59 protein-coding genes and 2 tRNA genes (1 of these 61 running past the window's edge) are annotated in these 55472 nt (G+C 59.5%); 17 read left to right on the top strand and 44 right to left on the bottom strand.

Annotation, left to right across the window (positions count from 1 at the left end; all coding sequences use genetic code 11):
• Nucleotides 1-81: 81 nt before the first annotated feature.
• From ACKF11_RS03895 to rpsU, 5 genes are all read right to left on the bottom strand, one after another.
• Nucleotides 82-160, bottom strand: a tRNA-Ile gene (locus ACKF11_RS03895).
• Nucleotides 161-175: 15 nt separating this feature from the next.
• On the bottom strand, nt 176-2098 hold the full coding sequence (gene rpoD, locus ACKF11_RS03900; protein WP_407996036.1) for an RNA polymerase sigma factor RpoD: 1923 nt from the start codon (nt 2096-2098) through the stop codon (nt 176-178).
• Nucleotides 2099-2198: 100 nt separating this feature from the next.
• Entirely contained in the window at nt 2199-3929 is a 1731-nt protein-coding gene (gene dnaG / locus ACKF11_RS03905; RefSeq protein ID WP_407996037.1) for a DNA primase, read from the bottom strand.
• An 89-nt stretch (nt 3930-4018) separates the two neighbouring features.
• Nucleotides 4019-4465: a GatB/YqeY domain-containing protein gene (locus ACKF11_RS03910; RefSeq protein WP_407996038.1), complete on the bottom strand. Its 447-nt coding sequence runs from the start codon at nt 4463-4465 to the stop codon at nt 4019-4021.
• An 18-nt stretch (nt 4466-4483) separates the two neighbouring features.
• Nucleotides 4484-4696: a 30S ribosomal protein S21 gene (gene rpsU / locus ACKF11_RS03915; RefSeq protein WP_011480545.1), complete on the bottom strand. Its 213-nt coding sequence runs from the start codon at nt 4694-4696 to the stop codon at nt 4484-4486.
• An 86-nt stretch (nt 4697-4782) separates the two neighbouring features.
• Between rpsU and tsaD the strand changes: the two genes are divergently transcribed.
• Nucleotides 4783-5802: a tRNA (adenosine(37)-N6)-threonylcarbamoyltransferase complex transferase subunit TsaD gene (gene tsaD, locus ACKF11_RS03920; protein WP_407996039.1), complete on the top strand. Its 1020-nt coding sequence runs from the start codon at nt 4783-4785 to the stop codon at nt 5800-5802.
• 18 nt (nt 5803-5820) lie between these two features.
• Here the strand turns inward: tsaD and plsY are convergent, their stop codons facing one another.
• Nucleotides 5821-6411, bottom strand: coding sequence for a glycerol-3-phosphate 1-O-acyltransferase PlsY (plsY, locus tag ACKF11_RS03925; RefSeq protein ID WP_407993154.1), 591 nt, complete (start codon nt 6409-6411; stop codon nt 5821-5823).
• Between the two features lie 70 nt (nt 6412-6481).
• On the opposite strand from plsY, the gene folB reads away from it, so the two are divergent.
• A complete protein-coding gene (gene folB, locus ACKF11_RS03930) occupies nt 6482-6838 on the top strand; it encodes a dihydroneopterin aldolase (RefSeq protein WP_407996040.1) in 357 nt (118 codons plus the stop codon).
• Nucleotides 6839-6840: 2 nt separating this feature from the next.
• On the opposite strand, the gene ACKF11_RS03935 is transcribed toward folB, so the two are convergent.
• Entirely contained in the window at nt 6841-7920 is a 1080-nt protein-coding gene (locus ACKF11_RS03935; RefSeq protein ID WP_407996041.1) for a DUF3047 domain-containing protein, read from the bottom strand.
• A 96-nt stretch (nt 7921-8016) separates the two neighbouring features.
• Between ACKF11_RS03935 and ACKF11_RS03940 the strand changes: the two genes are divergently transcribed.
• Nucleotides 8017-8784: an AraC family transcriptional regulator gene (locus tag ACKF11_RS03940; RefSeq protein ID WP_407996042.1), complete on the top strand. Its 768-nt coding sequence runs from the start codon at nt 8017-8019 to the stop codon at nt 8782-8784.
• 10 nt (nt 8785-8794) lie between these two features.
• Here ACKF11_RS03940 and xerD read toward each other — a convergent pair whose 3' ends face one another.
• The 18 genes from xerD to ACKF11_RS04030 all read right to left on the bottom strand — a co-directional run bounded on the left by xerD (nt 8795) and on the right by ACKF11_RS04030 (nt 22543).
• Nucleotides 8795-9688: a site-specific tyrosine recombinase XerD gene (xerD, locus tag ACKF11_RS03945; protein ID WP_407996043.1), complete on the bottom strand. Its 894-nt coding sequence runs from the start codon at nt 9686-9688 to the stop codon at nt 8795-8797.
• Entirely contained in the window at nt 9675-10163 is a 489-nt protein-coding gene (locus ACKF11_RS03950; protein ID WP_407996044.1) for a methylated-DNA--[protein]-cysteine S-methyltransferase, read from the bottom strand. The genes xerD and ACKF11_RS03950 overlap by 14 nt, the downstream gene beginning before the upstream one ends.
• Before the next feature lie 126 nt (nt 10164-10289).
• On the bottom strand, nt 10290-10679 hold the full coding sequence (rplS, locus tag ACKF11_RS03955; RefSeq protein ID WP_309566138.1) for a 50S ribosomal protein L19: 390 nt from the start codon (nt 10677-10679) through the stop codon (nt 10290-10292).
• 13 nt (nt 10680-10692) lie between these two features.
• Nucleotides 10693-11487: a tRNA (guanosine(37)-N1)-methyltransferase TrmD gene (trmD, locus tag ACKF11_RS03960; RefSeq protein WP_407996045.1), complete on the bottom strand. Its 795-nt coding sequence runs from the start codon at nt 11485-11487 to the stop codon at nt 10693-10695.
• Nucleotides 11484-11978, bottom strand: a complete 495-nt coding sequence (gene rimM / locus ACKF11_RS03965) for a ribosome maturation factor RimM (RefSeq protein WP_407996385.1) — start codon at nt 11976-11978, stop codon at nt 11484-11486. Before rimM ends, trmD begins: the two co-directional genes overlap by 4 nt.
• A 53-nt stretch (nt 11979-12031) precedes the next feature.
• A complete protein-coding gene (rpsP, locus tag ACKF11_RS03970; protein WP_309566134.1) occupies nt 12032-12280 on the bottom strand; it encodes a 30S ribosomal protein S16 in 249 nt (82 codons plus the stop codon).
• Between the two features lie 71 nt (nt 12281-12351).
• Nucleotides 12352-13041: a 7-cyano-7-deazaguanine synthase QueC gene (gene queC / locus ACKF11_RS03975; protein ID WP_407996046.1), complete on the bottom strand. Its 690-nt coding sequence runs from the start codon at nt 13039-13041 to the stop codon at nt 12352-12354.
• A 42-nt stretch (nt 13042-13083) separates the two neighbouring features.
• Complete coding sequence (gene queE / locus ACKF11_RS03980; protein WP_407996047.1) at nt 13084-13722, bottom strand: 7-carboxy-7-deazaguanine synthase QueE; 639 nt, start codon at nt 13720-13722, stop codon at nt 13084-13086.
• Nucleotides 13723-13728: 6 nt separating this feature from the next.
• Nucleotides 13729-14547 carry a YbgF trimerization domain-containing protein gene (locus ACKF11_RS03985; RefSeq protein ID WP_407993162.1) on the bottom strand — a complete coding sequence of 273 codons (819 nt, stop codon included), beginning with the start codon at nt 14545-14547 and terminating at the stop codon, nt 13729-13731.
• A gap of 3 nt (nt 14548-14550) precedes the next feature.
• Nucleotides 14551-15096 carry a peptidoglycan-associated lipoprotein Pal gene (pal, locus tag ACKF11_RS03990; RefSeq protein ID WP_309566130.1) on the bottom strand — a complete coding sequence of 182 codons (546 nt, stop codon included), beginning with the start codon at nt 15094-15096 and terminating at the stop codon, nt 14551-14553.
• 139 nt (nt 15097-15235) lie between these two features.
• On the bottom strand, nt 15236-16534 hold the full coding sequence (tolB, locus tag ACKF11_RS03995; protein ID WP_407996048.1) for a Tol-Pal system beta propeller repeat protein TolB: 1299 nt from the start codon (nt 16532-16534) through the stop codon (nt 15236-15238).
• A gap of 120 nt (nt 16535-16654) precedes the next feature.
• A complete protein-coding gene (gene tolA, locus ACKF11_RS04000; protein ID WP_407996049.1) occupies nt 16655-17476 on the bottom strand; it encodes a cell envelope integrity protein TolA in 822 nt (273 codons plus the stop codon).
• 3 nt (nt 17477-17479) lie between these two features.
• The gene (locus tag ACKF11_RS04005) at nt 17480-17866 is read right to left on the bottom strand and encodes a biopolymer transporter ExbD (protein WP_309566127.1); all 387 of its coding nucleotides are present in this window, start codon (nt 17864-17866) and stop codon (nt 17480-17482) included.
• Between the two features lie 10 nt (nt 17867-17876).
• Entirely contained in the window at nt 17877-18551 is a 675-nt protein-coding gene (tolQ, locus tag ACKF11_RS04010) for a protein TolQ (protein ID WP_407996050.1), read from the bottom strand.
• Nucleotides 18552-18584: 33 nt separating this feature from the next.
• The gene (gene ybgC / locus ACKF11_RS04015; protein ID WP_407996051.1) at nt 18585-18995 is read right to left on the bottom strand and encodes a tol-pal system-associated acyl-CoA thioesterase; all 411 of its coding nucleotides are present in this window, start codon (nt 18993-18995) and stop codon (nt 18585-18587) included.
• Nucleotides 18992-20029 carry a Holliday junction branch migration DNA helicase RuvB gene (gene ruvB / locus ACKF11_RS04020; RefSeq protein WP_407996386.1) on the bottom strand — a complete coding sequence of 346 codons (1038 nt, stop codon included), beginning with the start codon at nt 20027-20029 and terminating at the stop codon, nt 18992-18994. The genes ybgC and ruvB overlap by 4 nt, the downstream gene beginning before the upstream one ends.
• 418 nt (nt 20030-20447) lie before the next feature.
• Entirely contained in the window at nt 20448-21488 is a 1041-nt protein-coding gene (gene mgrA, locus ACKF11_RS04025; protein WP_407996052.1) for an L-glyceraldehyde 3-phosphate reductase, read from the bottom strand.
• Nucleotides 21489-21517: 29 nt separating this feature from the next.
• Nucleotides 21518-22543, bottom strand: coding sequence for a LacI family DNA-binding transcriptional regulator (locus ACKF11_RS04030; RefSeq protein WP_407996053.1), 1026 nt, complete (start codon nt 22541-22543; stop codon nt 21518-21520).
• Nucleotides 22544-22750: 207 nt separating this feature from the next.
• On the opposite strand from ACKF11_RS04030, the gene ACKF11_RS04035 reads away from it, so the two are divergent.
• From ACKF11_RS04035 to ACKF11_RS04060, 6 genes are all read left to right on the top strand, one after another.
• Nucleotides 22751-23890: an ABC transporter ATP-binding protein gene (locus ACKF11_RS04035; RefSeq protein ID WP_407996054.1), complete on the top strand. Its 1140-nt coding sequence runs from the start codon at nt 22751-22753 to the stop codon at nt 23888-23890.
• Nucleotides 23887-25152 carry an ABC transporter substrate-binding protein gene (locus ACKF11_RS04040; protein WP_407996055.1) on the top strand — a complete coding sequence of 422 codons (1266 nt, stop codon included), beginning with the start codon at nt 23887-23889 and terminating at the stop codon, nt 25150-25152. The genes ACKF11_RS04035 and ACKF11_RS04040 overlap by 4 nt, the downstream gene beginning before the upstream one ends.
• On the top strand, nt 25149-26060 hold the full coding sequence (locus ACKF11_RS04045) for a carbohydrate ABC transporter permease (RefSeq protein ID WP_407996056.1): 912 nt from the start codon (nt 25149-25151) through the stop codon (nt 26058-26060). The genes ACKF11_RS04040 and ACKF11_RS04045 overlap by 4 nt, the downstream gene beginning before the upstream one ends.
• Nucleotides 26060-26878, top strand: coding sequence for a carbohydrate ABC transporter permease (locus ACKF11_RS04050; RefSeq protein ID WP_407996057.1), 819 nt, complete (start codon nt 26060-26062; stop codon nt 26876-26878). Before ACKF11_RS04045 ends, ACKF11_RS04050 begins: the two co-directional genes overlap by 1 nt.
• Before the next feature lie 84 nt (nt 26879-26962).
• Nucleotides 26963-29251, top strand: a complete 2289-nt coding sequence (locus ACKF11_RS04055; protein ID WP_407996058.1) for a TonB-dependent receptor — start codon at nt 26963-26965, stop codon at nt 29249-29251.
• A gap of 2 nt (nt 29252-29253) precedes the next feature.
• Nucleotides 29254-30558 (top strand): LLM class flavin-dependent oxidoreductase, encoded by a 1305-nt coding sequence (locus ACKF11_RS04060; RefSeq protein WP_407996059.1) that lies wholly within the window; start codon nt 29254-29256, stop codon nt 30556-30558.
• A 236-nt stretch (nt 30559-30794) separates the two neighbouring features.
• Here the strand turns inward: ACKF11_RS04060 and ruvA are convergent, their stop codons facing one another.
• The 7 genes from ruvA to ACKF11_RS04095 all read right to left on the bottom strand — a co-directional run bounded on the left by ruvA (nt 30795) and on the right by ACKF11_RS04095 (nt 35335).
• Nucleotides 30795-31379 carry a Holliday junction branch migration protein RuvA gene (ruvA, locus tag ACKF11_RS04065; protein WP_407993174.1) on the bottom strand — a complete coding sequence of 195 codons (585 nt, stop codon included), beginning with the start codon at nt 31377-31379 and terminating at the stop codon, nt 30795-30797.
• A complete protein-coding gene (gene ruvC / locus ACKF11_RS04070) occupies nt 31376-31918 on the bottom strand; it encodes a crossover junction endodeoxyribonuclease RuvC (protein ID WP_407996060.1) in 543 nt (180 codons plus the stop codon). Before ruvC ends, ruvA begins: the two co-directional genes overlap by 4 nt.
• Nucleotides 31918-32643: a YebC/PmpR family DNA-binding transcriptional regulator gene (locus ACKF11_RS04075; protein ID WP_407996061.1), complete on the bottom strand. Its 726-nt coding sequence runs from the start codon at nt 32641-32643 to the stop codon at nt 31918-31920. The genes ruvC and ACKF11_RS04075 overlap by 1 nt, the downstream gene beginning before the upstream one ends.
• Before the next feature lie 165 nt (nt 32644-32808).
• Nucleotides 32809-33726 (bottom strand): DMT family transporter, encoded by a 918-nt coding sequence (locus ACKF11_RS04080; RefSeq protein ID WP_309566113.1) that lies wholly within the window; start codon nt 33724-33726, stop codon nt 32809-32811.
• Nucleotides 33727-33873: 147 nt separating this feature from the next.
• On the bottom strand, nt 33874-34254 hold the full coding sequence (locus tag ACKF11_RS04085) for a YybH family protein (protein WP_309566112.1): 381 nt from the start codon (nt 34252-34254) through the stop codon (nt 33874-33876).
• A gap of 25 nt (nt 34255-34279) precedes the next feature.
• The gene (locus tag ACKF11_RS04090; RefSeq protein WP_407993177.1) at nt 34280-34747 is read right to left on the bottom strand and encodes a YybH family protein; all 468 of its coding nucleotides are present in this window, start codon (nt 34745-34747) and stop codon (nt 34280-34282) included.
• A 57-nt stretch (nt 34748-34804) separates the two neighbouring features.
• Nucleotides 34805-35335 (bottom strand): MarR family winged helix-turn-helix transcriptional regulator, encoded by a 531-nt coding sequence (locus ACKF11_RS04095; protein ID WP_407996062.1) that lies wholly within the window; start codon nt 35333-35335, stop codon nt 34805-34807.
• A 181-nt stretch (nt 35336-35516) separates the two neighbouring features.
• Here ACKF11_RS04095 and ACKF11_RS04100 point away from each other — a divergent pair, with 181 nt between their 5' ends.
• On the top strand, nt 35517-35945 hold the full coding sequence (locus ACKF11_RS04100; RefSeq protein WP_407996063.1) for a CBS domain-containing protein: 429 nt from the start codon (nt 35517-35519) through the stop codon (nt 35943-35945).
• A gap of 33 nt (nt 35946-35978) precedes the next feature.
• Here ACKF11_RS04100 and ACKF11_RS04105 read toward each other — a convergent pair whose 3' ends face one another.
• Genes ACKF11_RS04105 through ACKF11_RS04115 form a run of 3 tightly spaced genes read right to left on the bottom strand, consistent with a single transcriptional unit; the run spans nt 35979 to nt 38872 of the window.
• Nucleotides 35979-37913, bottom strand: a complete 1935-nt coding sequence (locus ACKF11_RS04105) for a monovalent cation:proton antiporter-2 (CPA2) family protein (RefSeq protein WP_407996064.1) — start codon at nt 37911-37913, stop codon at nt 35979-35981.
• Nucleotides 37835-38449 carry an NAD(P)H-dependent oxidoreductase gene (locus tag ACKF11_RS04110; protein WP_407996065.1) on the bottom strand — a complete coding sequence of 205 codons (615 nt, stop codon included), beginning with the start codon at nt 38447-38449 and terminating at the stop codon, nt 37835-37837. Before ACKF11_RS04110 ends, ACKF11_RS04105 begins: the two co-directional genes overlap by 79 nt.
• Nucleotides 38450-38452: 3 nt before the next feature.
• On the bottom strand, nt 38453-38872 hold the full coding sequence (locus ACKF11_RS04115; RefSeq protein WP_407996066.1) for a secondary thiamine-phosphate synthase enzyme YjbQ: 420 nt from the start codon (nt 38870-38872) through the stop codon (nt 38453-38455).
• A gap of 153 nt (nt 38873-39025) precedes the next feature.
• Between ACKF11_RS04115 and fae the strand changes: the two genes are divergently transcribed.
• The 6 genes from fae (at nt 39026) to ACKF11_RS04145 (ending at nt 44036) form a co-directional block, all read left to right on the top strand.
• Nucleotides 39026-39574, top strand: a complete 549-nt coding sequence (fae, locus tag ACKF11_RS04120; RefSeq protein ID WP_230348727.1) for a formaldehyde-activating enzyme — start codon at nt 39026-39028, stop codon at nt 39572-39574.
• 133 nt (nt 39575-39707) lie between these two features.
• Nucleotides 39708-40826, top strand: a complete 1119-nt coding sequence (locus ACKF11_RS04125; RefSeq protein WP_407996067.1) for an ABC transporter permease — start codon at nt 39708-39710, stop codon at nt 40824-40826.
• Between the two features lie 6 nt (nt 40827-40832).
• Nucleotides 40833-41612 carry an ABC transporter ATP-binding protein gene (locus ACKF11_RS04130; RefSeq protein ID WP_407996068.1) on the top strand — a complete coding sequence of 260 codons (780 nt, stop codon included), beginning with the start codon at nt 40833-40835 and terminating at the stop codon, nt 41610-41612.
• A 3-nt stretch (nt 41613-41615) separates the two neighbouring features.
• Nucleotides 41616-42566, top strand: coding sequence for an MlaD family protein (locus ACKF11_RS04135; RefSeq protein WP_407996069.1), 951 nt, complete (start codon nt 41616-41618; stop codon nt 42564-42566).
• Between the two features lie 8 nt (nt 42567-42574).
• On the top strand, nt 42575-43174 hold the full coding sequence (locus tag ACKF11_RS04140) for an ABC-type transport auxiliary lipoprotein family protein (protein WP_407996070.1): 600 nt from the start codon (nt 42575-42577) through the stop codon (nt 43172-43174).
• A 34-nt stretch (nt 43175-43208) separates the two neighbouring features.
• On the top strand, nt 43209-44036 hold the full coding sequence (locus tag ACKF11_RS04145; RefSeq protein WP_407993186.1) for an AraC family transcriptional regulator: 828 nt from the start codon (nt 43209-43211) through the stop codon (nt 44034-44036).
• A 4-nt stretch (nt 44037-44040) separates the two neighbouring features.
• Here ACKF11_RS04145 and ACKF11_RS04150 read toward each other — a convergent pair whose 3' ends face one another.
• The 6 genes from ACKF11_RS04150 to ACKF11_RS04175 form a co-directional block, all read right to left on the bottom strand.
• Nucleotides 44041-45492 (bottom strand): efflux transporter outer membrane subunit, encoded by a 1452-nt coding sequence (locus tag ACKF11_RS04150; protein WP_407993187.1) that lies wholly within the window; start codon nt 45490-45492, stop codon nt 44041-44043.
• The gene (locus ACKF11_RS04155) at nt 45489-46667 is read right to left on the bottom strand and encodes an efflux RND transporter periplasmic adaptor subunit (protein ID WP_407993188.1); all 1179 of its coding nucleotides are present in this window, start codon (nt 46665-46667) and stop codon (nt 45489-45491) included. The genes ACKF11_RS04150 and ACKF11_RS04155 overlap by 4 nt, the downstream gene beginning before the upstream one ends.
• Nucleotides 46657-49863, bottom strand: a complete 3207-nt coding sequence (locus ACKF11_RS04160; protein ID WP_407993189.1) for an efflux RND transporter permease subunit — start codon at nt 49861-49863, stop codon at nt 46657-46659. The genes ACKF11_RS04155 and ACKF11_RS04160 overlap by 11 nt, the downstream gene beginning before the upstream one ends.
• 215 nt (nt 49864-50078) lie before the next feature.
• Nucleotides 50079-50453, bottom strand: coding sequence for a hypothetical protein (locus ACKF11_RS04165; RefSeq protein WP_407996071.1), 375 nt, complete (start codon nt 50451-50453; stop codon nt 50079-50081).
• A 67-nt stretch (nt 50454-50520) separates the two neighbouring features.
• A complete protein-coding gene (locus ACKF11_RS04170; RefSeq protein ID WP_407996072.1) occupies nt 50521-52602 on the bottom strand; it encodes a putative bifunctional diguanylate cyclase/phosphodiesterase in 2082 nt (693 codons plus the stop codon).
• Nucleotides 52603-52856: 254 nt separating this feature from the next.
• Nucleotides 52857-53636, bottom strand: a complete 780-nt coding sequence (locus tag ACKF11_RS04175; RefSeq protein WP_407996073.1) for an alpha/beta hydrolase — start codon at nt 53634-53636, stop codon at nt 52857-52859.
• 27 nt (nt 53637-53663) lie between these two features.
• On the opposite strand from ACKF11_RS04175, the gene ACKF11_RS04180 reads away from it, so the two are divergent.
• Nucleotides 53664-53924, top strand: coding sequence for a hypothetical protein (locus ACKF11_RS04180; RefSeq protein ID WP_407996074.1), 261 nt, complete (start codon nt 53664-53666; stop codon nt 53922-53924).
• A gap of 60 nt (nt 53925-53984) precedes the next feature.
• Here ACKF11_RS04180 and ACKF11_RS04185 read toward each other — a convergent pair whose 3' ends face one another.
• The 3 genes from ACKF11_RS04185 to ACKF11_RS04195 form a co-directional block, all read right to left on the bottom strand.
• A complete protein-coding gene (locus tag ACKF11_RS04185) occupies nt 53985-54719 on the bottom strand; it encodes a hypothetical protein (protein ID WP_407996075.1) in 735 nt (244 codons plus the stop codon).
• Nucleotides 54720-54924: 205 nt separating this feature from the next.
• Nucleotides 54925-55000 (bottom strand) — tRNA-Thr (locus ACKF11_RS04190).
• A 60-nt stretch (nt 55001-55060) separates the two neighbouring features.
• A protein-coding gene (locus tag ACKF11_RS04195) for a DUF2721 domain-containing protein (RefSeq protein WP_407996076.1) crosses the window boundary here: on the bottom strand, nt 55061-55472 show its 3' portion. 26 nt of this gene lie beyond the right edge of the window; 412 of the gene's 438 nt are visible here — the last part of the coding sequence; the start codon falls outside the window, past its right edge; its stop codon occupies nt 55061-55063.

The raw sequence follows: 55472 nt of genomic DNA on the forward strand, positions 1-55472 counted from the left end.
TCAACCCTCTGGCGGAGTTGACATAGTGTTGACACTAGAAACAGAAAAGGGGTTACGAATTAACGTAACCCCTTGATTCTATGGTGGGCCTCCCCGGAGTCGAACCGGGCACCAACGGATTATGAGTCCGCTGCTCTAACCATGCATGAGCTAGAGGCCCTGAAACTGTAGCCGCTTAGTCGTTGCCAGTTTCGAGGAAACTGCGCAGGCGTTCAGAGCGGGTTGGGTGGCGCAGTTTGCGTAGCGCCTTGGCCTCGATTTGACGGATACGCTCACGCGTGACATCGAATTGCTTACCGACTTCTTCCAGCGTGTGGTCGGTGTTCATTTCGATACCGAAGCGCATGCGCAGCACCTTGGCTTCCCTTGCAGTCAGCGATTCTAGCACTTCCTTGGTAGCATCGCGCAAGCTTGCGTATACAGCAGCGTCCACGGGAGCAAGCGTCGCTACATCCTCGATGAAGTCACCCAAATGGGAATCGTCGTCGTCGCCGATCGGGGTTTCCATGGAGATAGGCTCCTTGGAAATCTTGAGGATTTTACGGATTTTGTCTTCCGGCATCTCCATCTTTTCCGCAAGTGTCGCTGGATCTGGCTCCAATCCGGTTTCTTGCAGGATTTGGCGGCTAATACGGTTCATCTTGTTGATGGTTTCGATCATGTGCACAGGGATACGGATGGTGCGCGCCTGGTCCGCGATCGAACGTGTGATCGCCTGGCGGATCCACCATGTGGCGTAAGTCGAGAACTTATAGCCGCGACGGTATTCGAATTTGTCCACCGCCTTCATCAGGCCGATGTTGCCTTCCTGGATAAGGTCGAGGAATTGCAGGCCGCGATTGGTGTATTTCTTGGCAATGGAGATCACCAGACGCAGGTTAGCCTCGATCATTTCACGCTTGGCGCGGCGCGCACGAGCCTCGCCCGTGGACATCTGCTTGTTGATTTCCTTGAGTTCCTTGATCGGGATGCCGACGCGGTCCTGGATATCCAGCAATTGCTGCTGCTGGTCGTCAATCGAGTGCCGGAAGCGCTCCAGGCGCTCAACATAAGGCTTGTTGACTGCAAGCTCAGCACTCAACCACTCCAAATTGCCCTCATTGCCAGGGAAGCTCTTGATGAAATGCGGCCTTGGCATACCGGCCTTTTCAACACAGAAGTCCATGATTTTGCGTTCGTGCCCGCGGATTTCATCCACTATGCCGCGTACACGGTCACAGAGCGCTTCCACTTGCTTGGCGGAGAAACGGAACGCCATCAGCTCTTCAATGATGGTGCCCTGCAGTTTGAGGTATTCCTTGTCCTGGGAGCCTTTACCCGCCAGGATGACGGTCATTTTCTCGTGGGCGCCACGGATAACGGCAAAACGCGCCAGCACTTCCTCACGCAATTTGGCAAGGGCTTCGGCCGAAATGGCAGCAGCCTTGGCGCCGTCATCATCTTCTTCATCCTCGTCACTATCCTCTTCAGCCACTTCCTCAGTGTCAGCAGCTTCCTCCGCCGCAATCTCCGCACCAAGGCCATCGTCGGCGTCGATCAAGCCGTCAACGAGATCGTCGACCCCGAGTTCGCCCTTCTCGACCTGGTCCACCATGGCCAATAGTTCGGTAATGGTGCTGGGACAGGCGGCAATAGCCTGCACCATGTGCTTGAGGCCGTCTTCAATGCGCTTGGCAATCTCAATTTCGCCCTCACGGGTCAACAGGTCGACCGTACCCATTTCACGCATGTACATCCGCACTGGGTCAGTGGTGCGGCCGAATTCGGAATCCACAGTGGAAAGGGCTTGCTCCGCCTCCTCAACCGCGTCTTCGTCAGCAACCGGGGCAGGGGCATCAGACATCAGCAGAGCTTCGGCATCGGGCGCCTCTTCGTACACCTGGATGCCCATGTCGTTGATCATGCCGATGATGCCGTCGATCTGCTCGGAATCCTGGACGTCGTCAGGCAGGTGGTCGTTAATTTCAGCGTAAGTCAGGTACCCACGCTCCTTGCCCAGGACGATAAGGGACTTCAACCGCGTGCGACGTATATCAGCGTCATTCAGCGTGATATCAGCTTTGTCGTTTACATTGTCGTTCTGTTGCTCTTTAGCCATGCTTGACCCCATCGGACTGCGGTTGAGTACGAAAAACCCTAGATTATACCTTAAAACACCTACAACTTTTAGCAGTTTTATACAGCCTGCCACTGCAATTTCAGCGCGTGCCGATGGATTTCAGCAGTTCGCGCTCTTCTTCCGTCAACTGGCTCAGGCTTTTTTCCTTGAGCCTATCCACTGCAGAGCTTGTCTGGCGCTGCAGGCATATTTCCTTCAATTGCCTGCGCACGCCGTCAAACTCCAACGCCAGATCCACGCTCTCGTCGAGCAAATGCAGCTCGCGCTGCAAATCGGACAGCAAGCGTGCATCAATCAACAACTCAAGCCCATGCAGCATCGCCGCTGGTTTGGCAGCGGGGTTTGCCAGTGCCAGCTTGATGACCTGGCGCACCATTTCGTCTTCATCGGCAGCGCCTGTCAGCCAGGCCAAATCCTGTTCCTGCACCAGATGCGGCTGCATGATGGCCATCAATGCGAACCTGCGCTGCAACGACATCGTCACCCGAGCCTGTTTGGGAGCAGACCGTGCCTGCGGGCGATTAGTTTCCGGCAGCTTGATCATGCGGCGCATTTCATCGCCGGAAATATCCGCCAACTCCGCTATGCGTTTGCGCAACAGCAATGCCAGCCTCGGCGCCTGGATCTGCTTCAGGATAGGCTCCGCCTCGTTGAGGAACTGCACTTTGTCTTCCTGCGACTGCAAGCGGTTATTTGCGCTCAGCTCCTGAACCAGGTATTGCGACAATGGCAAGGCCTGCGTCATCAGCGCCTCAAACGCCTCTTTGCCAAATTCCCGCACATAGCTATCCGGGTCATGCTCGGCAGGCAAGAATAGAAAGCTGAGCCGCAATCCGTCCTTGAGCGCGGGCAATGCATTCATTGCCGCACGCCAGGCTGCGCTCCGGCCCGCATTATCTCCATCAAAGCAAAATACGATGTCATCCGCCTGGCGCATGAGCTTGGTAATATGCGTCGGCGTCGTGGCAGTGCCCAGCGCAGCCACTGCATAATCGATGCCATATTGCGCCAGCGCCACGACATCCATGTAGCCTTCCACCACCAATGCTCTGCCCGCTTCGCGGATAGCCCGGCGTGCGAGGAAAAGGCCATAAAGCTCCTGACCCTTCTGAAATAAGGGCGTTTCCGGCGAATTCAAGTATTTCGCCCCGGCATCCGCACTTTCCAGCACCCGGCCGCCAAAACCGATGACCTGGCCTTTCTGGTCATGGATCGGGAACATGATGCGGTCGCGGAACCGATCATAGCGGCGGCCCTGCTCGTTTTCAATCACCAGCCCAGCGGTTTGCAGCACCTCATGCCGATAGTCCGCAAACACGGCCTCCAGGTTCTGCCACCCGGCTGGCGCGTAACCGATTTGGAAGCGGGCAGCCACCTGGCCGCTCAAGCCGCGCCCCTTGAGATACTCGATGGCACGCGGCGATTTCTTCAGTTCCGCCTTGTAGTAATCCGCTGCTTGCTGCATCACCTCCTGCAAGCCCGGGATCACCTTCGCCCTCACGGCATCCTCAGGCCGCGACTCCTGCGGCACGATCATGCCGACCGATTTGGCCAGCTCATGCACCGCCTCGACAAAGCTGATCCCTTGGTACTCCATGACAAAGCCGATGGCGGAGCCATGCGCGCCACAACCAAAACAGTGATAGAACTGCTTGGTCGGGCTGACGGTAAAAGATGGGGATTTTTCGTTATGAAATGGGCAACAGGCGGAGTAATTGGCCCCGGCCTTCTTCAAGGGAACGCTGCGGTCGATCACATCGACGATGTCGACGCGATTGAGCAAGTCTTGAATGAAGGAATCAGGAATCATGAGTGAAAATAATAGCCGAACCCCAAACTGAAACCAAAAACAAAAAAGGAGCCCGAAGCTCCTTTTCCAACATTACCGAGCAGTCAGGTTCATGCGGCAAGCTTGGACTTGATCAATCCTGAAATCTTGCCCATGTCGGCACGCCCAACCACCTTGGGCTTGATGGCAGCCATCACCCTGCTCATATCCTTGATGCTGGTAGCACCGGTTTCCGCAATCACGCTGTCGAGGATGGCATTCACTTCATCTTCGGACAACGCGGCGGGCAGATAGGTTTTCAGCACAGTCACTTCAAACTTTTCCACGTCCGCCAGGTCATGACGGTTGGCGGCCTCGTACTGGGTGATTGAATCGCGGCGCTGCTTCAGCATCTTCTCGATCGCCTCAATCACCTGGCCGTCGTCTAGCTCGATGCGCTCATCCACCTCGCGCTGCTTGATCGCCGCCTGCAAAAGGCGAATAGCCCCGAGACGTGCGCTATCCTTTGCACGCATCGCGGCTTTCATATCTTCGGCGAGTTGCGCCTTGATTGTCACAGCAATACTACCCTGAGCTTAGTACAGCTTGGTAGGCAGAGTCTGGCTGCGGATACGGCGGTAGTGACGCTTCACGGCAGCGGCAGCCTTACGCTTGCGCTCCCATGTTGGCTTTTCGTAGTACTCGCGAGCGCGCAAGTCGGTCAGAAGGCCAGTCTTTTCAATCATGCGCTTGAAACGGCGCAGAGCCACGTCAAACGGCTCGTTCTCTTTTACACGTACGCTAGACATTTAAATCACTTTACCTTTGAGAAAGGGTGAAAAAGTTTGCTATTCTAGCGCCTCATTATTGTTTTATCAACATTATCCGCAAACTTATGTTAATTCTCGGCATTGAATCTTCCTGCGATGAAACCGGCCTGGCCCTGTACGACACGGAACAAGGCCTGCTCGCCCATGCATTGCATTCCCAGATCGACATGCATGCCGCATACGGCGGCGTGGTGCCGGAATTAGCCTCTCGCGATCATATCCGCCGGGCATTGCCCTTGACCCAGCATGTATTGGATCAAGCAGGAAAATCACTGGGCGACCTGGACGGCATCGCCTACACCCAGGGCCCAGGGCTCTCGGGCGCACTGCTGGTCGGCACCAGCATTGCCGAATCCCTCGCGTTCAGTCTCGACCTTCCGACCATCGGCGTCCACCACCTCGAAGGCCATTTGCTCGCCCCGTTGCTCGAGCCCGACCCGCCGGCATTCCCGTTCATCGCCTTGCTGGTATCGGGCGGGCATACCCAGCTCATGCGCGTTTCCGCGATCGGCGACTATGAGCTGCTGGGCGACACCCTGGACGATGCCGCAGGGGAAGCGTTCGACAAAACCGCCAAGCTGCTCGGCCTCAGCTACCCCGGCGGCCCCGCGGTTTCAAGGCTGGCAAGCCAGGGGCAGCCCGGCGCCTGCCAATTGCCGCGCCCGATGCTGAACAGCGGAGACCTCAATTTCAGCTTCAGCGGCCTCAAGACCGCCGTGCTCACGCTGGTCAACCAATACGGCGACGCATTGGACGAGACAGCTCGCGCTAATATTGCCTATGAATTTCAGGAAGCCGTCACGGAAGTGCTCACCAAGAAATGCATGGCAGCCTTGCGCAAAACCGGGTTAAAGCAATTGATCGTCTCGGGCGGGGTTGGCGCGAACGCCCGGCTGCGCGAACGCCTCAATATGGCGGCGAAACGCAGGCAATATCAAGTGCATTATCCGAGGCTGGAATTCTGCACCGACAATGGCGCCATGATCGCATTTGCCGGCGCCATGCGCATGCAGCACGCCAAGCAAGGCAACCACAGCTTCACCGTGAAGCCGCGCTGGGACCTGGCGGAACTGACCAGGCCGTAAAAAATGGTTAAAGCGCGGTTAGGGTTTCTTGCCGAACCCGGCTTCGCTGCCGTCCAGCAATTTGCGGATATTGCTGCGGTGGCGCCAGATCAGCAATAACGACAGCACAAACACGACAATGATATAGCCGACATGAGGCAGCAGCAGCCAGGCGAAACCAGGCGCCAAGGCTGCGGCAGTCAATGCGGCCAATGATGAAAAACGCGTCAGCGCGAACACCGCGATCCAGCTCAGCAAGGCCAGCCCTGCCAACAGGGGGGAGAATGCCAGCAATACACCCAATGCGGTCGCCACGCCCTTGCCGCCCTTGAAGCGGTAGAACACCGGGTACAAGTGGCCCAGGAATACCGCCACCGCAATCCAGCACACCACTTCCACCGGCAGCGCATAGTATTGCGCCAGCCAAACCGGCAGCCAGCCCTTGGCCGCATCCCCCAGCAATGTCAGTAATGCGGCCAGCTTCTTGCCGCTGCGCAACACATTGGTCGCGCCGGGATTGCCGGAACCGACGGTACGCGGATCAGGCAGACCGAAGGCCTTGCTGACCAGTATGCCAAAAGAAATTGAACCGAGAAGATAGGCGGCGATGACGAAAACTGCGTTATTCATGAGGTTTGGATTAAAATTGAATTGCCGTATTCTATCAGCCCTCAAGCCCTAACGCAGGACCCCCGCCCATATGGACATTATTTTTCTCAGCGAAGTCAAGGTGCAAACCCATCTCGGTGTACCCGACTGGGAGCGCCTCACGGCGCAAACCATCATCCTCGACATTGAAATCGCCATGCCCGACAGCAGCTCCTGCCAGACCGACGACATCGGAGACACCATCGATTACGGCGTGGTCGTCTCGCGCATCCGCGAAACGCTGGCAGAACGCTCGTTCAAGCTGGTCGAGGCCCTGGCTGAACATATCTGCCAGCTCATCATGCAGGAATTCGGCGCACCCTGGGTCAAGCTACGCGTCGCCAAACCGGGCATTTTGCCGGGACTGAAGGCGTTGGGAGTAGTGATAGAGCGGGGCCGTGCCCAATAACATTACTTGACCGGAACAACGCTGCCTTCGGCCCGCAGTTCAATATCCCTGTATTCGCACTTCCCCTCCCGGTGCTGGAATAAGCTCAAGGCAATCAGCCATACGCGCACAATCCGCCCCGGCATTGCGCCGCCTATGTACCTGGCATAATCCTCGTACAGGTTGCGCTGTTCATTCAGCCACTTGCCCAGGTCCTGCTCTCCCGAGCGGACCACGACATGGGTCTCGCGCGCCGTCCAGCTTGGTATTGGGCAGCGATAGCCAGTACCGACCGGCAGGCCGGCGCTCCAGTAGTAAGTGATGTCCTGCCCGTTATCAAACTCGACAGCGATGCTCATGTAATCGTGTGTAGGCAATGTATCTTCGGCGACGCTGGACGGCAAAAGGTCAACTTTCCAGGACCATTTCAACTCAGCATCGGGCACTAGCGGCACATCCACATCCTGTTGCAGCAGGCCGACGTCATTGTGCGTATTGCAGCACATCGTTTCGCCATGCTCATGTGCATGCTTGCGGTATATCTCCGCCGGCCCGATGAACCAGAGATATTGCCATCCCTCAGGGACGCCCACCCCATTGACAAGCCGATCTGCCTCCTGCTGCAACAATCCATTGACGTCTCCAAATCGCAGCAGACGTTCCACGCCTTGCCGGGGTTCCGTTTGCCAGCGCAGCAGCAACAGGCTGAAGCCTCCCTCCACCATGCCATAGGCTTCCTTCGGCGTAGCCAGCTTGCCGCTTGCATCCGCCCATTCGCCAGGGAAATAGCTGGCAAGATAGAGCCGGCCTGCATGCGCAGCCTGCCAGGAATGCGTATCGCGGGTGCCGCGAAAGACTTCGCCGCCTTCCCCGACCCGGAACCATAGCTGGTAATGCGGACCGATCCAGATCGGGGTCCCGCTCAGCGTTGTCCTGCCAATGGCAAAGCTGGTGAAACGGTCGCCTTGCTGCACGTCGATTCCGCTGTCGATCCAGGGTATATCACGCGATGACAAATCAAAGAAATGGAAATCCTGCACCACACCTGCTGGAGATTGTTGCAACAGCGCCTCGAAACCGCGTTTGAATTCTTGCTGATTCATGCTCCACCTCGTCCTGGCATTAACGATCAATTGAACAATTGCTTATGAGCTTGATATTCTAGGGATTCCAACCTATCGGTTCTTGTAAAATCAGCTATGTTGACTGCCTACCCGACCCACCTGAGAATATTTCTCTGGCCAGGAAAAGTGCTGTATTTCGGCCCGTCCCCTCCGCTCGGCCAGCACCTGTATGGCGCTGCCGCGATCCACGTCGGCATCTACAAGCCGTTCCAGATCAGGATCAATCGCGGAGCCGCCGTGGTATGCAGTTGCGCCATCATTCCTCCCGGCGTCAACCATGAGATTGATTTCGGCAACGGCATACACGGCAAAATGTTCGTGGAGATGGACAGCCCGGAATTTCAGTTGCTGCGGCAACGCTTTCCCTATCGCACGCATTCCGCCACCACTTTCCACGACGCAGGGCTGGTCGATTGCTTCCGCAGCATCTACGAGGATGATCCAGCCAAGGACGAAGTAGATATGCGGCTAAGCCGTTTGTTAGGAGACGCATCCAGCATGCGCGTGATCGACCCGCGCATACAGGCCGCGATCGAGATCATGCGCAACGAGCCCGACCGGAATTTTCCCAATGAATACCTTGCCGCCGCGGTCGATCTCTCGCCATCAAGATTCCTGCATTTATTCAGGGCGGAAACCGGCAATCCTTACAGGCGCTTCAGGCGCTGGAAAAGATTGCTGACAGCGGCCGGGCAGTTCCATCAGGCGGACAATATGACCCATGTGGCGCTCAATAACGGGTTCACCGACTCAGCGCATTTCAGCAACTGTTTCCATCAAAGCTTCGGCGTGCAACCTAGCTTTGTGTTCCGCGCAATCGAGCGCTTCGAGATGATCACCTGACCAACAAGTATCATCCGCGCGGATGGTGCGCCTGATGCAATTGCTTCAAGCGCTCGCGCGCGACGTGGGTATAGATCTGCGTGGTGGAGATGTCGGCATGGCCGAGCAGCATCTGCACCACGCGCAGGTCTGCGCCGTGGTTGAGCAAATGGGTGGCGAAGGCATGGCGCAGTACGTGCGGCGACAGAGCAACCTGGATGCCAGCGATTGAGGCGTAACGCTTGATGATGTACCAGAAAGCCTGGCGCGTCATGCCTTCGCCACGCTGGGTCACGAACAGGTGATCGCTCAGGCGTTGCTGCAGGATGGACGGCCGGCCTTCCTGCAGGTAGCGCGCCAGCCATTCCACAGCTTGTTCGCCCAGCGGCACCAGCCGCGTCTTGCTGCCCTTGCCGGTGATGCGCACCACGCCATCCGTCAGGCTCAGTTCGGTGACGTGCATGCCGACGAGCTCGGAAACCCGCAGCCCTGTCGCGTAAAGCGTTTCCAGCATGGCGCGGTCGCGCAACCCGAGGTTAGTATTGTGGTCAGGCGCATCAATCAACCGCTCCACGTCGTCTTCGCTCAAGCTCTTGGGCAACGAGCGCGGCAGTTTCGGCGACTCGATGTGGATGCTGGGATCAACATCGATATGGGACTCGCGCAAGGCAAAGCGGTAGAAGCGGCGCAGGCTGGCAACCAGGCGGCTGATGCTGCGCGGCTTGCTTTGCGGAAAGCGGAACGCGATGAATCCCTGGATATCCTCGGGGCCGGCTTCCAGCATAGTCCTGTGCCGGGCCTGTTGCAGCCAGGCGGCAAATGCGGCCAGGTCCTGGCGGTAGCTGGACAAGGTGTTCTTTGCCAGGCCGTCTTCCAGCCACAAATGGTCGATAAAGTTGTCTAGCAGCGCGTCAACGGTATCCATCGGCCCGCTCGTGCTGCAACAGCCAGCGCTTGATTGCCAGTCCCTTGGCATCGCCCTGCATGAACCCGCCCAGGCCGCCCTTGGCGACGATGCGGTGGCAGGGGATCACCAAGGTCAGGTGATTGGCGCCGCAGACATTGGCAACTGCCCGCGAACCGGACCTCACCCGCTCCGCCAGCTCGCCATACGTCCATACCTCGCCAAGCGGGATCGCGGACATGGCCTGCCATACCCGCTTCTGGAACAAGGTGCCCTGGAGCACATAAGGGAAATCGAGCGGCGCGGCAGCATCTTGCAGGTATTGCCCGACTTGCCGCGCGACATGCTGGACAAAAGGATTGGCGCTGCAAAACGTCGGCAACTGCTCGGAGAGCAGGCGCATGCCCGTCACGTAGTCGTTCGAGACATTGATCCCTATCGCGCCGAAAGGCGCAGTGACGACGGCATCGAAGGAAGGCGTTTGTTTCGGTCCCATATGGCGATGATAGAGGAAAATAGCGCGATAAAAAACGCGATGCAGCAAGATCAGCAAAAACAGGATCAGTAGAAATGAAAAAGCCCCGGAGGCCGGGGCTTTGTTGCACTGCCAACAAGCAAACGCTTATTCTGCGCTGGTTGTTTCCTTGGGAGCGCGCAATTGCAGCTTTTCCTTGATACGTGCGGACTTGCCGGAGCGCTCGCGCAAGTAGTACAGCTTGCTGCGGCGTACGTCGCCACGGCGCTTGACTTCGATGCTGGCGATCAGCGGGGAGTAGGTTTGGAAAGTACGTTCCACGCCTTCGCCGGAGGAGATCTTGCGCACGATGAAGGAAGAATTCAGGCCGCGGTTGCGGATTGCGATCACGACGCCTTCGTATGCCTGTACACGCTTACGTGTACCTTCAACCACGTTAACACCAACGACAACGGTGTCGCCTGGCGCGAAAGAGGGAATGGTCTTGCCGAGGCGGGCAATTTCTTCCTGTTCCAGTTGCTTGATGATATCAGCCATTTCTTGCTTCCTTTTAGTTATGGGAATCTTGTTCCTGCTCTATTTCAATGAGCAGCCGAGATTCCTCTTTCGTCAACGGCCTTGCGGCCAATAAATCCGGACGTCTTGCCCGGGTTCGCGCCAGCGATTGCTTCAACCGCCAGCGCTTGATCTTGGCATGGTTGCCGGACAACAGCACTTCCGGCACCTTCTGCCCCGCATACTCCTCTGGGCGGGTGTAATGCGGGCAATCCAGCAACCCATCGGCAAAGGAATCTTCCTCTGCCGAACCGGCGTCGCCCAGGCTACCGGGCAACTGCCTAATGATCGCGTCCAATATCGCCATGGCGGGAATTTCACCGCCAGACAACACATAGTCGCCGATCGAATATTCTTCATCCACCAGCGTGGACAGCAAGCGCTCATCCACACCTTCATAGCGGCTCGCCAGCAATATCAGGCCCGGCGCATCCTTCAACTGCATCACGTGCTCATGCTTGAGCGGTACGCCCTGCGGCGAGAGGTGAATCACTTTGGGATTCTCCACACCGCGCGACTGCTGCCGGATTTTCGCTGCCGCAATCGCCTTTTCCAACGGCTCGGCCAGCATCACCATGCCTGGGCCGCCGCCGTATGGCCTATCGTCTATGGTGCGGTAATTGTCGGTCGTAAAATCCCTAGGGTTCCACAGTGCCAGTTCATAAATACCGCGTTCCTGGGCCCGGGAGCTGATGCCGAACCTAGTCAAGGCATCGAACATTTCCGGAAACAGGGTCACCACGTCAAACTGCGTGGCGCGCCTTTCCTGCGTATGGCCGGCCTCGTTCAAAATTCCGGATCCCAATCCACCAAGATAGTCTTGGCGTCGATATCCACTTCAAGCACGACTTGACCGATAAAAGGCAACAAACGCTCACGGTCGCCTTTCACCACCAGCACATCGTTGGCGCCCGTGGCAAATACATCCGCCACCTGGCCGAAGTCTATGCCTTGCTGGTTGCGCACTTGCAGGCCGATCAGGTCGGACCAGTAATACTCGTCCTCTTCGGGCTCAGGCAATTCGTCCCGGCGCACCGCGACATGCATGCCCTTGCAGGCGAACGCCTGGTCGCGGTCGTCTACGCCTTCCAGCTTGACCAGCAGCAGGTCGTTATGCACTTTTGCCTTTTCGACCTCATACGGCCGCCACTGTTCGGGGTGCTTCGGATCGCCGCGCCCCAGCATCCAGCGGTCATAATCAAACAGGCTGTCGATGTACTCGGTATCCGGCTGGACTTTCACCCAACCATAAACGCCATAAGGGGCGACGATGCGCCCCATAATGACTAATTCACTCACAACTTGCAGCAACCGCTTTCACAGCGGCCCTTCAATTAAGCAGACTTTTGAGCTTGCTTAACCAGGCGAGCGACGCTGTCAGACAACTGAGCACCGTTGCTACGCCAGTGAGCGATACGCTCGCTGTTCAGGCGCAGGCCTTCTTGGCCTTCCTTGGCGAGCGGGTTGTAGAAACCAACGCGCTCGATGAAGCGGCCATCACGACGGTTACGGGAATCAGCGACAACGACGCTGTAAAAAGGAGCTTTCTTCGCGCCACCGCGGGCGAGACGAATAATCACCATAATCTTGTTCTCTTTGGATTGGACTGAAAGGCGCGGATTTTACGTTATTTTTTATAGTCTTGGCAAGTTAATCATGCAGTATTTGCTGTCGGCGCATACCGGGTGGGATCGGCCAGGCCCGCTGCGACAAAGCCCTGGCGCCGTAACCGGCAGGAATCGCATACGCCGCAGGCCCTGCCTTCGGCATCCGCCTGGTAGCAGGAAACGGTCAAACTGTAGTCGACGCCGAGCGCGGCGCCCTGGGTGACGATCTCGGCCTTGGTCATATCGATCAAGGGCGCATGGATGGTGATCGTCCGACCCTCGACTGCGCTCTTGGTCGCGAGGTTAGCCATGGCCTGGAAGGCGTGGACATACTCGCCGCGGCAGTCGGGATAACCGGAATAATCCAGGGCGTTCACGCCGATGAAGATATCACGCGCGTCCAGCACTTCGGCCCATGCCAGCGCCAAGGACAGCATGATGGTATTGCGTGCGGGCACATAGGTCACGGGAATGCCTTCGCTCGGCGCTTCCGGCACGGCGATCGAGGCGTCGGTAAGCGCAGAGCCGCCAAACATTGACAAATCCAGTTTCACGGTACGGTGCAAGGCGGCGCCTAGCGCCTCGGTGACGCGGTCGGCGGCATCCAGCTCGGCGCGATGCCGCTGCTGGTAGTCCAGGCTCAGACAATAGGCCTCATAGCCCTGGCTGCGTGCGATAGCGAGCACCGTGGCGGAATCCAGACCGCCCGACAACAGCACTACGGCTCTCTTGCTCATATGTTGTTCCTTGATGACAGCCGCATACGCGGCCATGAATGCCTATTTGCCGGGCGTCTCGCCCCAGAGGATCTTGTGCAGCTGCACCTGCATGCGCACGGGCAATTTGTCCGCAAGCACCCAGTCTGCCAGATCGGTAGGCGTAACCTGGCTGAACACAGGCGAGAAGATTACCTGGCATTTTTCATTGAGGGCGTGCTCTGCGAGCAACTGCTTGGCCCAGTCATAATCCTCGCGGCTGCAGAGCACGAACTTGATCTCGTCATTCGGCTTGAGCCGCTGCAGGTTTTCCCATTTGTTCTTGGCCAACTCGCCCGAGCCGGGCGTCTTGATATCCAGGATCACGGCGACGCGTTCGTCCACGCCATCGGTGGCAATGGCGCCGCCAGTCTCCAGCGAAACCTCGTAGCCGTCGTCGCACAAGCGCTCGAGCAGCTTGAGGCATTCCTTCTTTTGCGCGAGCGGCTCGCCGCCTGTGACGCAGACATACTTGGCGCCATAACTGCCGACCTGCGCCACGATCTCGTCCAGCGTCATATTGCTGCCGCCCTTGAAGGCATACTCGGTATCGCAATAGACGCAGCGCATCGGACAGCCCGTCAGGCGCACGAAAACGGTAGGCAGGCCTACGCGCGACGACTCCCCTTGCAGGGAGTGGAATATCTCATGGATGCGTAACACGGAAAACTATCTGGACTTGATCGAGTCCAGCACGTTGAGGCGGCGCTTGGCGCTCGGGGCCAGCTCGTGGTTGGGGAATTTCTCCAGCAATCCACGCAGTGTCTTCTTGGCGCCTTCCACGTCCGAGAGCTGGATTTGGCTATTGGCAATGCTGAACATCGCATCCGGCACCTTGTCGCTGTTCGCATGCTGGGAAATCAGCTTTTGCTGGGTATTGATGGAGGCCTTGTAGTTCTTCAGCGAGAACTGCGCGCTGCCCAAGCCGAGCAATGCGTCGGGAGTCAAAGGGGAGCCTGGGTAGCTTTGCAGGAACTTGCCATAAGCGTCGAAGGCTTCCTTGAACTTGCCCGAGGCTGCGAAAGCCTTGGCTGCCTCCAGGTCGCGCGCTTCGGGGCTATCGCCATTGGCAGCGGCTTGTGCATTGCCCTCGTCACCGCCGTTCTGAGCGGTGGCAGGGACGCCGCCTTCTTCCAGTTTGCGCAAGCGGCCGTCAGTGTCAGCGTACAAATCGCGCTGACGCTGCTGTGTATTTTCAATATTGTGGTTGACGACTTCGAGCTCGCCCTTGAGGCGGCTGATTTCCTGGTTGAGCCTGTCTATCTGGCCCATCAAGTCCAACATGCCCTGGCTTTTGGTTTCCAGGGCCTGCTGGCTCTTTTTCAATTCCGCTAACGCGGCTTGCGTTTCCTGGTTCTGGGCTTGAACCTGCTGTTGCAGATCAGCGATCTTTTTTCTTGCCTCATCATCGCCGAAAAGCGCAGCCTGCACCAAGTGAGGCAGCGAGAGAAAACCGACTACAACCAGAACCAGTAAACGCTGCATCATGAATTACTCGCCTTGGTACAGAAGCTCTACACGGCGGTCTTGCTGCCAGCAAGTTTCATCCGCGCAACCGGCATTCGCCTTTTCCTTGCCGAAGCTTACTGTCTCGATCTGCGCGTCTTGCACGCCAAGCAGGTTCAACACCTTCTTGACAGCGACGGCACGGCGCTGACCCAGGGACAAGTTGTATTCGCGCGTGCCGCGATCATCGGTGTTGCCTTGCAGGAACACCTTGGCATCACCGTGCGAGCTCAGGTATTGCGCATGCGCCTCGATCAATGGGCGGAACTCTGCCTTGATCGCATCGCTGTCGAAATCGAAGTACACGTTGCGCTTGGACAGGATGTTGTTAGGGTCCTTCAGCGGGTTGCTTGCCAAGGAGGAGTCGGATACACCACTCGTAGCAGAATCGCTAGTGGTGCTACTGCTGCTTTGAGTGGCGACTGGGCTCTTGTCCTCGACGGCCGCCTGTGGGGTTTCTTTCACTGCCTTGCTCGAGCAAGCTGCCAACATGGCTGCAAGCAATACACTGATCACGATATTCTTGTTCACTTTGTTCTCTCCTTTAAATTATGTAAGACACACCATCAACTGTTACCACACTACAAACTTGCCTGTTGTTACAAAAACACCCGGCGCCAAGTAAGCATAACGGCCGTTTTTACAATAACTTGCTTGTTATTTCAATTCCCTACTGGCTGATGATCGGGCCCCAGGCGGGCTCGCGCACATCGCCGCCGCTCTCGCTCAGGCGCTGCTTGACCCGGCCATCGGCAGATACGACCGCCAACGCGCCGCGACCGCCGATACGGGTGGCGTGCAGCAACATGCGGCCATTCGGCGCGAAGCTGGGCGATTCATCCTTGGGCCCGTCGCTCAATACTTGCACTTGTCCGCTCTGCAAATCCTGCAGGGCGACCTTGAACTGGCCGCCGTCACGGCGGATGTAAGCAAGAGACTTGCCATCTGCCGACAGGCGCGGACTCACCACGTAACCGCCCTCGAACGTCATGCGGCTGGCATCGCCGCCGCTGGAGGCCATGCGGTAGATTTGCGGGCTGCCACCGCGATCGGAGGTGAAATAGATATAGCGGCCATCCGGCGACCATGTCGGCTCGGTATCGATCGCGGTGGTTCGCGTCAACTGCTGCAATCCGGTGCCATCGGCATTGATGGAGTAGATCTGGGAATTGGCCGCATGCGTCAGCACGATCGCCAGCCGCTTGCCGTCGGGCGACCATGAAGGCGCACTGTTATTGCCCTTGAAATTCGCCAATACGGTGCGCTGGCCGGATACCAAGGATTGCACATAGACGATGGGCTTCTTCTTCTCGAACGATACATACGCCAGCTTGGTGCCGTCAGGAGACCAGACCGGCGAAATGATCGGCTCTGCGGAAGAGACGACGGTCTGCGGGTTATACCCGTCCGAATCCGCCACTTGCAATGCATAGCGGCCGCCAGACTTGCTGACATAGGCGATGCGGGTAGCGAAGACGCCCTGCTCGCCCGTCAGCTTCTGGTAGATCACGTCGGCGATCTTATGCGCGGTCAGGCGCAACTGGGCCGGGGTGATGTTGTATTCCATGCCCACCAGCTGGTTCTGCTTGTATACGTCCAGCAGGCGGAAAGACACTTTAAGGCGGTTGCCGGGCAACGTCTCGATATTGCCTATGGTCAAAGCCTGCGCCTGGATCGAGGCCCAGTCCTGGTAATTGACCTGGCTGAGTTCACTAGGCTGGTTGGCAACGCCGCGGGTTTCCAGCACGCGGAACAGGCCGCTGCGGCGCAAATCGGCGCTGATCACGTTGGCTATCGTGTCTTGCTGGCCGGGGATCGTTCCCTGCTGGGCGAAGGGCACGACCGCAATCGGGATTTGCTGGGCGGCGCCACCGACAATTTCGACGGTCAGCGCGGCATGCGCACCGGACGTCACACCGAATGGCAGGAAGGAAACTAAGAGGCTGAGAAATAAGCGTAATTTATTCATGTGGGTTTAGGGCAGTAAAATAATGCAAAGTTCCCCGATCGATCAGCGGACATTCTACCAAATTCGCCCACAGACTTGCTATGGGGCTTGTTGCCTACCGATCAAACCGATAATCAGCTGCTAATAATCCTCGTTGGGGCGGAACTTGAGCCTGAGGTCGCGGAAGCGCGAAAACAGGTCGGGTTGCGCCGGCACCGGCAAAGGTTGCGCCTGCAGGATCGCTCTTTCGATCGCTTCGTCGCACGCAGGCAGGCCGCTGCTCTTCAATATGCGCGGCACGCCTATCACCTCGCCGGTGGGCATCAGGCTGATACCGACCTCAAGCTCCGGCTTGCCTGTACCGCATAGCTGGCGATTCACGTTGCGCCTGACCTTGTCGCGAATCTGGCCCAGGTACTTGTCGATTTCGCCCTGGTTGGCCACATTGGCGCCCGATTGTGACGGCCCTTGTTTTTGCGCCGGCGCCGGCTGCGAGCTTTCTTCCAGTAGCTCCTGCTGCAGCTTCTTCAATTCATCCAGCTTGACCTTGTCCTCTTTCTTGGGCTCTGGTTTTTTCGGCTCGGGCTTCTTGGGTTCAGGTTTCTTTTCGGGCTTTTTTTCCGGTTTCGGCGGCTTGGGCTTTTCCGGCTCCTTCTTCACCTGGATGTCTGCCTTCGGTTCCGGCTCAGGCGCGGGTTCCGGTTTTGGCTCAGGCTTGGGTTCGGGCTGCGGTTCCGGCTTAGGTTCGGGTTTTGGCGGCTCGGGAACAGGCTGCGGCTGCGGCGGTTTCGCCACCGGCTTGTCGGCGGGCAGGTTCTCCCATAGCTCGACCTGGGCCACCATCACCGGCTGCTGCGTCTTCCACTCGAACGAGACCAGCAGCAGCGCCAGCAACAGCAAATGTACGAGCAGCGAAAGTGCTGCGGCACGCGCTTTATAAGGATTGGCTCGACGTTTTCTCATGCATCAATTGGCTGGTTTAAGCAAAAGGCCGACCTTGTACTGCTTGAGGCTGTCCATCAGCGTCACCACCTTGTCGTATTGCACGTTCTTGTCGGCGGCGATCACGATGGCGCGGTCCGGCGTCTTCTCGACCTGGGTCTTGACCTCGAACAGCAACTGGTCGCGTTCCATGACCTTGCTTTCGATCTCGGCTCGACCATCCGCCTTGACGGTGATGACGATAGGCGCGGCCGCCTGCTTGAGCGTCTGCCCGACCTGAGGCAGCTCGACGATGCCGGGATTGGTCATGGGCGCCGTGACCATGAAGATCACCAGCAGCACCAGCGTAACGTCGATGTAGGGCACGACGTTGATCTGGTTCATCAGGCGGCGGGATTTGCGACGGCTCATCACGGCCTCCTTATGCTTTGCGTTGCAGGATATTGGTGAATTCTTCGATAAAGCTTTCGTAACGCACGGCCAGCCTGTCGACCGAGGCGGTAAAGCGGTTATAGGCGATCACGGCGGGAATCGCGGCAAACAGGCCGATCGCGGTAGCGACCAACGCTTCGGCAATCCCGGGCGCGACATGGGAAAGGGTGGCCTGGGCCATGTTGGCCAGGCCGCGGAATGCGTTCATGATGCCCCACACGGTACCGAACAAGCCGATGTAAGGACTCACCGAGCCGACCGAGGCGAGGAAAGGCAGATGCGAATCCAGCTCGTCCATCTCGCGGTTGTAGGCGGCGCGCATGGCGCGGCGCGCGCCTTCGGTCACGTCGCCGACGTCCAGGGTGGGCTGGCGCTTGAGGCGCGCATATTCCTTGAAGCCGGCCTCGAAAATGCTGGCAAGGCCTTGCGTGTTGCGGCGCCCCGACGTCACGCTTTCATAAAGCTGGTTGAGGTCGCCGCCCTTCCAGAATACGCGCTCGAACTCCTCGGCTTCGTTGTCTGCGCTGCGGATGGAGAAAAATTTGATGAAGATATACCACCAGGAGATCAGCGATGTGAGCAGCAGCAATGCCATCACGATCTGCACCGGCACGCTGGCGCCGCTGATCAGCGATATAAACGACATGTCTTCAGTAGGATTCATTCAAGCTCCATTGGGTTGATCACATAAGGTTGATCATATAGGGTTGACCAGGTTTCGCACGGCAGGCGGGATGATGGCCGGCCTGAACTGTTCCGCATCGATGCAGACGATATCCACGGTGGCCTCTGTCAGCAATTGCTCGCCGCGGTATATCTTCTGCTCGAATTTCATGAGGCTGCGCCCAAGCTCCTCGAGCCGCGTCACCACTTCCAGCGCATCATCAAAGCGCGCGGGACGGCGGTATTGTAGCGCAAGGCTGCGCACCACGAACAAGACCCCGAGATCATCCCTTAGTTCCGCCTGGCCGAAACCCAGGCTGCGCAGGAACTCGGTGCGCGCACGCTCCATGAACTTGAGGTAATTGGCGTGATAGACCACGCCGCCGCTATCGGTATCTTCGTAGTAAACCCTTACCGGCCAGCGAAACTCCGTACTTGCACTCATTGCTGCCAGAGTTCTCCGGTGCCGATCTTGCCGGGCGTGGCGAGCCCGAAATGCTGGTAAGCCTGTTGCGTGGCGATGCGGCCGCGCGGGGTGCGCATGAGGTAGCCTTGCTGGATCAGGTACGGCTCGAGTACGTCCTCGATGGTGTCGCGCTCCTCGCCGATCGCGGCTGCGAGGTTATCCAGCCCGACCGGGCCGCCGTCGAATTTCTCCAGCACGGCCAGCAACAACTTGCGGTCCATGACATCGAAGCCGAGCTTGTCCACGTCGAGCATTTTCAGGGCGGCATCGGCAATATCGGCACTCACGACGCCGTCGGACTTCACCTGGGCATAGTCGCGCACCCGGCGCAACAGGCGGTTGGCGATACGCGGCGTGCCGCGCGAGCGGCGAGCGATTTCCAGCGCGCCTTCCTGCTGCATGGAGACTTCCAGCAATCCGGCGGAACGGTGGACGATGCGGGCCAGCTCCTCCGCAGTGTAGAACTCCAGGCGCGAGACGATGCCGAAGCGGTCGCGCAAAGGGTTGGTCAGCATGCCGGCCCTGGTGGTCGCCCCCACCAGGGTGAAAGGCGGCAGGTCGAGGCGCACCGAGCGCGCGGCAGGGCCTTCGCCGATCATGATGTCGAGCCGGTAATCCTCCATGGCCGGATAGAGTATTTCCTCCACGACCGGGGAAAGCCGGTGGATTTCGTCGATGAACAAGACATCGTTGGGTTCGAGATTGGTGAGCAGCGCCGCAAGGTCGCCCGCGCGCTCCAGCACCGGGCCCGAGGTCTGGCGCAGGTTGACGCCCATCTCCTTGGCGATGATGTGCGCCAGCGTGGTCTTGCCCAGGCCCGGCGGCCCAAACAGCAGCACGTGGTCCAGCGCCTCGGCACGGCCGCGCGCGGCGTTGATGAAGATTTCCAGCTGGCCGCGCGCCTTTTCCTGGCCTACGTATTCATCCAATACCTTGGGACGCAGGGCACGCTCCAGCGCTTCTTCCTGCGTGCCTTGGGTGGATGGGGCGATTAAACGGTCGGTTTCTATCATCAGGTCGGATTCTGCTTGGCTACGCTGCGCAGCTTCTGCGCGCAGCGGCATATGCGCATGATACAGAAAAGCCTGCGATTGTTCTCTACCTTGCAAGTCAAAAAACGTAAAAACCTTCCGCGACTTACCAAGAGCCTGTTCACGATATTTTCATCAGGTACGTTGTCCCGGCAGGGCAAGTGATGCAAGGCGCAAACCATTAAGGGTGTGGATTTCACCGGGACATTGCCCGAGGAATTGCAACGTCCCGGCCGCTGCGCTGCCGAGACAACCCTAGGGGCAAGGCCCCAACACGCGCCCGTTCTGCGCTGCAGTCCTTGGCGAGGCAATCAGCATCACCTGCGAACTGCGCCTTGACCGGACGCGTGTTGGAGCCTTGCGCACCCGATGAAAATATCGTGAACAGGCTCTAGACCAGCTATTTCCAGTCGCTGGAAGAACCTGCCCAGAGGTCGATACCGCCCTCCTGGGCAAGGGTGTCTATCGCAGCCAGCTCTTCCGGAGTGAAGGCAAGGTTCTGTAAGGCGGCGACATTCTCGCGGATCTGCTGGCTGTTGCTCGCCCCGATCAAGGTGGAGGTCACGCGCTCGTCGCGCAGCACCCAGGCCAGCGCCATCTGTGCAAGCGTTTGCCCACGCTGCAATGCAATCTGGTTGAGGCCGTGAATGCGCTTGAGGTTTTGCTCGCTCAAGTGGCTGGGAGGGATGGAATTGCCGCCCGGACGGTTGATGCGCGCCTCCTGCGGAATGCCGTTGAGGTATTTGTCCGAGAGCAGCCCTTGGGCCAGCGCGGTAAAGGTGATGCAACCCATGCCCTCCTGCTGCAGGGTGTCGAGCAGGCCGCGCTCTATCCAGCGGTTGAGCAGGTTGTAGGAAGGCTGGTGGATCAGGCAGGGAATCTTCCATTCGCGCAACAGCCTGGAAGCTTCCAGCGTCTTGGAGGGAGAGTAGGAAGAAATGCCGACATAGAGCGCCTTGCCCTGCTGAACGGCGCTGGCGAGGGCGCCTATGGTTTCCTCCAGCGGCGTTTCCGCGTCGAAGCGGTGCGAATAGAAGATATCCACATAGTCCAGCCCCATGCGCTGCAGGCTTTGGTCCAGGCTCGCAAGCAGGTATTTGCGCGAACCGCCGCCCTGCCCGTAGGGACCCGGCCACATGTCCCATCCCGCCTTGGTGGAAATGATCAGCTCGTCGCGGTAAGGGCGGAAATCCTGCCGGAACAATTGCCCGAAATTGGCTTCCGCGCTGCCGTACGGCGGGCCGTAGTTGTTGGCGAGGTCGAAATGGGTGATGCCGAGGTCGAACGCGGTGCGCAGCATGTCGCGCTGCACGGCGATATTGGTGTTATCGCCGAAGTTGTGCCACAAGCCCAGCGACAGCAACGGCAGCTTGAGCCCGCTGTTGCCGCAACGGCGGTACTGCATCTGCTCATAACGATGTTCATCGGCCTGGTAAGTCATTCACTGCTCCTTCAATTCACAACGCATTGTTAAGCGCTCTCGCGCGCAATCAATTCACAGTCCAGCAGGTTGAGGTGCTGCACCGGGCCATCCGCCGGCCTTTCTCCCAATGCCTGCAATACGCGCAAGGCGGCAACCTCGCCGATCTCCCTCGCGGGAGGGCGTATGGTGGTCAGACTGGGCAGCAGCATTTCGGAAAAAGCGTAATTGCCGAAGCCGAAAATGGCGCAATCCTCGGGAAAGCGCTTGCCGGCCCGCAGGCCAGCCAACATGCCGCCCGCAGCCAGGTTGTCGTTGGCAAACACAATGGCTTCGGCAGGCTGCTGGCGCAATAGCAGGGAATTGACCGCCTGCCGGCCCGCCTCGAACGGATCGGCCTGGGTGGGGACGAACACCCAGGGCTCCAGGCCGTATTCGTTCATGCGCGCAATATAGCCATCACGGCGGTCAAGCGCGCTCAAGTCGCCTATCAGGCTGTTCTGCACATAGGCAATGCGCTTGTACCCCTTGCCATGCAAATACTCCACCGATTGCCGGCCAACCTCCACATGCGAAAACCCCACCTGCACCGGCTTGCGCTCCGGCACGTAGTCCCAGGTTTCCACCACCGGCATGGCGGCCTTGGCGATCAGCCTCTCGGTTCCCTCGGAATGATACTGACTGGTCAGCACCAGCGCCGCCGGCGACCAACCGAGGAAGGCACGCACCACGCTTTCCTCCTTTTCCATGGAGAAATAGCTCGACGCCAGCAACAACTGGTATCCATGCCGGTTCAGCTCATCGCTGAAGCTCTGGATGGTGTTGGCAAAGATGGGCCCCGAAATATTGGGAATCACCATGGCCACAATGCGGCCCCGGGTCGAGGCCAGGCCGCCCGCGGCATGGTTGGGCAGGTAGTCCAACGCCGTCACCGCCTTGGCGATACGGTCCCGCAACACTTCGGACACGATTTCCGGCTGCTTGAAATACCGCGACACGGTAATCGATGAAACGCCAGCCAGCTTCGCCACATCATGCACGGTGGCCCTGCCCAGTCCCTTGCGCTTACCCGACATCGGCAACCACCCACATATAACTTTTATAAATATTGATTTTCATTTTAATTCTTTGAAAACATACAAACACTTGCCCGAACATTCGAATGTTACCGGTAACATCATTGAGATTATCAGTGTTTTCAAAATTTTCAAAACATTTGTATTTTATTCAGGAAAAGCCACTCCTGGATATATCGAAGTCGGCTTTCATGCAGGCAAGTATCCATGGCAAAGCTTAGCCTGCAACGCCTGGGCAAGCAGTTCGCCCATACGCGCATCCTCCAGGAGATCGACCTGGACATCGCCTCAGGGGAATTCATTGTGCTGGTCGGCCCCTCCGGTTGCGGCAAGTCGACATTGCTGCGCATCCTGGCAGGCCTGGAAGAAGTCGACGAAGGGCAAGTGATCCTGGACGGCCGCAGCATCAACCGCCTGCCGCCGCGCGAACGCAACATGGCGCTGGTGTTCCAGGACTATGCGCTCTATCCGCACAAGACGGTTTACGACAACCTGGCGTTTGGCCTCATCATCCGCGGCACATCCAAGCAGGAAATCCAGCAGAAAGTGCACGCCGCAGCGGATCTTTTGCAGCTGACTCCCCTGTTGCAGCGAAAGCCCGCCGCACTTTCGGGCGGCCAACGCCAACGCGTGGCGATCGGCCGCGCGCTCGTGCGCGACGCCCAGCTGTTCCTGTTCGACGAGCCGCTGTCCAACTTGGACGCCAAACTGCGCACGGAAATGCGCATGGAGATCAAGCGCCTGCACCAGCGCATCGGCAAGACCATGATCTACGTCACACATGACCAGGTGGAAGCCATGACGCTGGCCGACCGCATCGCGGTGATCAATCACGGCCGTATCGAGCAATTAGGTACGCCGGCAGAAATCTACCAGTCGCCCGCCACCACCTTCGTGGCCGGTTTCATGGGATCCCCTCCAATGAACCTGCTAGACCTGCCGCTGCAATGGTCTGCCGATTATCGATCCGCCTTTATTGCCGGACAGTCGGTGCCCGTCAACCATCTGGAGATCGAGCCGGAACAGCAGATCACCCTGGGCATCCGCCCTGAGCACTTCCATATCGACGTCGCTTCCCTCAACGGCCAGGCGGCGCTGCGCCTCAACGCCGTAGTCGAGTTGATCGAGCCGCTGGGCGCGGAGACCATTGCCACGCTGCGGCTGGAACAATTGACTGCGAACCTCAGGCAATACACGGTGCAGGCACGCCTGCCCGGCCACCAGACGGTATTCCCCGGACAGCAACTGCAAATCCATGTAGCGCATGCCAACCTGCACTGGTTCGACGGCGAACAAGGCACGCGCATTGCCACTCGCCAAGCCGGCAACATGGAGCCAGCGGCATGAGCCTCCCGCGCGCACTTCGGCTCATTGCCTTCATCCTGCTGGTAGCCGTTGCCGCCTCTGCGAAGGCGGAAACGGTGCTGCGCGTCTTCATCGGCGGTGCGGCGCAACGCCCCGACCTGTTCCGTACGCTTGCCGACCGTTATGAAGCCAGCCATCCTGGCATCCGCATTGAAATCGGCAGCGGCGCGGCCACCTCGGAACTGCAGCGCAAATACCTTTCCGTCCTGCTCAATGCGCACGACCCCAGCTTTGACGCCTTGATGCTGGATATCGTCAACCCTTACCAATTCGCCACCGCTGGCTGGATCGCCCCGCTAGACCCGTATTTCGGCAAGGAAAAGCAAACGCTGCTCGCCGACGGCTTGCCCATCTACCGCCAGACCAACCTGATCAAGGACAGGCTCTACACCCTGCCCGCAGTGACCGATGCCATGTTCATGTATTACCGCAAGGATCTGCTGGCGCAATACGGCATTGCGCCGCCGCAAACCTGGCAGGAATTGGAAAAAGCCGCACAGGCCATCCTGAAGCAAGAGAACAATCCTGCGCTGCAAGGGCTTTCCATTCAGGGAGCGCCGATCGAAGGCACGGTGTGCAGCTTCCTGCTGCCTTACTGGAGCCAGGGCAAGGACATTCTCGACAGCAACGGCAAACTGGCATTGGACAACCCCGCGGCATTGCGCAGCCTGCGATTATGGCAAGGCCTGATCGACAAGAACGTAATCCGCCGCCACGTAGCCGAGGTCAAGACCGGCGACACCGTGAACACGTTCAAGGCCGGCAATGCGATCTTCGCCATCAATTGGGGCTTTGCCTGGGGCGTGTTCAAGAATGACGCGGACTCGCGCGTCAAGGGCAAGGTCGGCGTCATCCGCATGCCGGCGGTGCAAGGCGGCAAGCATGCTACTTGCCTGGGGGGATGGCAGTGGGCGCTCTCCAACTATTCGCGCCACAAGGCGCAAACGGCGGATTTCCTGCGCTTCCTGGCCTCGCCTGAAAGCGTGCGCTTTATTACCTTGCAAGGCGCATTGCTGCCGCCATACCTTTCGCTTTACGACGATGCGGAGGTTCAGGCCGTGATCCCATGGCTCAAGGATGCCAAACCTGCCTTGCTGGGAGCCAAGTCCCGTCCGCTGACCGCGCGCTATGCGCAGGTGTCGGACGTACTGCGCATCTCGACCTCGGCCGTATTGGCCGGATCATTGACGGCCGAGGAAGGTCTGGAAGACATCAGCCGCCGCCTGGAAAGGATATTGCGTTGAGCCTGCACGCATTTTTCAACCAGCGGCGAGACCAACCTAGAGACGTCAGTGAGTCATCGCTAGCATTCTGGCTGTTGCTGCCTGCGGCACTATTGCTCGTCCTGATCGTGGTCTACCCGGTGGCGAAGGTCATCCACGACAGCTTCTATTCCATCAGCCTGTTCAGCGAGAACGGCCCGGCTTTCGTCGGCGTTGCCAACTATGTCGACGCTTTGCGCGACCCGGATGTCTGGCGCGCCGTGCGCTTTACGATTGCTTTATGTGTGGTCACTGTTCCCGGCGCGTTGCTCGTCGGTCTCGGGCTGGCATTGCTCGCCAACCGCGAATGGAAATGGCGCTGGCCCGTGCGGCTGGCATTACTGCTGCCTTGGGCCTTGCCGCTTGCATTCTCCGGCATGATTTTCGCATGGTTCTTCAATACGGAATACGGCGTGGTCAACGACCTGTTGCGCCGTGCAGGCCTAGCCCCGATATCCTTCCTGCTGATACCGCAATGGGGCTTTTTTGCGATCTGCGTCGCCAGCATCTGGAAAACCTCTTCGTTCGTCGCGCTGATCCTGCTCGCAGGCCTGCAGACCATCCCGCGCAGCTTGTACGAAGCCGCGGCGCTGGAAGGCGCCAGCCGTTGGCAGTCCTTCCGCCACGTCACCCTGCCGCTGCTGATGCCGGCCATGATGGTCGCACTGATCTTCCGCACCATCAGCGCCTTGCAATCCTTCGACATTCCCTATGCGATGACGCAGGGCGGCCCAGCCCGCTATACGGAGACCTTGTCCATCCTGATTAATACCACGGCCATCGAATACATGGATGTCGGCTACGGATCCGCCCTCGCAATGCTGCTGTTCCTGTTGTCCATGGCCGTCAGCTCGGTCTATCTGCGCAAAATCTACAAGGGGGCGCTGTAATGCTGAAACTCCCCTTGCGCTGGATCGCTGCCGCCGTGCTGCTGGCAAACGGTTTCTTCCCCGCCCTGTGGATATTGCTGACCTCGTTCAAGCGCGATGCCGAGCTGGCGCAAACCCCGATTACCTGGTGGCCGCAGCACCCCACCCTGGGCAATTACGTGCATGCGTTCAGCGACCAGCCCTTGCTGCTGTTCCTCGGCAACAGCTTCGCGGTGGCCTTGCTTTCCACTCTGCTGACCTTGTTCGCGGCCACCGGGGCCGCCTACGCGCTCACCCGGCTGCAGCTGCGCCGTCGCGGCCTGATCCTCACGGCACTGGTCGCGATCGCCATGTTCCCGCCGGCGACATTGCTGGTGCCCCTATTCGAGATCATGCGAGGGCTGGGCTTGATCAACACCTACGGCGCACTGGTGCTGCCTTACGCCGTGCAAAGCCTGCCGGTATGCACGCTCGTGCTCGCGAGCTTTTTCCAGCAGGTGCCCAAGGACATCGAGAACGCCGCGATGCTGGACGGTTGCACTAGGCTGCAGGCGCTCTACCGCATCGTGCTGCCATTGTCCGCCCCCGGCGTGTTCACTGCCGGCATCCTGGCTTTCGTCAATGCCTGGGACGAGTTCCTGCTGGCGCTGGCCCTGAATGCCGCGCCGGGCAGCCGCACCCTGCCGGTCGGCATCCTGCTCTACCAAGGGGAGTTCACCTTTCCATGGCCGGTGATCTCCGCCGCATTGGTGGTCGCCATCGTGCCGCTCGCCATCCTCATCATCCTGTTCCAGGAACGCGTCATTAGCGGACTCACCACAGGAGGCATCAAGGGATGAGGCATTTCTTTCCATTCCCCTGGTTTCCCGACAACGGGTATCAGGCTGCTACATCATTTTTACGACTACATTAGGGGAATCTGCATGAAACCACACCATACTCAAATGCAACAGTTCCGGCGCCGGGGCATCAGCCTGGCGCTCGCTTCAGCATTGCTGTCTGGCGGCATCCCGGCGGCATTTGCCGCCGAAGAAACCACCGAAGCCGAAAGCAAGCAAACCTCGGGCGATCAGGAGGCGCAGCCTGCGCTCGGCACGGTCACCGTCACCGCGACCCGGCGCGAAGCCAGCCTGCAATCCATTCCCGTCGCCGTATCCGTGCTGGACGGCCGCAAACTGGAGCAATCCAACCTCAACAGCATCCAAACCATCGCCAACGAGGTGCCGAGCCTGACCTTCCGCCAGCAGGGCGGCAACAAGGACTCCTCCATCCTGATCCGCGGCGTGGGCACCATTTCCACGTCGCCCGGCATCGAGCCTACCGTCTCCACCGTGATCGACGGCGTGGTCTATGCCCGTCCGGGCCAGGCCACGCTGGACCTGCTGGACGTGGAACGCATTGAGGTATTGCGCGGTCCACAGGGCACGCTGTTCGGCAAGAACGCCTCGGCAGGCGTGATCAACGTGGTGACGCGCGAACCCAGCGCCGATCCACATGCCTATGTCGACGCCTCCTACTATGAAGGCGGGGAAAAGCGCATCCGCTTCGGGCTCTCCGGCACGCTGGTGCCTGACCTGCTGTATGCATCCATCAACGGCCTATGGGCCGACTACGACGGCAATGTGAAAAACGTGATTGGCGGCAATCTCAACGGCTATGAACGCGAAGGCGCCCGCGCCAAATTCCTGCTGACGCCGAACGAGGACCTCGACATCACCCTGATCGCCGACTACACGCATGGCACCAACAGCGTCCCAGGCGCCAGCGGCGTGCCTTACAGCTCCAGCAACGCCGCATTCAACCAGGGCATCAGCCCCGTCAATGTAAGCAAAGGCAACCGCAGGGTGTATACCGATGGCAAGAGCGAAGTCACCGATACCAACCAGGGGGTTTCCGCACAGGTAGACTGGCGCTTCAACGATTACACATTGACGTCCATCACCGCATTCCGGACCTGGGACAACACGCAAAACACGTCCACATCGCAAATCGGTAACAACTACGACCCTCTCAGGATTACCGGGGACTATCCTGCCACCCGGGACCGGGGCACTGTAGATTCAAAGCAGTTCTCGCAGGAAATCCGCATCGCCTCCCCCAAGGACCGATTCCTGGAATATGTGGCAGGTATTTACTACCTCAAGGGCAAGACCGATGAAACCTACCAGCGTAGCGGTACTAACAACGCCGGCACCAATTTCATCGGCCGCGCCGACTACAGCATCGACAGCGACAGCGTGGCCCTGTTCGGCGAAAGCACACTGAACTTCACCTCGGATTTCCGCGGGATTGCCGGCCTGCGCTGGACGCACGACGAACTGTCATTCGACCACGTCCGCAACTCTCCTGTCACAGGCCCCGGGGTGCAAGTCAGCCAGCCGCTACGCAAAGGAGACACTTCGGAGAATGCATATTCCGGGCGCCTGGGACTGCAGTACGACCTGAGCAGCGATATCACCACCTACTTCACGTATTCGCGTGGATACAAGGGGCCTGCCTACAATGTATTCTTCAACATGAACCAGGCCAATGGCGACACGTTGCCGCTCGACCCAGAGACATCCAGCTCTTTTGAGCTGGGTCTCAAATCAGCTTATCTGGACAATCGCCTGATTTTCAACGTAGCGGCGTTCTACACCAAGTACAAGAACTACCAGGCGAATTTCTTTGACGTAGTCAGCGGCACCGTGGTGACGCGGCTGGTCAACGCCGGCGATGTCTCTACCCGCGGCATTGAGTTCGACGCCACCGCCAAGCCGACTTCCAGGCTGACGCTTGCAGGCTCCTTGGCTTACGTGGATGCAAGAATCGACCAATTCAATTGCCCTGCCAATGCCGCTGCCTCTTGCGCAGTGAATGGAAAACCGCTGCCGTTCTCCCCTGAGTTCAAATTAGTCGCCCGTGCCAACTATGCAATTCCGTTGAATGGCGGCTACGTGATCGATATTGGCACCGACTATACCTGGCAAAGCAAGCAGCAATACAGCCTCACCCAAACCAAGGATACGATCCAGGAAGCCTACGGCATCTGGAACGCCAGCGTAGCACTGTCCACCCAGGACGGATGGCGCTTCGCGCTGGTAGGCCGCAACCTGCTGGACCGCTCCTATGCGAGCAACCTAGTCAGCAATGCCAACTCGACCTATACGCTGCGCTACGTCCCTCGCGACGATGCCCGCTATTTCGGCATCCAGGTCAGAAAGGACTTCTAATCATGAGCCAACCCCGTCAACTCAGCCTGGGCGCGTTCCTCATCCGCAATGGTCACCATGTCGCAGGATGGCGCTACCCGGACAATGTGCTGGATGACGACCCGTTTGCCGTCTACAAGGAAGCGGCACTTCTGGCGGAGGCAGCGCATTTCGATGCGGTGTTCTTTGCCGATGCCGTAACCGCCGCGGCAGGCCCCGCAGGACTGGAACCGCTGACATTGCTGAGCGCGCTGGCAGCGGTGACCAGCCGCATCGGCCTGATCGGCACCGCCACCACGACGTATAACGAGCCCTACCATATCGCCAGGAAATTCGCTTCGCTCGACCAGATTTCCCGCGGGCGCAGCGGCTGGAACCTGGTCACCTCGGACAATGCATCGGAATCGGCCAACTTCGGCCTGCCGCAGCATGTTTCCCATGCCGAGCGCTACGCCAGGGCACGGGAGTTCTATGAGGTGGTTACCGGGCTTTGGGATAGCTGGGAAGAGGACGCGTTCCTCAACGACAAAGAGAAAGGCGTCTGGTTCGACCGCAGCAAGCTGCACGCCCTTGATCATCATGGCCCGCACTTCGATGTCGCCGGCCCGTTGAATGTGCCGCCCAGCCCGCAGGGAAGGCCTGTCATCGTGCAGGCGGGCGGCTCCGAGACAGGAAGGGAGCTGGCGGCGGAAACGGCGGAAGTGGTGTTTACTGCCCACCCCACGCTGGCTTCGGCCCAGGCTTTCTATCAAGACCTGAAAGGGCGTATGGCAAAATACGGCAGGCAGCCCGACAGCTTCAAGATCATGCCCGGCATCTTCAGCATCGTGGGCAAGACCCAGGCAGAAGCCGAAGCCAAGTTCAACAAGCTGCAGGAACTTGTGGACCCCGAATCCGGCCTGGCGTTGCTCGGACGCATGATCGGCAATTTCGACCTGTCCGGCTACCCTGTGGATGGCCCGCTTCCGGCATTGCCACTGACCGATAACGGCCAGCAAAGCCGGCAGAAACTGCTCACCGAACTCGCCCAGGGAGAAAACCTGACCATCCGACAGCTCTACCTGCGCATTGCAGGCGGACGCGGCCACCTGACCGTCGTCGGCACCCCGGAAACGGTCGCGGACAATATCCAGGAATGGTTCGAGCAAGGAGGCGCTGACGGCTTCAACGTCATGGCGCCCTGGCTGCCGGGAGGCCTGCGCGACTTCACGGAACTGGTGGTGCCGGAACTGCAGCGGCGCGGCATTTTCCGTACGCAATACCAAGGGCGTACCTTGCGGGAACACCTGGGCCTTGAGAAACCGGTGAACCGTTACAGCAAAGCCTGATAACAAATCAACGGCTTTATCCCGATGAGCAACTTGAATGCCTGGCAACTATCGCCAGACATTTTTATTCCTGAACCATCCTCACACTCACTCAACAAGGGCAAGCGCAGCGATGCCAAGGGTTGGCTTTTCCTCCCGTCTGGCTGCGCCGAGTAGCGCAGCCAGACGGGGAACAACGTCAAAAGCATACTTGGCATCGCTGCGCTCGCCCTAAAAACTGCTGAGGTATTTTAGCTTTATGTTTTAGAGAGCGACTTGAGTGAGAGCTTGATACCTTCGGCGACCGCAATATCGGCTGGCAATTGCTTGACCGCAGCCAGGGCCTCGCGCTCGTTGTAGCCCAGCGCCAGCAGGGCATTAAGCACGTCGCCGCTGGCCGACTTGGCTTGGCTGCCGCCGGCCAACGCCGTGCCGCCGTCGATGGAGAACTTGTCCTTGAGTTCGAGCAGGAGGCGCTCGGCGGTTTTCTTGCCTATGCCAGGCACCTTGGTCAGCAAACCAGTTTCCTGCAAGGCTACTGCCTGGGCCAGGTCGTCCACCGACAGCCCGCTCAGGATAGCGAGCGCTGACTTTGCGCCTATGCCGTTCACTTTCAGCAATTGGCGGAAGGTGGCGCGCTCCTGGTCGCTGCCGAAGCCGTACAGCAATTGTGCGTCTTCGCGCACGATGAACTGGGTAAGTAGCACCACCTTTTCGCCGGTGGCAGGCAGGTTGTAGAAAGTGCTCATGGGCACTTCGCACTCATAGCCCACGCCGTTGCAGTCGATCACCACCTGGGGTGGCGTTTTCTCGACGAGGATACCGCTCAATCTTGCAATCATATCAACCTGCCGCCCTTTACCCTGAATCCTGCCGTTGCCAATTTACCCAAGCCCTGCCCGCCATGCGCGTGGCAAATCGCGCATGCCAGCGCATCCGCCGAATCCGGCCTCGGGACCGAGGGCAGGTTGAGCAGGCGCTTCACCATTTCCTGCACCTGGTCCTTGGCCGCGTGGCCGTTTCCCACTACCGACTGCTTGACTTGCAAGGCGGTATATTCCGCCACCGTGAGGTGGTTCAGCACCAGGGCGCTGATTGCCGCCCCCCTGGCCTGCCCGAGCAACAAGGTGGATTGCGGGTTGACGTTCACGAATACCTTTTCAATCGCCGATTGCTGCGGCTGGTAGGTCGCAATCACTTCCGCCAGGCCATCCAGGATGATCTTGAGGCGCGTCGGCAAGTCCTCGATCTCGCTGCCCTTGCCGGTCGTGGTCTTGATGGTGCCGCTCGCCACGTAGGCGAGCTTCTCGCCCGCCTTCTCGATCACGCCAAAGCCTGTCAAGCGCAGGCCGGGATCGATGCCGAGGATGCGTACGGTCATTACTCCTCGATCACTGCGGTGGTATAGACTTCCTGCACGTCATCGAGGTCTTCCAGCGCGTCCAGCAGTTTCTGCATCTTGGCTCCCTCTTCGCCGCTGAACACGGTTTCGTTGTCCGGCTTCATGGTCACTTCCGCCAATACCGGCTTCAGGCCCGCCGCCTCCAGCGCTTCCTTCACCGCAGTGAAATCGCCCGGCGCGGTGATCACTTCGATACTGCCGTCCTCGTCGGTGATGACATCTTCCGCGCCGGCTTCCAGTGCTGCTTCCATGACTTGATCTTCGCTGGTGCCCGGTTCGAACACCAGCACGCCGCAGTGCTTGAACATGAAGGCAACGGAACCGTCCGTCCCCAGGTTGCCGCCGTTCTTGCTCAGCGCATGGCGCACATCGGCCACGGCGCGCTGCTTATTGTCGGTCAGGCAGTCGATGATGATGGCGGCGCCGTTGATGCCGTAGCCTTCGTAGCGGATTTCCTCGTAATTGACGCCCTCAAGCTCGCCGGTACCGCGCTTGATCGCACGGGTGATGTTGTCCGCGGGCATGTTCTGCTCTTTGGCTTCCGCCACGGCGGCGCGCAGGCGCGGATTGAAATTGATATCGCCGCCGCCCATGCGGGCAGAGACGGTGATTTCCTTGATCAGCTTGGTGAATATCTTGCCACGTTTGGCATCCTGGCGACCTTTGCGGTGCTGGATGTTGGCCCATTTGGAATGCCCTGCCATTTGTAAAATCCTTTGATTGCGAATTGTGCAAAAAACCTCGCGAATTTTACCATATAGGGCTAAGCGAAAATATGCGTGCGTGAATAGCGATTGCTATGTTGGATCGGCATCAAAACGGATGCATCCCGTCGAAATGACATCCGTGCTGTCCGCTTGATATGCCGGTCAGTCCTGACCCATTGCCGGGTCGACTTCTTCATGCCGCTTCATGCTGTGCAATGAAATGATCAGCAAGGAAACCCCGATCAGCGCCATGCCGATGACTTCCCCCTGGCTCGGCTGTTCGCCAAGCTGCAGCCATGCCGCAAGCACACCGATTACGGGGGCGAGCAGTGAGGTCATGCTGGCGATGCCTGCGGGCAGGTGCTGCAGGGCATAGAGCCAGAGCAGCCAGGCCAATGCGTTGCATAACACGGCGTTGAACAAGACGGCGCCGATGAAATTGACGCTCCAGTCTATTGGCGGCGCGGGCACGATGAAGGCGACGGCCACCAGCGGCAGCGAGCCGAACAGCATTTGCCATGCGGTCAGCGACATGAGGTCGAGATCGGGAACGCGCTGGTGCAGCTTCTTGGCGACGATCACGGAAACCGCCCAGAACACGCCGCCCAATATCGCCAGCGACATGCTGAACAGGTCAGAGCCCAGGTGCAGCGGATCAAGGATGAACAAGAGGCCCATCACGGAGAACAATGCCGCCAGCCATTGGATGCCGCGGATTTTTTCGCCCAACAGCGGCCAAGCCAGCACCATCACCCAGAACGGCATGGTGTAGGTCAGCACCGCGGTCTTGCCGGCGCCGCCCTCGACCAGGGCCCAGATGATGAGGCCGGTAAAGCCGCAGGTCTGCAGCACCCCGAGCCAGATCAACGTCGGCACCTCTCGCGGCTTGAGCGGTTTGCGCATTAGCACCAGCAACGCAAACAGGCAGACAGCGCCGTAAAACGTCCGCATCGCGCCGAACTGGAACGCGCCGGCATAATCCAGCGCATGCTTCATCACCACCCAGTTGTAACCCCAGAGCATCGCCAGCAGCAGCAAGGCTGCAAAGGCGCGCAACGTGGTCGAGGTTCCCGCTTTCATGTCGATTCCTGGCCTAGGCCTTAGTTAACAGATTGGAAGAGCAGCTGGCAAAACTCAGCGAAGCGTTACTGGCCAGCCGCCCTGCCGCAGGCAATACGTGTGCTACGGCAAGGCAGAACCAAACGCCAGCAGGTTTCGTTAGTGACTTTAATTCCAGATATGGCTCAACAGCTTCCAGTTGCCGTCGGCCTGCTTCTTGTACAACAGGTGCACGTTGCCGTTGAAGCTCTGGCGGTTGCCTTGCGCGTCAATTGCGGCAGCGCTCCAATGGCCGCGCTGGAAGGCGAGATTGCCGTCAGATTGCGCGTCGATCAGCTCCAGCTTGTGGTCGATGATGCCTTGCGCGATCGAGGTCTTCCAGAAACCCAGCAGCGCTTCCTTGCCGCTGATCTGGGATGCGCCGGCGGGCAGGACCGTGGCGGCATCATCGTAGAAAGAGGCGACCAGTGCGTGGTCCTTGGCATTGAAGGCGGCATCCCAGGCCTGGTTGAGTTGCTGGGCGGTGGCCTTGAAATCTGAATTCGACATCTTGGTTCCTTGTAGTGGTGAGAAATTAATTCCAGGTATGGGTCAGGATCTTCCAGCTGCCGTCATCCTGCTTCTTGTAGAGAATATGCAGGTTGCCGCTGAATTGCTGCGGTTCGCTGTCCGCGCTCTTGAGCACTGCGCTCCACTTGCCGCGCTGGTAGATGGTGTTGCCGACAATGCCGGTTTCTACGGTAGTGATCTGGTGATCGGCAAAGCCCTTGGCGAACAGCCCGGACCAGAAATCAGCAATCGCCTTGCTGCCGGTCACTTGCTCGCCGCCGGCAGGCAGCAAGCTGCCATTGGCATCGTAATAGGATGCGAGCGTACCGGCGGAAGCCTCGGCAAACGCGGCATCCCATGCGCTGTTGAGCTTGCTGACGATGGCCTTGGCCTCGTCCTCGTTCGGCTTGGCATTGCATTTGTAGACGGCGACAGCGGCGACCGCCACCAAAGCCAGTAACACGATAGCGACAACGACCTTGCTGATCTTCATGATATTGCTCCTCTTGTTAATTGATATTGAATATAGACTTTGCTTCAACGACTGCCGTCATGTGCCCGGGTGGCGGTTGCCGGATGCATCAAAAGCCGTGATGCCTGCATTGAGCTTGACCAGGATGCCGTTAAATAAATCCCGCTCCTCTTCGCTCACCCCTGCCATGCACTGACGCAAGCGCGTGTAATAGTCCGGCATCACCTGGTCGAGCTTTTCCTGCCCCGCGGCAGTCAGGCGGATCGACACCCGCCTGCGGTCATCCTTGTCAAAGATGCGTTCCACGAGGCCATCGCGCTCCAGGCCGTCGATCAGGCCCGTCATCGTGGCGCGGCTGACGCCGGCCTTTTCCGCCAGTACGGAAGGCAATGAAATGCCGTGCTCCTCCCGCATGAGCAGGATCAGCACCCACCAGCGCCCCTGCAGCAGGCCATGTTGGCTCAGGCATGCATCCAGCGCAAGCGAAAGATCGCTTGCGACGCGCAGCAAGTGCAGGAAGGACGAGACCGCGCTGACATCCGCTTCCGGATAGCGTGCGGAAAACTTGTCCAGGACTGCCTTGCTTGGAAGATCTCTGAGCTGCAACATAGTTAGTCGAATTATAATTAGCCAGCTAATTATGTCAACCACCCTATTCATGCCCTTCCTAGATTTGGCATGACGATAGGATTATTGCCTTACAGATAGGCGGTTGTGCGGGCGTTTAACCTTATTGTCATTAAGGTGTATATTGAGCTTACGCCAATAAGAAAACGAAGGAGGAGCCAACATGAAAACCGTGAGGCAAGTTCTGGAAACCAAAGGCAGCACCATCTATTCCGTCGCGCCGGAGAGCCTGGTCTATGACGCCTTGCTGCTCATGGCCGAGCACCATATCGGCGCCTTGGTGGTGTTGCAGCGCGACAACATGGTGGGTATCTTTTCCGAGCGCGACTACGCGCGCGAAGTGGTCATCAAGGGCAAGACCTCCAAGACCACCACCGTAGGCGACATCATGTCGGTGCAATTGATCACCGTCAGCCCAGAAGACACGGTGGAACACTGCATGAACCTGATGTCGGGCAAGCGCATCCGCCACCTGCCGGTATTGGAGGACGACAAGCTGGTCGGCCTGCTCTCGATCGGCGACCTGGTGAAGGAAACCATCGCCTACCAGGAATTCCTGATCAAGCAACTGGAAAGCTATATCCAGAGCTAGGCTGCCAGCGTCTTTATCTCGACAGGGAAAACCTTATTCCTGACCCTTAGGCGTCTCAGTCTCGGGACGCCCTTCCCAGGCATTGTGATTGAGGCCGGCAACCGCCTCTTCCATCTCGCGCGACAGGGTGCGCTGCAAATCCTGCCGCGTGCGCACGCTGTAGGACACCACTTTCTGCATATCGGTATGGATGGGGTGCAGGTCATGCATCATTTTCTCGTCGTTCTGCCTGAACTTCCACGCGGTGCTGTAGGCATGGAACGGGGAGTAGCCCATTTCACGCAGCGCCTTCTCTCCCAGATGCACCGCGCTGAGGAATGTCTCGCGCACGCAGTCTATGCCCATATCCATGTAGTCGAACACATAGGTGCGGTTGCGCGCCCGTGCAAGAATTTTCACATCAGGATAATGCTCGCGCACGTAGCGCGCCGTCTCCAACGCCTCTTCAGCGTCGTCTATCGCCAGGATCAATAGCTTGGCACGCGCGATGCCCGCCGCGCGCAACACATCCGGCCTCGTGATGTCGCCGTAATAGGCATGGTATCCGAAGCTGCGCATGAGCTCGATCTGGTTTGGGTCATGCTCGATCACGGTAGGCACGACGCCCACGCTCGTCAGCAGGCGGGTGATGATCTGCCCCACGCGCCCGAAGCCGGCCACGATCACGGGGCGCGCCTCCTCAAACTCGTCATGCCGACCGCTCTTGCGCCGCTGCTGCAGCCTGCGGCGGTAAACGCCGTGAAAGCCCAGCAACAACAGGGGCGTGGTCACCATCGACAATGCGACGACCGAATTGAGCAACGCGCTATGCTCGTAGCTGATTACCTTGGCATCGAGCGCGGCGCTAAAAATGACAAACGCAAACTCGCCCACCTGCGACAAAGTCACCGCAAACATGAGCCCGCCGGCGTTATCGAGGCGGAACGCCTTGGCAAGACCGAACAGGAACACCAGCTTGAACAGGACGAACGCCAGCGCCAGCCCGACGATCAATCCAGGCTGCTGCAATACCAAGTCGAGGTTGACCGACATCCCCACCGAAATAAAGAACAGCCCCAGCAGCAAGCCCTTGAACGGTTCGATGTCGAGCTCGAGCTCCTGCCGGTATTCGGAATCCGCGAGCAGCACGCCCGCAATGAAGGCGCCCAGCGCCATGGACAGGCCAACCAGGGTCATGAGGATGGAGACGCCGATGATAAGGAATAGAGCGAACGCAATGAATATCTCGCGCAGGCCGGTGTTGGCGATGTAGCGCAATACCGGCCGCAACAGGTATTGCCCGCCGAGTACGAGCAACACCACCAGCGACACCGCCTTGAGGATGGCTAGCCAGTCCATGTGCACGCCGTGGGCGGTATGCGCTCCCGGCGCAATCACCAGCAGCAGGATCATGATGGGGATCACCGCCAGGTCCTGGAACAGTAGCACCGAGAACGCAGAACGGCCCGACGGGCGGTTCAACGCGCCCTGTTCCGCCAGTATCTGCATGGCGATCGCCGTCGAGGACATCGCCACGCCCATGCCGACCACCAGCGACAAGCGCCAATCCAGGCCGACGGCAACGCCGGCGCCATAGACCAGCGCCGCGGTCAGCACCACCTGCAAGCCGCCCATGCCGAAGATGGGCAGCCGCAACGACATCAGTTTGTCGGGCTCGATCTCCAGCCCGATCAGGAACAGCATCATGACCACGCCGAACTCGGAGAAATGCATGACGGTGTCGGTATCCGCCACCAGGCCCAGCCCCCACGGCCCGATGACGATGCCGGCAAACAGGTAGCCCAGCACCGAGCCGAGCCCGACCCGCCGAAAAATTGGCACGGCCAGCACGGCGGCGCCAAGGTAGATGGCGCTTTCCAGCAACAGGGATGGGATATGCGCTTCCGCCATCAGGATGCCTCTTCCGTGCTGGTGGGCGCCAGATATTGCGCCTCCTCCGCCTGCAGGCTGTTGACCTGCGGCGGCCATTTACCATCGGCCAGCTGGTCCAGCCATGCCGCATAACTAGCCGCCTGCTTACTCAGGGCTTCGTCGCTCAAGGTATCTGCCGCCTGGGTGAGGAAAGGCTGCAGGTAGCGCATATTGCACAGCCGCGCCGTCTGCTCGAACGGCCGCAACAGCTCGGCGACGGAAAAGCAATTGTAGCCGCGCCGCTGGTAGACGCTTTCCGAGCCGCCGGTGGAAACCGCCTGCACCCAGGCCTTTCCTGTCAGCTTGGTGGCATTGTCGCCATACGCCCAGCCGTAACTCAGCACGGAGTCCATCCAGCTCTTGAGCAATGCCGGGCACGAATACCAGTGCATGGGATGCTGGAACACCAGGATGTCGTGCGCATCGACCAATGCCTGCTCGTGCGGCACATCGATCATCTGCTCCGGGTAGCGGGCGTAGAGGTCGTGCACCTGGACTCCCTCGCAGCCCTGGGCAGCATCCAGCAAGGCTCGGTTGACCCGCGAGCCCTCCAGCATGGGGTGGGCCACAATCAGCAGTACGCGTTGCTTCAACGTCTATTCACCAATGACTTTCACCAGCACGCGCTTGTTGCGGCGGCCGTCGAACTCGCCGTAGAAAATCTGCTCCCAAGGCCCGAAATCCAATTGCCCGTCGGTCACTGCGACAACTACCTCGCGCCCCATCACCTGGCGCTTCATGTGCGCGTCGGCATTGTCCTCGCCGGTATCGTTGTGGCGGTAGTTGCGGATGGGCTCGTGCGGCGCCAGGCGCTCGAGCCACTCGCGGTAGTCATGGTGCAGGCCGGATTCGTCATCGTTGATAAAGACGCTGGCCGTGATGTGCATGGCGTTGACCAACACCAGCCCCTCCCTTATGCCGCTTTCGCGCAAACAGGCTTCCACTTCGTGCGTGATGTTGATGAACGCCACGCGCGAAGGCGCATTGAACCATAGCTCTTTACGATAACTTTTCATGAGTTTTGCCTTTAAAAATGGTAAGCCGGGAAATTATAGCCTGCCGCTGTTGTCATTGAGTGGTCGGCCGGCATTTTTGCAATTACGCCGGATTTCGGTTAAAAGTAGCTCATCCATTATTTTCGTTATCCAATCCATCAGCAAGGAGAAACAATGAGTGACAAGATTTTCATGCGCGTCGGCGAAGCCCTGGTAGCGGGAGGCCCTCCGGGCACGGCAGCCGAGCCTGAAGTGATCATCGGGGAAATGGACGGCCCCATGGGCACGGCCTTCGGCACGCTGCTCGGCGACCAGGTCAAGGGCCACTCGCGCGTGCTTGCCATCCTCAACACCGACATCATGGTGCGCCCCGCCACCATCATGGTGAGCAAGGTCACCGTCAAGAACGAGCGCTATACCAACATCCTCATGGGCACCGTGCAGGCCGCGATCGCCAACGGCGTGCTGGATGCCGTGCGCAACGGCGACATCCCCAAGGAAAAGGCCAACGACCTCGGCATCATCGTCTCGGTCTGGCTCAACCCGATCGTGGTGGAACAAGACAACCTGGACCACAAGATCCTGTTCGACATCCACCGCAAGGCCACCGCCAACGCCATCCACAAGGCGATGAGCAACAAGCCGGACATCGACTGGCTGCTGGAGAACCAGGAGAAGATCGTGCACAAGTATTTCCAGATGGGCCTGGACGGCAAAATATAAATGGCAGGGTCTAATCTCTAATCTGCCATCTCCCATGTTATAAAGAGCGCATCGGCAGTTTCGGCTGCCGGTGCAATGCCAGTCCTTCGGCGCCAGCCGGGCATGACTGGCGCCCTATCACCGAAGGAAGCTCATGGCGGCAGCAAGTTTTCAGGTAGAGCAGGATGCCCAAGGCGCAAAGCGCATTGTCCTCAATGGACAATGGTCCTTGCGCGCCCTGGAGAATGATTTCGCCCAATTGCGCCGAGCGCTCAAACCGTATTTTTCCGACGCCAAGGCGCAATGGGACCTGACCCAGGTGGAGCAACTGGATACCGCCGGCGCGGCCGTGCTGTGGAACGGCTGGCACGGCAAGCTGGAAGATAAGGTAGCGCTCACTGACGAGCAAGCCGCGCTGTTCGACACGCTGGCTTCCATCGAAGCCAAAGCCGTTGAAAAACCGCAGCGCTTCGACTGGCTGAAACTGGTCGCCGGCTTCGGCAAGCTGACCATTTTCATCACCAGCCATGTCGTCGACTTCGTCAAGCTCATCGGACTGCTGGTACTCGAGCTGGGCTACTTGTTGCGCCGCCCTCAGGATTTCCCGTGGCGCGAATTTAGCGCCAACATCTACAAGAGCGGCGTCACCGCCTTGCCCGTCACCGCGCTACTCGGCTTCATGATCGGGATTGCCATGAGCTATCTCATGGCGACCCAGCTGCGCACCTTCGGCGCAGACATCTTCATCGTCAATATCCTTGGGCTGGCAGTCATCCGCGAGCTCGGCCCCATCCTCATGGCGGTATTGATCGCGGGGCGCTCTGGTTCCGCCATGGCGGCCCAGATCGGCGTCATGCGCGTTACCGAGGAAATCGACGCGCTTGCCACCATGGGCATTTCGCGCATCCTGCGCGTGGTGCTGCCCAAGGTGTTAGGACTCACTGTCATCGCGCCGTTCCTGGTGATATGGACTTCCTGCTGGGCGCTGTTTGGTGGCGCGCTCTCCGCCAACATGGAGCTGGGCCTCGGGTTCCGCTTCTTTTTCGACTACCTAGCCGCCGTGGTGCAGCCGGTCAATATCACCCTGAGCCTGGTCAAGGGCGTCATGTTCGGCTTCATTGTCGCCGTGATGGCCTGCCACTTCGGCCTGCGCATCAAGCCGAATACCGAAAGCCTCAGCCGCAGCACCACCAGCTCGGTCGTCACCGCGATCACCTGCGTCATCCTCATCGATGCCGCGTTTGCCATCCTCACCAGCGGCATCGGGGTATAAGCATCCATGGCAGAACAAGAAAAAAAGACACGCCCGATCTGCGAAATCAAGAAGGTCTGGACCGTCTTCGGCAGCAATGTGGTGCACCAGGACCTCGACCTGACCATCAACGCGGGCGAAATCGTCTCCCTGGTGGGCGGCTCAGGCAGCGGCAAGACCACCCTGCTCCGGCACATCGTGGGCCTGACCCGCCCGACCAAGGGCGAGGTGCTGCTCTTCGGCAAGAACCTGCACAAAATGAGTCGCGTGCCGCAGCAGCGCCTGATGAACCGCCTGGGCATGCTGTTCCAGCAGGGCGCCCTGTTTTCCGCTTTGAGCGTGTTCGACAACATCGCCTTTCCATTGCGCGAGCTCAAGCAGTTCGACGAGGCCACCATCCACCAGCTCGTATTGCACAAGCTCTCGCTAGTGGAAATGGAGCCGGACACGGGTTCCAGGCTGCCATCCCAGCTCTCGGGCGGCATGATCAAGCGCGTGGCCTTGGCGCGCGCGCTGGCATTGGAACCGGAGCTGTTGCTGCTGGACGAACCGACCGCAGGGCTGGACCCGGACCGCAGCGAGAAATTCGTGGAACTGATCAAGAGCATCAAGCACGCCCTGGGCCTGACCGTCATTTTCGTCACCCACGACCTGGACACCCTGGTATCGCTGACCGACAAGGTCGCCGTCCTCGCCGACAAGCGCATCGTCGCCAATTGCGGCCTGCGCGAACTTGGCAATATCGACCATCCCTTTGTGCAAAACTTTTTCCAGGGCGTTCGTGTCCGATTGGAAAGAATTGGATAATTTATGGAAAACCGCGCTCACGCCCTTGCTGTTGGCATTGTCACCCTGATCCTGGTTGCTATCCTCGCATTCGCCTTCTGGTGGATGAGCGGCACGCGCCAGGCGCTTACCGAATACAAGATCATCTCGAAACAGCCCGTGACCGGCCTCAGCCAGGAGGCCTCGGTCAAATTCCGCGGCGTCAACGTAGGCAAGGTATCCAACATTGCGCTGGACCCGGACTCGCAATCCTCGATAGAGATCACCATCCGCGTCGATGAAAAGCTGCACCTCACCAAGGACGCCTACGCCGAGCTGCGCGCCCAGGGGGTAACCGGCCTCGCCTACATCGACCTCAACGACCCGAACGACAATGGTGACCAGCTGGCCCCCGGTTCGCTGATCACCATGCGCCCTTCATTAATAGACCGCATTTCCGAACGCGTGCCTCGGCTGGTGGACAAGGTGGAATCCTTTGTCAACCACGGCGTCGCCACCATAGAACATGCGAACGCGGTGATGCAGAGCATAGACGTGCAGAGCCTGAACCAGACGCTGTCCAACCTGGAAGAGGCGTCATCCAAGCTGGGGCCGACGCTGACCACCGCCAACGAGGCGTTCGGCAAGGCCAGCAAGTTCATGTCCGAGCAAAACCAGCAGCAGCTCACGCAAACCCTGAACAACCTGCAGGAAGCCACGCAGGCCGCCACGCCATTGCTCAACGAGCTGACCGCCACGGTCCAGGACGTGCGCGGCATGACGGGCGACATCCGCAACAGCGCGGGCCTGATCGGCGACACGCTCAATAACGAAACCCTGCCGCGGCTCAATGAACTGACAGCCAACGCCAACGACGACGCGCGCCGTATCAGCCGCCTGTTGGATATGCTGGAAGAAAACCCGCAAAGCCTGATTTTCGGCAAACCGGAAATTCGCCCGGGCCCTGGTGAATCCGGCTTCAAACCTGCTCAATGAGGTATCCCATGCAAACCATCCCGTCCCTTGTGATGCTGTTCCTGGCAACGTTCAGCCTGAGTGCCTGCGTCAGCTCGATCAAGCCTGAAACCAAGCAGCTGGACTTTTACGATTTCGGCCTGCAAACCGCGGACAACCGGGTGAATTTCAGCCTGCCGCTGGAGCAGCTCGGCGCCAGCGACGCCATCCAGCACGGCAACATCCGCTACCGCCTCAACTACAAGAATCCATCCCAGGTTTTCGCCTATGCGGAAAGCCGCTGGTCCACCCTGCCGATAGACCTCTTGCGCCAGAAAGTCGCCAATGCCTCGCCAGCCAATACGGCATGCAGCCTGAAGCTGCAGATCGTGGGCTTCGACCAGGTATTCGATGCTGCAGACAGCAGCCAGGGCGTGGTGCAACTGCAGCTTGGGCTGATGGATAGGCGCTCGCGCAAGCTGCTGGCTTCCACGCTGGTTTCTGCCCAGCATGCAGCGCAAAGCGCCGATGCGCGCGGCGGCGTGGCGGCGCTGAACCTTGCCAGCACCGAAGCGCTGCAGTGGGCCGCGGACTGGGCCGGAACAACCAGCCAATCCGCGCCCGAGTGCCAAGCCGCCACATCGCAGTGACCGCCTTGGCAGCACCTAGCCGCATACGTGTCAAATGACAGAGATCAAAGTTTACCCGGTCTTTACCGACCTCAACGGCACTGGCCCGGACCCCGACCTCTCGCCGCTTCCCGTCGTCGCCAGGGTGGGCAGCTACTCCAAGAGCTGGCGGGTGGAAGCCCACGCGCACCGGCGCGGGCAATTGATGTTCGTCACGTCGGGCAGCATGCGCGTGGAGACGCGCGACGGCTCCTGGATCACGCCGCCGGGCCGCGCCTGCTGGATACCCAGCGCGGCCATACACAGCGTCACCTATACCCAGGCATCGGAAATGCAGACGGTATTGATTGCGCCGGAACTGCTGGAGGAACTGCCCAGGCGCTGCTGCGTGATTAAACTGACGCCACTGTTGCGCGAACTGGTCTCCCAGGCGGTGGCGATCAACAACCAATATACGCTGCACGGAAGCGAGCACAGGCTGATGCAAGTTCTGGTCGACCAGATCAGCACCGCCCAGCAGGCGCCGCTGTTCCTGCCCGAGGGGCGAGACCCCCGCCTGCGACGCGTGACGGAACGGCTGCACCAGAACCCGGGCGACGACCGCAATATCGAGGAATGGGCCCAGGTTGCGGGCGCCAGCACGCGGACGCTCGCCCGCCTGTTCCAAAAGGAAACCGGCATGACATTTTCCGCCTGGCGGCAGCAGCTTTGCCTGATACGCGCCGTCGAAATGCTGATCGAAGGGGCCAGCGTCACCAACATCGCCCTGGCCCTGGGCTACGAAAGCACTGCCGGCTTTACCAGCATGTTCTCGCGCTCGATGGGAGAGTCGCCCAGCAACTACCTGACGCGCTGGTCGCAGGAAAATCCCGCGTCAAAATAAGGGATCAGTTCACGCTTGCCGTGCCTGCATCCGCCACATCAGGCGGCTGTTGCCAGCCCCCGCCCAAGGCCCGGATCAAGTCCACGCTGGCGCGCAACTGGCTGACGTTGAGCGTCAGCAGGGCGCGCTGGGTGTCCAGCGCCTGGGTCTGGGCCGCAGTCACTTCCAGGTAATTGGCGGCGCCTTCGCGATAGCGGTTCATCGCAAATTCCATGGATTTCTGCGCCGCCTCGGCGGCGGCCCGTTCCGCATCTGCCGCAGTCTGGAAATGGTTGAGGCGCGCCAGGTTGTCCTCCACCTGCTGGAACGCCTCCAGCACTACGCCGCGGTAGCGTGCCCCGGATTCATCCAGCACCGCTTCGGCCTGGGCCACCTGGGCCTTGCGGCGTCCGCCGTCGAATAGCTGGAACAGCATGCCCGGCCCGATGGACCAGAAGTTGCTGGGCGCAGTGAGCCAATTGCCCGTAGACACGCTTTGATAGCCGAAAGCCGCGCTCAGGCTCAATGCGGGGAAGTAGGCGGTCTTCGCCACGCCGATGCTGGCATTGGCCGCGGCCACGCGCCTTTGCGCCGCCGCAATGTCGGGCCTGCGCTGCAGCAAGGTGGACGGCATGCCGAGCGGGATGTGCGGCAAGGCGATGGCGTCCTGCCTGCTGGCAATCGCGAAGCTGGAAGGCGACTCGCCGACCAAGGCGGCAATCGCGTGCTCCACCACCGCGCGCTGCGCCTTGACCTGCTCGAGCTGCGAGCGCGTCGTTTCCAGCTGGGTCTGGGCGCGGCTCACGTCAAGCCCGGGCACTATGCCGGCATCGTGCCGCGTCCTGGTGATGGATAAGGCCTTGTCGTTGGCCTGCACGGTTTCTTCCAGGATATGCAGTTGCTGGTCCAGGCCGCGCAGCACGATGAAATTCTCGGCAAGCTGCGCCTGCAGGCTCAAGCGTACCGACTCCAGGTCGGCCTCCATCGCGGCAGCCTCGGCAACCCCGGCCTTGACCGTGTCGCGCACGCGGCCCCACAGATCCAGCTCGTAATTGGCCTGCAAGCCTATGCTGTAATTCGAGTAGGTCGGCGGGATCACGGCGTTCGGCGGCACCAGCGGGCGGTGCTCGGAAACGCGGTTGCGCCCGGCCTGGCCGTTGGCCGAGAGGCTGGGGAACAAGCCGGCGCGGGCTTGCTCGCTATATGCCAGCGCCTGCTGGTAGCGCGCCAATGCGGCCGACAGGTCCGGGCTGTGCGCGACCAGCTTTTCCTGCAGCGCATCGAGCTCGGCATCGCCATAGAGCTTCCACCAGGCGCCGCGCGGCAATTGGTCGGCAGGCTGCGCCGGCACCCAGGGCTGCACTTCCTTGTAAGACTGGGCCACCGGCACTTCCGGCAGCTTGAGCTCGGGCGCGAAAGAGCACCCAGCCAGCGCTGCCATCACGCCGTAGGCCAGAACGTGTTGCCTGATGCTCATGACTTGGCGGCCCCTGCCCCGGCGTCGGCAGGCGCCCGCACCTGCAGGCCGTCGGCGATATCGTCAGGCGGGCTATCCACCAGCCTGTCGCCTGCCTCTATCCCTGAACCGATTTCCAGGGTTTTCCCAAGGTCGCGCGCAATCGTCACCGTCTTGAGCACGACCTTGTCATGCTCGTCCAGCGTGGCGACGCGCACGCCGTCCTGGCGCACGATCAATGCGCTGGCAGGGATGCTCAAGGTCGCGGCGCTGGCAGGCAGCTCGATACTGGCGCGTGCAAAGCCGCCAGGCAGTAATTCGCCGTCTTCATTCGGCACCAGGAACTGGAACAAGGTGGTGCCGGAGGCCGCATCCACGGCCTGCGCCGACGCCACCAGCTTGGCGGAGTACTCCACGCCAGGCCGGCCGGGAATGGTCACTTTCGCCGTGGCGCCCTTGCCGATTGCAGGCACGTAGCTCTGCGGCACGTTGACATACAGGCGCAGCTTGCGCGTATCCGACACGACGAAGAGCGGCTGGCCGGACTCGCCTGCGTTGATGAGGGCGCCGATATCGGTGGAGCGCGCGGTGACGACGCCTGCGAACGGCGCCACCAGCTTGGTGAAGCCCTTGGTGGCCTGTATGCGGTCAAGATTCGCCTGCGCGGCCTGCAGGATAGCCTGCTTGGCAGCGTAATCGCCGATCCGCTCGTCGACTTCCTGCTTGGAGACGGCATCGGTGTTCAGCATGGATTGCCAGCGCTTGGCCGTCGTGCCGGCCAGTTCGGCATTCACCTTGGCTGTCGCGACGTCGGCCTTGGCCTGCAGCAACTGCTGGTCGAGGTCCGGGGTTTCAATTTCGCCCAGCACCTGTCCCGCCTTGACCTCGCTGCCGATGTCGGCATGCCATTGCTTGAGGTAGCCGCTGGCGCGCGCATAGATGGGCGCGCGCGCAAACGCTTCCAGCCGCGCGGGCAGCTCCAGCGTGCGTGCGCTGCTGTCCTGCTGGGGGCTGACCAGGGTCACCGACGGGACCGCCTGGTCGTCCGTCCACTCCTTGAGCGCCTCGCTTTCCTTGGCGCGAATCGACAAACCGTACACCACGATTCCAGCAGCCACCAGGGCCACGATCAGGCCGCCTCGGCGTACGGTACGACGCGGCGCACTAAGGTCAGTAGACCTAAGATCAGATGACATTGACTTCTCCATAACTCGAATTCTCTACGACAGGCTTGCGGTAGTTGCGATGCACCACGCTGAACACCACCGGCACGAAAATCAGGGTGGTGACGGTGGCGAACAACAAGCCGCCGATCACGGCGCGGCCCAGCGGCGCATTCTGCTCGCCACCCTCGCCCAGGCCCAGCGCCATCGGCGCCATGCCGATCATCATCGCCAGCGCCGTCATCAATACCGGGCGGAAACGCACGAAACCCGCCTCGATCGCGGCCTGGGTCGCGTTGCCTAGCTCGGCAAGGCGCTCGCGCGCAAAGCTGATCACCAGCACGCTGTTCGCCGTCGCCACGCCCATGCACATGATGGCGCCCGTGAGGGCCGGCACCGATAGCGGCGTAAAGCTCGCGAACAGCATCCAGACGATCCCCGCGATCGCGGCAGGCAAGGCGCTGACGATCACGAAGGAATCGCTCCAGGATTGGAAGTTCACCACGATCAGCAAATAGATCAGCACTATCGCGCCCACCAGCCCGAACAACAGGCCCGAGAACGCATGCTCCATGGTCTCGACCTGGCCGAGCAGGGCGACGCTGGAGCCCTTGGGCACGCTGTCGGCATGCGCGTCGATAATGCGGCGGATATCCTTTGCCACCGCGCCCAGGTCGCGTCCCTGCGTGGTGGCGTTGATCTGCACCATGAGCTGGATGTCGTACTGGCTGACCAGGGCGTTGGAATTGCTGCGCGAGAAGCTGGCCAGGCCGCCGAGGATTTGCGGCGTCGTAGTGGGCGCGCTGCCGTTGATCGGCAGGTTTTCCAATGCCGAGAAGCTATCCATGCGGTATTGCGGGGTCTGCATCACGATCGGGTAGGAAACGCCGTTGGCCGGGTTGAGCCAGTAGGTAGGCGCTACCTGGCTGCTGCCGGCCAGGGTCACCACCATATTGTTCGTCACGTCGCGTGTGGTCAGGCCCACTTCCTGCGCACGCGAACGGTCGATATCGACATTCAATACCGGGTTGCGGCGCGACTGCTGCACGCGCACGTCGGCAATGCCCGGCACCTTACGGATTTCCGCGACCAGCTGGTTGGCGTAATCGAAATTGGCCTGCAAATTGCTACCGCGGATCTGCAGGTCGATCGGCGCCGGGGAGCCGAAGTTGAGGATCTGGCTCACGATGTCCGCGGGCGGGAAGGTGAAGGTCGCGTCCGGGAACAGGCGCGGCAGCTCCTCGCGCAAGCGCTTGACGTACATGGCTGTAGGCTGGTGCTCCCTGGTCAGCGCGATCTGGATGTCGCCGTCCTGCACACCCATCAGGCCGGTATTGTTGTAGGTCAGGTTGATGGAGCTGATCGGCAGGCCGATGTTGTCGACGATGGTTTCAATCTCATGCGCAGGGATGATCTTGCGGATCTCGGACTGGATATTAGCAAACTTGGCCGCCGTGTCTTCCAGTCTGGTGCCGACCGGCGCCCGCACGTGCATGAGGATCTGCCCGCCGTCCACCTCCGGGAAGAAATTGCGCCCGAGGAACGGGACCAAGGCAAAGCTCAACATGACGAAGGCCATGAAGCCGACAATAAACTTCTTGCGGTTTGCCAGCATCAACAGCAGCACGCCGCGATACCCCTCGCGGAAGCGCTCGAAGCGCGCCTCGAACCCGCGCTGGAAGCGTACCAGCGGGTTGCGCGACGGCGGCAAGGCATGATCGCTGCCGTGCAGGTCGGTATGCGGCGCATGCGGCTTGAGCAGGTACTTGGCCATGGTCGGCACCAGCGTGCGCGACAGGATGAAGGAGCTGATCATCGCGAACATCACGGCTTCGGCCATCGGCACGAACAGGAAGCGCGACACGCCTTCGAGGAAGAACATCGGCACGAATACGATACAGATACACAGCAACGACACGAACGCCGGCGTCACGATCTGCCGCGCGCCGTCCAGGATCGCCGGCTCGACCGGCTTGCCCTGCTCCAGGTGCCAGTTGATGTTCTCGATCGTCACCGTAGCGTCGTCCACCAGGATGCCCACCGCGAGCGCCAGTCCGCCCAGCGTCATGATATTGAGCGTTTCCCCTATCAATGCCAGGCTGGCGATCGCGCCCAGGATGGACAAGGGGATGGAAATGGCGATGATGACCGTGGAGCGCCAGCTGCCGAGGAACAGCAGGATCATGATGCTAGTCAAGGCGGCGGCGATGCAGCCTTCCAGCACCACGCCCTTGATCGCGGCGCTGACGAAAATCGACTGGTCGTTGATCGGTCGCACGACCAGCTCATCCGGCAGGGTAGGCTTGATTTCCTCCAGCTTGCTCTTGATGCCGTCCACGATCGCCAGCGTGGAGGTGGCGCCATTCTTCAATACCGACATCAGCACGGAGCGCGCCCCGTCCACATGCACGAGGTTGGTCTGCGGCGGGTTGCCGTCGCGCACCTGCGCCACGTCGCGGATATACACCGTCGCGCCGTTGACCACCTTGATCGGCAGGTTGCCCAGCTCCTCCAGTTCGGAAGGCGCGTTATTGAGCTGGATCGTGTACTCGAAACTGCCGATTTTCTGCGTACCGGCGGGCAAGATCAGGTTCTGCGCGGCCAGCGCGTTGGCAACGTCCTGCCCGGAAAGCCCGCGCGCCTGCATGGCGTCCGGGTCCAGGTCGATCTGCACCTGGCGGGTTTTGCCGCCGAAAGGATAGGGAATCGCAGCGCCCGGCACCGAGACCAGGCGCGTGCGCACCGCGTTCATGCCGAGGTCGCCGAGGTTCTGCTCGGTCAGGCCCTGCCCGGCCAGCGCCAGCTGCAGGATGGGCACGGTGGAAGCGTTGTAGTTGAGGATCAGCGGCGGCGTGGTGCCCGGCGGCAGCTGGCGCAGCATGGTCTGCGAAATCGCCGTCACCTGCGCGTTGGCGGTGGCGATATTGACGCCCGGGTGGAAGAAAATCTTGACGATGCCCAGGCCCGCATAGGAGTTGGCCTCGATGTGCTCGATGTCGTTGACCGTCGTCGTCAGCGAACGCTGGAACGTCGTCAGGATGCGCCCGGTCATCTGGTCCGGCGATATGCCGGCATACTGCCAGGCGACCGCAATCACGGGAATGCGGATTTCCGGAAAGATATCCGTCGGCATGCGCAATGCCGACAAGATGCCGGCGATCAGGATCAAGATCGCCATCACCACAAAGGTATAAGGGCGCCTAAGCGCAACTTTCACTATGCCTAACATGCCGCGACTACCATAACGAATCCATTTGACAGACTGATTTAGTCAACAATTATTCCAGAGATATTTAAGGCTGTGCTTACTCAAAACTGCCACATTGTTGCTTAATTTTGCCATTATGCCCCGGTTGCGAATGGGGCATTGATGCGCAATGCTGCGATTTGAAAGGGGCAAAATAAAAAAGCCGCTCCAGGAGCGGCTTGCACGGTCGTGCATCGCTACTTCTTGGCAGACAGGTTGGCCTGGCAATTATTGTACTCGTGCTTGTAGCCGTCATCGAGCTTGGCGGCCTCGCCATCCAGCGCCAGCGTGGTGATGCCGTTGCTGTAAGGCCCGGCCTCGGTCTTGTTGAGCAGGACTTCGCGGTCAGGCAATACCAGCCATGCCGCCTTGCCCGCGCTCTCAAGCTTGACGTAGAACTTGCGCCCCTTATCGCAGAGATATTCCGTCGAGCCGGCAGGGCCGCGGGAGCGCACATCGGCCTCGTCGCCGCCAAACGGCCAGACGCTGAACCCGCCGCACGCGGACAACAGGCTGCCAAGCAACAGCAGCAGGGAAAACTTTCCGGAAACTCCGGCGAGACGAACAGACATAATGAAAACCCTAGATCCAGTTTATGCGCCAATTGCGCTCAAACCCTAAGTATAAACAATCGTCCGCCTAGCTTGCTAGCTGCTCAATGGCATATTGTTCCGTCATTTGCGCGGCAGTGATGGGCTTGCTCAGGCCATAGCCCTGCAGCTCGTCGCAGCCCAGACCCTGCAGGAAGGCTTTCTGCGCGTCGGTCTCAACCCCTTCCGCCACCACCCGGAAGTTCAAGGTATGCCCGAGGGCAATGATCGCGGACACGATCGCGCCGTCATCCACTCCCTCGCCGCTGCCCAGGTTGCTGATGAAGCCCCGGTCTATCTTCAGTTCGTCGGCGGGCAGGCGCTTGAGGTACAGCAGGCTGGAATAGCCCGTGCCGAAATCGTCGATCGATATCTTCACCCCCAGCTGAGCCAGCGCATGCAGGATATCCAGTGTCGCCTTGACGTTATGCATGGCCGTGGACTCGGTAACTTCCAGCGTCAGGCAATGGGCGGGCAAGTTCCAGCGCGCCAGCGTGGACTTGACCACCTCCAGCAACCTGTCGTGGCTGAACTGCACCGCGGAAAGGTTGACCGCGACGTGCCAGTGCCGGTAGCCCATGTCGTGCCAGGCGCGCATCTGCTTGCATGCCTCGTTCAGCACCCACTCGCCGATCGGGACGATCAGCCCTGTTTTCTCGGCCAATGAGATGAATTTGTCCGGCGGCACGGTTCCCAGCTTGGGGTGGTGCCACCGCAGCAAGGCCTCGGCCCCGACGATATGCTCGCGGCCGGCATCGAACTTGGGCTGGTAGACCAGGACGAACTGCTGCTTGTCCAGCGCCATGCCCAGATCCAGCATCATATCGAGGCGGCCCTGCGTATCGATATGCATCGAAGCCTCGAAAAAATGGTAGCCGTTTCGTCCGGAACGCTTGGTATGGTACATCGCCGTATCGGCATTGATGGCAAGCTCGCGGTAGGTCTGCCCGTTGTCCGGTGAAATGGCGATGCCGATGCTGGCCGTCACCCGCAACGTACGTCCGCCGCTGATGAACGGCTGGCGGAACGCCAGCACGATTTTGCCGGCGACGACCGCCGCATCCTCTGGCGTGGCTTTTTCCAATAGCACCACGAATTCGTCGCCGCCGACCCGCGCCACGGTATCCTGCGCGCGCAGCAATTTCCGAAGCCGCGCCGCAGCCTCGACCAGCAGGCTATCGCCGACGTGGTGCCCCAGTGAGTCGTTAATGGTCTTGAAGCCGTCCACATCGATGAACATCAAGGCGAAACTGTTGTTCTCCCGCCTCGCCTTGTGCAATGCCTGGCTCACGCGGTCTTCCAGCAGGGTGCGGTTCGGCAGGCTGGTCAGGTTGTCGTGCAATGTCTTGTGCAGCAGTTCCTGGTTGGCAATTTCCAGCGATTTCGCCAGCTGCGCGGTCTTGGATTCCAGCCGCGCATCCAGGATGGAGATGAGCAGCGCGATGACCAGTACGCTACCGGTGCCCATCACCACCATGATGGTCAGATGCTCCAGGCTGCCGCTTCCCGCAGCGGCGCGGCAAACGCTTCCCAGCGGGAACTCCGCTGCCGCCATGCCGGTGTAATGCATGCCGCAAATCGCAACGCCCATCACCAGGGCGGCAGATGCGCGGGCCAACAGCAGATGCGGCACGCGCTGGCGCAACCGGAAAGCGATCCACATGGCGGCCGCCGAGGCCGCCACGGCAATCGCGACGGACAATACAAACAGCCCGGGATCGTAAGTCGGCGCTGGTTCCATGAGCATCGCGGCCATGCCCACGTAGTGCATGCTCGCCACGCCGATGCCCATGATCACCGCGCTGACCAGCAGGCGCTTGAGCGGCAAGACGGGCTGGATGACCTGGTACAAGGCAAAACCGGAGACGACGATCACCAATGCCAGGGAAAACACGGTGATGCCCATGTCATACCCCAGCGGGATCGGCAGGCGAAATGCCAGCATGCCGATGAAATGCATCGACCAGATGCCGATACCCAGCGTCGCCGCGCCTCCCAGCAGCCACCATGTTGCCGCCCAGCCCTTGGCGGTATTGATGCGCTCTGCGAGGTTGAGTGCGGTATAGGATGCGAAGATGGCCACCACCAGCGAAACGGCGACGAGGTTTACATCATAGAACTCTTGCAGCATGGGCACCCACCAGGAGAATACGACCGAACTCCTAGTTACGGCTGCGTATCAGCTGTTCTGAAGCCGAAAAACAGAATAAGCAAAAAAGCTTTTCACAACAGCATGTTAGACAATCATGGAAATTAAAAAAGCAGAAAATATGCAAAACTGAAATGCCAACAACCAACGTATCGAGAAAAAAGATTGATTTTGCCAGCATGACCGGGAGTTGCCCCAGGTGCATGCCTTCGATCTGCCATTAAGCTGGCGGCAGGCTAGTCTGCGGCAAAGTAGCGCCTGCTCCACAAGGCGATGGTATCCGCCACGAACTCCGCAGCTGAGCGCTCATACACCATATGGTCTGCATCCTCTATCGCCAGCAAGCTTTTTGGCTGCGGGGCGGCGTCAAAAATCGCATAGGCGTGACGCATGGGCACCATGTCGTCCCTGGGGGAGTGCATGATCATGAGTGGCACCTTGAGGCGCCGCATGGTATTACTTATCTGGAACTGCCTGGCATTGTCGGCAAACTGTCGGCGCAAGGTGTAGGGCTGGCGGTTTACCTCGATCGCGGTAGCCCCGACCTGCTCGATTTCCCTGGTTTTTTCCGCACCGATGATGTCCAGCACATGCGCCGGACTCTCCGGCGTGGCGATCGTGACGCAGGCCTTGACTCCGGAAATCTGGCTGCATGCATCCAGCGCCACCAGCCCGCCAAAGCTGTGCCCGATCAAGATGTCCGGCGCCCCAGCCTGCTGCCGCAGCCAATCCGCGGCGCTGACGAAATCCTCGACCTGGGTATCCAGATTGGTAAGCGAGAAATCACCCTGACTTTGCCCGATGCCGGTAAAGTCCAGCCGCAGCGAGCCTATGCCGTAGTGGAGCAAGCGGCGCGCGGTCCTCGAAGCGATCAATATGTCCTTGGTGCAGCCGAACGCCGGCGCAATCATGGCGAGACCCGACAATGGGCCGTCGGGCAACTCCAGCCGCGCCGACAGCCCCAGCCCGCTCGCGTTCCGGATGGTAACGTTCTGTGATTGCTTCAATACCGTCATAAGTGACACTCTGCCTCGTCAATCAAGGTGCTGAATACTAGCATTGTTATCGGCCAGGAATGGCGGCAATCGGCGCCTCCATCGGCATTGTCCAGCCGCCGCAGCACGGCCGAACTGTTGCTGGCACGCGCGGGCATCGCCCTCTATGCCGCCAAAACGGCGGGCAAGCGCACATTCAAGTGTTTTCATGAAGATGGAGCAACGCATCCGGGAGCATTTGGAGTCCGTTCGACATTGTTGAACAACGGCATTACGCTCACGGGAGATGTTCCCATGTTTGAATCCTGAATTGGGAGAGGCAGGGCATAGCCACACTGCAAAACGTTTGGTCAAGGCCGTTGAGACGGCTTAGAAGTTGAATGTAAGCGATGCTCCGACATTGGCTCGCCAGACATCATCTATCTTGTAAGCATTAATCCTTGTAATACCTAAATTGCCGCTGCGGGTATCACCTGTTTCAAATCCACCAGTATAGGAAACCAATGCATCTAACCCCAGGACAATGTTGGGAGACACCTTGTGTCTAAGCCCGGCTGTAAACTGAGCTGCTGGACTGGCCTCTCTATGGTTGGATACCTTGCTAACAAACTGTCCTGTTTGCTTATCGGTTTCTGTTGTGTTGGACAAAGCGTTATAAGCTACGCCCAGCCCCAACGAAGCTCTGACCGAGGTAAGCTCGGTAAGACGCCAGTCGTATGCAATGTTACCCAGCAGAATATTGCTAGTCGCTGTAGCATCAAAGCTGGACACTGCGCCGGGAAACAATGAGTAACTTGCATCCCAACCGAGCTTGCCGCGTATATGCTGGTAGCTGATAAAAGCAGATAACGGCGAGTCAGTAAACCTATAGCCTATATGCCCACCAATTCCGGTGGTGTCCTTGAATTTCACATGATCAACCTTTCCTCCAGCACCGGGCGTATTGGTGAAGGGATTACCTCCGCCATCTTTGGTGCTTGAGCGACCATGAGCGGTTCCTCCAGTCACATCAATCCCAGCAAAGAAGCCAGGCTCGTCAGCAAATACGGTAAATGGGAAGCTCGCTGCAAATGTTATCGCTAGAATTCGTGTTCTTGGCTTCATGCTCTTATCCTGATTGTTGAGTCTGATGGAAAAATTGACTGATACTCATCAATTTATATCGGTCAGGCTCTTCTCAGCTTTAGCCCTCTTAAATGGGCAAATTCTTTAAATAGGAGAATGGCTAACAATGCTTGATTCAGTAGAAAGGCTAAAAGGAGAGCTGGATACTGACTTAATTAATAAAATCAGCATATCGGGAGAATTTTGGTGCCGGTGAGAGGAATCGAACCCCCGACCTTCTCATTACGAATGAGCTGCTCTACCAACTGAGCTACACCGGCGCCAGCCCGCATTCTATCGCAAACTGGCGAGTAGTTAAAACCGCCGCGCAGTAACCCTGGCTAGCCGCGGAACTCTTCTATGATGTCGGTGGAAAGTGCGATCTCGCGCAAGAAGCAGAGCAGCCCCGCCACCAACGAGCCCATGGCGCAGATGAACAACAGGGAAACGATACGCGACGGGTTCCAGCCCACTTCCACCGCGGCGAACAAGGTGGCGATCACCACGCAGACGAGCAATGTCGCCAGGGAGGTCAGGATGATGGCGCGGTGTATCCAGCGCGAGCGCTTGAGCAACATGTTCATTTCCACCGATTTCTGTTCATGGTTCCAGCCGCCGGATTCGTGCAGTTCGCGGAAGCGGTCGACGACGCGGGCCAGGCGCCCCGCCATCACGCCTAGCATGGCGCCGCTCCCGGTGAGCAGGAAAGCAGGCGCCACCGCCAGCTGGATCACATTGGCGACGCTGGCGACA

The sequence above is a fragment of the Methylobacillus draconifructus genome, from assembly GCF_045984385.1.
Classification (GTDB): Bacteria; Pseudomonadota; Gammaproteobacteria; order Burkholderiales; family Methylophilaceae; genus Methylobacillus; species Methylobacillus flagellatus_A.

Bases quoted from the DNA above. Each gene is read 5' to 3' on its own strand.
- ACKF11_RS04150 (WP_407993187.1), bottom strand. From the start codon at position 45,492: ATGAGCATCAGGCAACACGTTCTGGCCTACGGCGTGATGGCAGCGCTG.
- ACKF11_RS04075 (WP_407996061.1), bottom strand. From the start codon at position 32,643: ATGGCAGGGCATTCCAAATGGGCCAACATCCAGCACCGCAAAGGTCGC.
- ACKF11_RS04085 (WP_309566112.1), bottom strand. From the start codon at position 34,254: ATGTCGAATTCAGATTTCAAGGCCACCGCCCAGCAACTCAACCAGGCC.
- ACKF11_RS04090 (WP_407993177.1), bottom strand. From the start codon at position 34,747: ATGAAGATCAGCAAGGTCGTTGTCGCTATCGTGTTACTGGCTTTGGTG.
- tolB (WP_407996048.1), bottom strand. From the start codon at position 16,534: ATGAATAAATTACGCTTATTTCTCAGCCTCTTAGTTTCCTTCCTGCCA.
- ACKF11_RS03985 (WP_407993162.1), bottom strand. From the start codon at position 14,547: ATGATGCAGCGTTTACTGGTTCTGGTTGTAGTCGGTTTTCTCTCGCTG.
- ACKF11_RS04060 (WP_407996059.1), top strand. From the start codon at position 29,254: ATGAGCCAACCCCGTCAACTCAGCCTGGGCGCGTTCCTCATCCGCAAT.
- ACKF11_RS04080 (WP_309566113.1), bottom strand. From the start codon at position 33,726: ATGAAAGCGGGAACCTCGACCACGTTGCGCGCCTTTGCAGCCTTGCTG.
- rpsP (WP_309566134.1), bottom strand. From the start codon at position 12,280: ATGGTGATTATTCGTCTCGCCCGCGGTGGCGCGAAGAAAGCTCCTTTT.
- ruvB (WP_407996386.1), bottom strand. From the start codon at position 20,029: ATGATAGAAACCGACCGTTTAATCGCCCCATCCACCCAAGGCACGCAG.
- rimM (WP_407996385.1), bottom strand. From the start codon at position 11,978: ATGGGGCGCATCGTCGCCCCTTATGGCGTTTATGGTTGGGTGAAAGTC.
- ACKF11_RS04165 (WP_407996071.1), bottom strand. From the start codon at position 50,453: ATGTCTGTTCGTCTCGCCGGAGTTTCCGGAAAGTTTTCCCTGCTGCTG.
- ACKF11_RS04175 (WP_407996073.1), bottom strand. From the start codon at position 53,636: ATGACGGTATTGAAGCAATCACAGAACGTTACCATCCGGAACGCGAGC.
- ACKF11_RS04055 (WP_407996058.1), top strand. From the start codon at position 26,963: ATGAAACCACACCATACTCAAATGCAACAGTTCCGGCGCCGGGGCATC.
- ruvC (WP_407996060.1), bottom strand. From the start codon at position 31,918: ATGACCGTACGCATCCTCGGCATCGATCCCGGCCTGCGCTTGACAGGC.
- rpoD (WP_407996036.1), bottom strand. From the start codon at position 2,098: ATGGCTAAAGAGCAACAGAACGACAATGTAAACGACAAAGCTGATATC.
- tolQ (WP_407996050.1), bottom strand. From the start codon at position 18,551: ATGAATCCTACTGAAGACATGTCGTTTATATCGCTGATCAGCGGCGCC.
- plsY (WP_407993154.1), bottom strand. From the start codon at position 6,411: ATGAATAACGCAGTTTTCGTCATCGCCGCCTATCTTCTCGGTTCAATT.
- rpsU (WP_011480545.1), bottom strand. From the start codon at position 4,696: ATGTCTAGCGTACGTGTAAAAGAGAACGAGCCGTTTGACGTGGCTCTG.
- dnaG (WP_407996037.1), bottom strand. From the start codon at position 3,929: ATGATTCCTGATTCCTTCATTCAAGACTTGCTCAATCGCGTCGACATC.
- ruvA (WP_407993174.1), bottom strand. From the start codon at position 31,379: ATGATTGCAAGATTGAGCGGTATCCTCGTCGAGAAAACGCCACCCCAG.
- ACKF11_RS04130 (WP_407996068.1), top strand. From the start codon at position 40,833: ATGGCAGAACAAGAAAAAAAGACACGCCCGATCTGCGAAATCAAGAAG.
- ACKF11_RS04125 (WP_407996067.1), top strand. From the start codon at position 39,708: ATGGCGGCAGCAAGTTTTCAGGTAGAGCAGGATGCCCAAGGCGCAAAG.
- ACKF11_RS04105 (WP_407996064.1), bottom strand. From the start codon at position 37,913: ATGGCCGCCGCAGGTCAACAGCCTGCAGGCGGAGGAGGCGCAATATCT.
- folB (WP_407996040.1), top strand. From the start codon at position 6,482: ATGGACATTATTTTTCTCAGCGAAGTCAAGGTGCAAACCCATCTCGGT.
- queC (WP_407996046.1), bottom strand. From the start codon at position 13,041: ATGAGCAAGAGAGCCGTAGTGCTGTTGTCGGGCGGTCTGGATTCCGCC.
- ACKF11_RS04040 (WP_407996055.1), top strand. From the start codon at position 23,887: ATGAGCCTCCCGCGCGCACTTCGGCTCATTGCCTTCATCCTGCTGGTA.
- ACKF11_RS04145 (WP_407993186.1), top strand. From the start codon at position 43,209: ATGACAGAGATCAAAGTTTACCCGGTCTTTACCGACCTCAACGGCACT.
- ACKF11_RS04115 (WP_407996066.1), bottom strand. From the start codon at position 38,872: ATGAAAAGTTATCGTAAAGAGCTATGGTTCAATGCGCCTTCGCGCGTG.
- ACKF11_RS04095 (WP_407996062.1), bottom strand. From the start codon at position 35,335: ATGTTGCAGCTCAGAGATCTTCCAAGCAAGGCAGTCCTGGACAAGTTT.
- ACKF11_RS04050 (WP_407996057.1), top strand. From the start codon at position 26,060: ATGCTGAAACTCCCCTTGCGCTGGATCGCTGCCGCCGTGCTGCTGGCA.
- ACKF11_RS04140 (WP_407996070.1), top strand. From the start codon at position 42,575: ATGCAAACCATCCCGTCCCTTGTGATGCTGTTCCTGGCAACGTTCAGC.
- rplS (WP_309566138.1), bottom strand. From the start codon at position 10,679: ATGGCTGATATCATCAAGCAACTGGAACAGGAAGAAATTGCCCGCCTC.
- ACKF11_RS03940 (WP_407996042.1), top strand. From the start codon at position 8,017: ATGTTGACTGCCTACCCGACCCACCTGAGAATATTTCTCTGGCCAGGA.
- xerD (WP_407996043.1), bottom strand. From the start codon at position 9,688: ATGGATACCGTTGACGCGCTGCTAGACAACTTTATCGACCATTTGTGG.
- ACKF11_RS03935 (WP_407996041.1), bottom strand. From the start codon at position 7,920: ATGAATCAGCAAGAATTCAAACGCGGTTTCGAGGCGCTGTTGCAACAA.
- ACKF11_RS04100 (WP_407996063.1), top strand. From the start codon at position 35,517: ATGAAAACCGTGAGGCAAGTTCTGGAAACCAAAGGCAGCACCATCTAT.
- ACKF11_RS04160 (WP_407993189.1), bottom strand. From the start codon at position 49,863: ATGTTAGGCATAGTGAAAGTTGCGCTTAGGCGCCCTTATACCTTTGTG.
- ybgC (WP_407996051.1), bottom strand. From the start codon at position 18,995: ATGAGTGCAAGTACGGAGTTTCGCTGGCCGGTAAGGGTTTACTACGAA.
- ACKF11_RS04030 (WP_407996053.1), bottom strand. From the start codon at position 22,543: ATGTCGGGTAAGCGCAAGGGACTGGGCAGGGCCACCGTGCATGATGTG.
- ACKF11_RS04155 (WP_407993188.1), bottom strand. From the start codon at position 46,667: ATGTCATCTGATCTTAGGTCTACTGACCTTAGTGCGCCGCGTCGTACC.
- ACKF11_RS04135 (WP_407996069.1), top strand. From the start codon at position 41,616: ATGGAAAACCGCGCTCACGCCCTTGCTGTTGGCATTGTCACCCTGATC.
- mgrA (WP_407996052.1), bottom strand. From the start codon at position 21,488: ATGACTTACCAGGCCGATGAACATCGTTATGAGCAGATGCAGTACCGC.
- ACKF11_RS04005 (WP_309566127.1), bottom strand. From the start codon at position 17,866: ATGAGCCGTCGCAAATCCCGCCGCCTGATGAACCAGATCAACGTCGTG.
- tolA (WP_407996049.1), bottom strand. From the start codon at position 17,476: ATGAGAAAACGTCGAGCCAATCCTTATAAAGCGCGTGCCGCAGCACTT.
- ACKF11_RS04185 (WP_407996075.1), bottom strand. From the start codon at position 54,719: ATGAAGCCAAGAACACGAATTCTAGCGATAACATTTGCAGCGAGCTTC.
- tsaD (WP_407996039.1), top strand. From the start codon at position 4,783: ATGTTAATTCTCGGCATTGAATCTTCCTGCGATGAAACCGGCCTGGCC.
- fae (WP_230348727.1), top strand. From the start codon at position 39,026: ATGAGTGACAAGATTTTCATGCGCGTCGGCGAAGCCCTGGTAGCGGGA.
- ACKF11_RS04035 (WP_407996054.1), top strand. From the start codon at position 22,751: ATGGCAAAGCTTAGCCTGCAACGCCTGGGCAAGCAGTTCGCCCATACG.
- ACKF11_RS04170 (WP_407996072.1), bottom strand. From the start codon at position 52,602: ATGCTGCAAGAGTTCTATGATGTAAACCTCGTCGCCGTTTCGCTGGTG.
- ACKF11_RS03950 (WP_407996044.1), bottom strand. From the start codon at position 10,163: ATGGGACCGAAACAAACGCCTTCCTTCGATGCCGTCGTCACTGCGCCT.